Annotated in this window: 53 protein-coding genes and 1 pseudogene (1 of these 54 running past the window's edge); 20 read left to right on the top strand and 34 right to left on the bottom strand. The window is 43.4% G+C overall.

Features of this window, described 5'->3' with window-relative positions; all coding sequences use genetic code 11:
- Positions 1–1,310 carry the 5' portion of a hypothetical protein gene (locus tag F0251_RS20615; protein ID WP_171731710.1) on the bottom strand. The gene continues 679 nt to the left of window position 1, outside the view, so 1,310 of the gene's 1,989 nt are visible here — the first part of the coding sequence; it begins with the start codon at positions 1,308–1,310; its stop codon lies beyond the left edge, outside the window.
- Positions 1,311–2,023: 713 nt separating this feature from the next.
- Positions 2,024–3,358 carry an MATE family efflux transporter gene (locus F0251_RS20610; RefSeq protein ID WP_171731709.1) on the bottom strand — a complete coding sequence of 445 codons (1,335 nt, stop codon included), beginning with the start codon at positions 3,356–3,358 and terminating at the stop codon, positions 2,024–2,026.
- A 319-nt stretch (positions 3,359–3,677) separates the two neighbouring features.
- Here F0251_RS20610 and F0251_RS20605 point away from each other — a divergent pair, with 319 nt between their 5' ends.
- Complete coding sequence (locus tag F0251_RS20605; protein ID WP_171731708.1) at positions 3,678–4,793, top strand: hypothetical protein; 1,116 nt, start codon at positions 3,678–3,680, stop codon at positions 4,791–4,793.
- A 52-nt stretch (positions 4,794–4,845) separates the two neighbouring features.
- On the opposite strand, the gene ppsA is transcribed toward F0251_RS20605, so the two are convergent.
- Positions 4,846–7,218 (bottom strand): phosphoenolpyruvate synthase, encoded by a 2,373-nt coding sequence (ppsA, locus tag F0251_RS20600; RefSeq protein ID WP_171731707.1) that lies wholly within the window; start codon positions 7,216–7,218, stop codon positions 4,846–4,848.
- A 178-nt stretch (positions 7,219–7,396) separates the two neighbouring features.
- On the opposite strand from ppsA, the gene F0251_RS20595 reads away from it, so the two are divergent.
- Positions 7,397–8,230 carry a pyruvate, water dikinase regulatory protein gene (locus tag F0251_RS20595; RefSeq protein ID WP_008221770.1) on the top strand — a complete coding sequence of 278 codons (834 nt, stop codon included), beginning with the start codon at positions 7,397–7,399 and terminating at the stop codon, positions 8,228–8,230.
- Positions 8,231–8,337: 107 nt separating this feature from the next.
- Here the strand turns inward: F0251_RS20595 and grxB are convergent, their stop codons facing one another.
- The 3 genes from grxB to F0251_RS20580 all read right to left on the bottom strand — a co-directional run bounded on the left by grxB (position 8,338) and on the right by F0251_RS20580 (position 10,584).
- On the bottom strand, positions 8,338–8,970 hold the full coding sequence (gene grxB / locus F0251_RS20590) for a glutaredoxin 2 (RefSeq protein ID WP_171731706.1): 633 nt from the start codon (positions 8,968–8,970) through the stop codon (positions 8,338–8,340).
- 310 nt (positions 8,971–9,280) lie between these two features.
- A complete protein-coding gene (locus tag F0251_RS20585) occupies positions 9,281–9,439 on the bottom strand; it encodes a hypothetical protein (protein WP_008221767.1) in 159 nt (52 codons plus the stop codon).
- Between the two features lie 164 nt (positions 9,440–9,603).
- A complete protein-coding gene (locus F0251_RS20580) occupies positions 9,604–10,584 on the bottom strand; it encodes a Gfo/Idh/MocA family protein (protein WP_171731705.1) in 981 nt (326 codons plus the stop codon).
- Positions 10,585–10,793: 209 nt separating this feature from the next.
- On the opposite strand from F0251_RS20580, the gene F0251_RS20575 reads away from it, so the two are divergent.
- Positions 10,794–11,276: a GNAT family N-acetyltransferase gene (locus F0251_RS20575; protein WP_171731704.1), complete on the top strand. Its 483-nt coding sequence runs from the start codon at positions 10,794–10,796 to the stop codon at positions 11,274–11,276.
- Positions 11,277–11,278: 2 nt separating this feature from the next.
- Positions 11,279–12,058, top strand: coding sequence for a murein L,D-transpeptidase family protein (locus F0251_RS20570; RefSeq protein ID WP_171731703.1), 780 nt, complete (start codon positions 11,279–11,281; stop codon positions 12,056–12,058).
- 40 nt (positions 12,059–12,098) lie between these two features.
- Here F0251_RS20570 and F0251_RS20565 read toward each other — a convergent pair whose 3' ends face one another.
- The 3 genes from F0251_RS20565 to F0251_RS20555 form a co-directional block, all read right to left on the bottom strand.
- Positions 12,099–12,836, bottom strand: coding sequence for a sulfite exporter TauE/SafE family protein (locus tag F0251_RS20565; RefSeq protein ID WP_061031311.1), 738 nt, complete (start codon positions 12,834–12,836; stop codon positions 12,099–12,101).
- A gap of 159 nt (positions 12,837–12,995) precedes the next feature.
- Positions 12,996–13,715 carry a glycerophosphodiester phosphodiesterase family protein gene (locus F0251_RS20560; RefSeq protein WP_116870930.1) on the bottom strand — a complete coding sequence of 240 codons (720 nt, stop codon included), beginning with the start codon at positions 13,713–13,715 and terminating at the stop codon, positions 12,996–12,998.
- A gap of 211 nt (positions 13,716–13,926) precedes the next feature.
- Positions 13,927–14,529, bottom strand: coding sequence for a 2OG-Fe(II) oxygenase (locus F0251_RS20555; protein ID WP_105057954.1), 603 nt, complete (start codon positions 14,527–14,529; stop codon positions 13,927–13,929).
- A gap of 201 nt (positions 14,530–14,730) precedes the next feature.
- On the opposite strand from F0251_RS20555, the gene F0251_RS20550 reads away from it, so the two are divergent.
- On the top strand, positions 14,731–15,519 hold the full coding sequence (locus tag F0251_RS20550) for an MBL fold metallo-hydrolase (RefSeq protein ID WP_116870929.1): 789 nt from the start codon (positions 14,731–14,733) through the stop codon (positions 15,517–15,519).
- 123 nt (positions 15,520–15,642) lie between these two features.
- On the opposite strand, the gene F0251_RS20545 is transcribed toward F0251_RS20550, so the two are convergent.
- A complete protein-coding gene (locus F0251_RS20545; protein ID WP_004740039.1) occupies positions 15,643–16,071 on the bottom strand; it encodes a RimK/LysX family protein in 429 nt (142 codons plus the stop codon).
- 32 nt (positions 16,072–16,103) lie between these two features.
- Entirely contained in the window at positions 16,104–17,009 is a 906-nt protein-coding gene (gene rimK / locus F0251_RS20540; protein ID WP_004740040.1) for a 30S ribosomal protein S6--L-glutamate ligase, read from the bottom strand.
- Positions 17,010–17,611: 602 nt separating this feature from the next.
- On the opposite strand from rimK, the gene F0251_RS20535 reads away from it, so the two are divergent.
- On the top strand, positions 17,612–19,396 hold the full coding sequence (locus F0251_RS20535; protein ID WP_171731702.1) for an SgrR family transcriptional regulator: 1,785 nt from the start codon (positions 17,612–17,614) through the stop codon (positions 19,394–19,396).
- A gap of 40 nt (positions 19,397–19,436) precedes the next feature.
- Here F0251_RS20535 and F0251_RS20530 read toward each other — a convergent pair whose 3' ends face one another.
- Complete coding sequence (locus F0251_RS20530) at positions 19,437–21,335, bottom strand: methyl-accepting chemotaxis protein (RefSeq protein WP_253821645.1); 1,899 nt, start codon at positions 21,333–21,335, stop codon at positions 19,437–19,439.
- A 279-nt stretch (positions 21,336–21,614) separates the two neighbouring features.
- Here F0251_RS20530 and F0251_RS20525 point away from each other — a divergent pair, with 279 nt between their 5' ends.
- A complete protein-coding gene (locus tag F0251_RS20525) occupies positions 21,615–22,676 on the top strand; it encodes an MBL fold metallo-hydrolase (RefSeq protein WP_171731701.1) in 1,062 nt (353 codons plus the stop codon).
- Positions 22,677–22,807: 131 nt separating this feature from the next.
- Here F0251_RS20525 and F0251_RS20520 read toward each other — a convergent pair whose 3' ends face one another.
- Positions 22,808–23,242: a MarR family winged helix-turn-helix transcriptional regulator gene (locus F0251_RS20520; protein ID WP_061031305.1), complete on the bottom strand. Its 435-nt coding sequence runs from the start codon at positions 23,240–23,242 to the stop codon at positions 22,808–22,810.
- Positions 23,243–23,339: 97 nt separating this feature from the next.
- On the opposite strand from F0251_RS20520, the gene F0251_RS20515 reads away from it, so the two are divergent.
- From F0251_RS20515 to F0251_RS20500, 4 genes are all read left to right on the top strand, one after another.
- Complete coding sequence (locus tag F0251_RS20515; protein ID WP_061031304.1) at positions 23,340–23,831, top strand: DUF2798 domain-containing protein; 492 nt, start codon at positions 23,340–23,342, stop codon at positions 23,829–23,831.
- A 34-nt stretch (positions 23,832–23,865) separates the two neighbouring features.
- Positions 23,866–24,171 carry a DUF3861 domain-containing protein gene (locus tag F0251_RS20510; RefSeq protein WP_065584990.1) on the top strand — a complete coding sequence of 102 codons (306 nt, stop codon included), beginning with the start codon at positions 23,866–23,868 and terminating at the stop codon, positions 24,169–24,171.
- 206 nt (positions 24,172–24,377) lie between these two features.
- Positions 24,378–25,142 carry a hydratase gene (locus F0251_RS20505; protein ID WP_171731700.1) on the top strand — a complete coding sequence of 255 codons (765 nt, stop codon included), beginning with the start codon at positions 24,378–24,380 and terminating at the stop codon, positions 25,140–25,142.
- A gap of 221 nt (positions 25,143–25,363) precedes the next feature.
- Positions 25,364–26,722, top strand: a complete 1,359-nt coding sequence (locus F0251_RS20500; protein WP_171731699.1) for a Na+/H+ antiporter NhaC family protein — start codon at positions 25,364–25,366, stop codon at positions 26,720–26,722.
- Positions 26,723–26,844: 122 nt separating this feature from the next.
- Here the strand turns inward: F0251_RS20500 and F0251_RS20495 are convergent, their stop codons facing one another.
- Positions 26,845–27,405, bottom strand: coding sequence for a cysteine hydrolase family protein (locus tag F0251_RS20495; RefSeq protein ID WP_105057960.1), 561 nt, complete (start codon positions 27,403–27,405; stop codon positions 26,845–26,847).
- Positions 27,406–27,494: 89 nt separating this feature from the next.
- Here F0251_RS20495 and F0251_RS20490 point away from each other — a divergent pair, with 89 nt between their 5' ends.
- Both F0251_RS20490 and F0251_RS20485 read left to right on the top strand, forming a co-directional pair.
- Complete coding sequence (locus F0251_RS20490; protein WP_171731698.1) at positions 27,495–28,451, top strand: GlxA family transcriptional regulator; 957 nt, start codon at positions 27,495–27,497, stop codon at positions 28,449–28,451.
- Positions 28,452–28,558: 107 nt separating this feature from the next.
- Positions 28,559–29,608 carry an AraC family transcriptional regulator gene (locus F0251_RS20485; protein WP_171731697.1) on the top strand — a complete coding sequence of 350 codons (1,050 nt, stop codon included), beginning with the start codon at positions 28,559–28,561 and terminating at the stop codon, positions 29,606–29,608.
- A 17-nt stretch (positions 29,609–29,625) separates the two neighbouring features.
- On the opposite strand, the pseudogene F0251_RS20480 reads toward F0251_RS20485, so the two are convergent.
- From F0251_RS20480 to F0251_RS20465, 4 genes and pseudogenes are all read right to left on the bottom strand, one after another.
- Positions 29,626–30,641 (bottom strand): annotated as a pseudogene (locus F0251_RS20480) (alpha/beta hydrolase family protein).
- A 124-nt stretch (positions 30,642–30,765) separates the two neighbouring features.
- A complete protein-coding gene (locus tag F0251_RS20475; protein WP_061031345.1) occupies positions 30,766–31,926 on the bottom strand; it encodes a multidrug effflux MFS transporter in 1,161 nt (386 codons plus the stop codon).
- A 256-nt stretch (positions 31,927–32,182) separates the two neighbouring features.
- Entirely contained in the window at positions 32,183–32,566 is a 384-nt protein-coding gene (locus F0251_RS20470) for a hypothetical protein (RefSeq protein WP_171731696.1), read from the bottom strand.
- 196 nt (positions 32,567–32,762) lie between these two features.
- On the bottom strand, positions 32,763–34,475 hold the full coding sequence (locus tag F0251_RS20465; protein WP_171731695.1) for an RluA family pseudouridine synthase: 1,713 nt from the start codon (positions 34,473–34,475) through the stop codon (positions 32,763–32,765).
- Positions 34,476–34,761: 286 nt separating this feature from the next.
- Between F0251_RS20465 and F0251_RS20460 the strand changes: the two genes are divergently transcribed.
- On the top strand, positions 34,762–35,214 hold the full coding sequence (locus F0251_RS20460) for an NUDIX pyrophosphatase (RefSeq protein ID WP_061031294.1): 453 nt from the start codon (positions 34,762–34,764) through the stop codon (positions 35,212–35,214).
- A gap of 76 nt (positions 35,215–35,290) precedes the next feature.
- Here F0251_RS20460 and F0251_RS20455 read toward each other — a convergent pair whose 3' ends face one another.
- The 6 genes from F0251_RS20455 to F0251_RS20430 form a co-directional block, all read right to left on the bottom strand.
- Positions 35,291–35,716 carry a bifunctional diaminohydroxyphosphoribosylaminopyrimidine deaminase/5-amino-6-(5-phosphoribosylamino)uracil reductase RibD gene (locus F0251_RS20455; RefSeq protein ID WP_061031293.1) on the bottom strand — a complete coding sequence of 142 codons (426 nt, stop codon included), beginning with the start codon at positions 35,714–35,716 and terminating at the stop codon, positions 35,291–35,293.
- 144 nt (positions 35,717–35,860) lie between these two features.
- Positions 35,861–36,415 (bottom strand): nucleotidyltransferase family protein, encoded by a 555-nt coding sequence (locus F0251_RS20450; RefSeq protein WP_061031292.1) that lies wholly within the window; start codon positions 36,413–36,415, stop codon positions 35,861–35,863.
- Entirely contained in the window at positions 36,412–36,702 is a 291-nt protein-coding gene (locus F0251_RS20445; protein WP_116870919.1) for a putative quinol monooxygenase, read from the bottom strand. The genes F0251_RS20450 and F0251_RS20445 overlap by 4 nt, the downstream gene beginning before the upstream one ends.
- A gap of 908 nt (positions 36,703–37,610) precedes the next feature.
- Positions 37,611–38,468 carry a hypothetical protein gene (locus F0251_RS20440; protein WP_061031290.1) on the bottom strand — a complete coding sequence of 286 codons (858 nt, stop codon included), beginning with the start codon at positions 38,466–38,468 and terminating at the stop codon, positions 37,611–37,613.
- Positions 38,468–39,322, bottom strand: a complete 855-nt coding sequence (locus F0251_RS20435) for an ABC transporter ATP-binding protein (protein ID WP_061031289.1) — start codon at positions 39,320–39,322, stop codon at positions 38,468–38,470. The genes F0251_RS20440 and F0251_RS20435 overlap by 1 nt, the downstream gene beginning before the upstream one ends.
- Positions 39,319–39,690 carry a GntR family transcriptional regulator gene (locus F0251_RS20430; protein WP_004740059.1) on the bottom strand — a complete coding sequence of 124 codons (372 nt, stop codon included), beginning with the start codon at positions 39,688–39,690 and terminating at the stop codon, positions 39,319–39,321. The genes F0251_RS20435 and F0251_RS20430 overlap by 4 nt, the downstream gene beginning before the upstream one ends.
- A gap of 156 nt (positions 39,691–39,846) precedes the next feature.
- Here F0251_RS20430 and F0251_RS20425 point away from each other — a divergent pair, with 156 nt between their 5' ends.
- Positions 39,847–42,381, top strand: a complete 2,535-nt coding sequence (locus F0251_RS20425) for an EAL domain-containing protein (RefSeq protein ID WP_171731694.1) — start codon at positions 39,847–39,849, stop codon at positions 42,379–42,381.
- 58 nt (positions 42,382–42,439) lie between these two features.
- Here F0251_RS20425 and F0251_RS20420 read toward each other — a convergent pair whose 3' ends face one another.
- The 4 genes from F0251_RS20420 to F0251_RS20405 form a co-directional block, all read right to left on the bottom strand.
- Positions 42,440–44,182 carry an EAL domain-containing protein gene (locus F0251_RS20420; protein ID WP_116870915.1) on the bottom strand — a complete coding sequence of 581 codons (1,743 nt, stop codon included), beginning with the start codon at positions 44,180–44,182 and terminating at the stop codon, positions 42,440–42,442.
- Between the two features lie 884 nt (positions 44,183–45,066).
- The gene (locus F0251_RS20415) at positions 45,067–45,597 is read right to left on the bottom strand and encodes an autotransporter domain-containing protein (RefSeq protein ID WP_061031286.1); all 531 of its coding nucleotides are present in this window, start codon (positions 45,595–45,597) and stop codon (positions 45,067–45,069) included.
- A gap of 283 nt (positions 45,598–45,880) precedes the next feature.
- Positions 45,881–47,824: a bifunctional diguanylate cyclase/phosphodiesterase gene (locus F0251_RS20410; RefSeq protein ID WP_171731693.1), complete on the bottom strand. Its 1,944-nt coding sequence runs from the start codon at positions 47,822–47,824 to the stop codon at positions 45,881–45,883.
- A gap of 111 nt (positions 47,825–47,935) precedes the next feature.
- Positions 47,936–48,493, bottom strand: coding sequence for a hypothetical protein (locus F0251_RS20405; protein ID WP_061031284.1), 558 nt, complete (start codon positions 48,491–48,493; stop codon positions 47,936–47,938).
- Between the two features lie 534 nt (positions 48,494–49,027).
- On the opposite strand from F0251_RS20405, the gene F0251_RS20400 reads away from it, so the two are divergent.
- A complete protein-coding gene (locus tag F0251_RS20400) occupies positions 49,028–49,717 on the top strand; it encodes a response regulator transcription factor (protein ID WP_061031283.1) in 690 nt (229 codons plus the stop codon).
- Entirely contained in the window at positions 49,710–51,059 is a 1,350-nt protein-coding gene (locus tag F0251_RS20395; RefSeq protein WP_061031282.1) for a HAMP domain-containing sensor histidine kinase, read from the top strand. The genes F0251_RS20400 and F0251_RS20395 overlap by 8 nt, the downstream gene beginning before the upstream one ends.
- 104 nt (positions 51,060–51,163) lie before the next feature.
- On the opposite strand, the gene F0251_RS20390 is transcribed toward F0251_RS20395, so the two are convergent.
- On the bottom strand, positions 51,164–51,700 hold the full coding sequence (locus tag F0251_RS20390; RefSeq protein WP_061031281.1) for a GNAT family N-acetyltransferase: 537 nt from the start codon (positions 51,698–51,700) through the stop codon (positions 51,164–51,166).
- Positions 51,701–51,923: 223 nt separating this feature from the next.
- Between F0251_RS20390 and F0251_RS20385 the strand changes: the two genes are divergently transcribed.
- Positions 51,924–53,198: an HD-GYP domain-containing protein gene (locus F0251_RS20385; RefSeq protein WP_061031280.1), complete on the top strand. Its 1,275-nt coding sequence runs from the start codon at positions 51,924–51,926 to the stop codon at positions 53,196–53,198.
- 113 nt (positions 53,199–53,311) lie between these two features.
- The gene (locus tag F0251_RS20380; protein ID WP_239931458.1) at positions 53,312–53,614 is read left to right on the top strand and encodes a hypothetical protein; all 303 of its coding nucleotides are present in this window, start codon (positions 53,312–53,314) and stop codon (positions 53,612–53,614) included.
- Between the two features lie 125 nt (positions 53,615–53,739).
- Here the strand turns inward: F0251_RS20380 and F0251_RS20375 are convergent, their stop codons facing one another.
- The 4 genes from F0251_RS20375 to F0251_RS20360 all read right to left on the bottom strand — a co-directional run bounded on the left by F0251_RS20375 (position 53,740) and on the right by F0251_RS20360 (position 56,484).
- Complete coding sequence (locus F0251_RS20375) at positions 53,740–54,189, bottom strand: PTS sugar transporter subunit IIA (RefSeq protein WP_061031278.1); 450 nt, start codon at positions 54,187–54,189, stop codon at positions 53,740–53,742.
- Positions 54,186–55,442 carry a PTS ascorbate transporter subunit IIC gene (locus F0251_RS20370; protein WP_009845708.1) on the bottom strand — a complete coding sequence of 419 codons (1,257 nt, stop codon included), beginning with the start codon at positions 55,440–55,442 and terminating at the stop codon, positions 54,186–54,188. Before F0251_RS20370 ends, F0251_RS20375 begins: the two co-directional genes overlap by 4 nt.
- Positions 55,443–55,452: 10 nt before the next feature.
- On the bottom strand, positions 55,453–55,722 hold the full coding sequence (locus F0251_RS20365) for a PTS sugar transporter subunit IIB (RefSeq protein ID WP_004740070.1): 270 nt from the start codon (positions 55,720–55,722) through the stop codon (positions 55,453–55,455).
- A gap of 285 nt (positions 55,723–56,007) precedes the next feature.
- The gene (locus tag F0251_RS20360; protein WP_008217326.1) at positions 56,008–56,484 is read right to left on the bottom strand and encodes a hypothetical protein; all 477 of its coding nucleotides are present in this window, start codon (positions 56,482–56,484) and stop codon (positions 56,008–56,010) included.
- Between the two features lie 422 nt (positions 56,485–56,906).
- On the opposite strand from F0251_RS20360, the gene F0251_RS20355 reads away from it, so the two are divergent.
- Positions 56,907–57,527 carry a hypothetical protein gene (locus tag F0251_RS20355; protein ID WP_061031276.1) on the top strand — a complete coding sequence of 207 codons (621 nt, stop codon included), beginning with the start codon at positions 56,907–56,909 and terminating at the stop codon, positions 57,525–57,527.
- Positions 57,528–57,598: 71 nt separating this feature from the next.
- Here F0251_RS20355 and F0251_RS24705 read toward each other — a convergent pair.
- The coding region (locus F0251_RS24705; protein WP_353057852.1) for an IS3 family transposase at positions 57,599–57,671 on the bottom strand (73 nt) is incomplete at its 5' end.

Below are 57,671 nucleotides of genomic sequence, written 5' to 3'. Positions count from 1 at the left end.
CTTTTAAGTTTTCCCGCAACAACGTTAAATTCTTTCGATATATTATTATCTTTACCATTTATTTCTGCAGTGATGGATATGTTGTTAGACTCTTTTATTGGCACGAAACTATTATGCCCCGTCTGTTTTATAACTTCCTCATCTGAACTTGACCAGTCCACAAAGGACGTAATATCAGCTGTTATTTTATTGTCAACTTTTTCTTTACTTGTATAATGGCCGATTGCGGAAAGTGAAAATTCAACATTGTTAACCAAATTATTTGTACCAGTAATTTCAATATATTCCAATGTAGAATCAGAAATTGTCATTTCTTGTGGATTACTTTCGATATCAAACATTCTTGCAGATATAGTAGCTATGTTTTTTCCTACTCCACTATCAGCAGTAAAAAGATTGTTACCCTCAGCATTATTGAATACATCTGGTGCACTTGAGACCCATCTTACATCTTTTGTGATATCAATATGTTTTACCTGTTCATCTCTTGGACCTTGATAGACACCCACTGCAGTAAACTCTAGGCTTGTTCCGTACAAAGCGCTGCTTAATGGAGTTGTCTTCTCAGAGTTAGTGGTTGGGCTAATAATAATCTCTTTTAGCATCGCATCGCTTATTTCTAACGAAACACTATTACTTGTAAAACCATCAAAATTAGCTGATAGATCCGTGATATCTGCAATATCACCTATAGCTTTGAAGCGATTTTTTTCAGATGAGCTTTGCGAAAAACTTCTGTTATCTAGAGTCCATGAAACATAACTTGTACCATCACGTTTTGAACGGTCACTCCACTCCACGATACAATCAAGTGTTATCGAGGTTCCATTTGGCACATAAACCATTTGGTTATTATCAAAATCTATTGTTTTGACCCGAGGTGAAATTGTAATCGCGACAGGCTCTAATATAGATAGTGACCAAGTCGCACTAATATTGGTTGTTTTTGCTATAATAGTTGTTTGTCCGCTTTGAAGTGTCTTTAATTGTGCCGGTTTATCAAAGCTGGCGAACTCAGGTTCACTACTGACCCACTCTACTGATGATGTGATATCACTAGTACTATTATCATCATAATACCCGATTGCTTTAAATTTTAACGTTGTATCTAATAAAGCCTCGTTAGAGTCTAGGATATTATTTTTAGAGACTTCTTCGATGGTGATCTTCTCTAATCTCTTTGTATGTGAATCATCCTTGCTATCACCGCCCCCGCCACCACATGCAGTTAATGATGGGATTATAATGAATAAAATAAAAATTAATGAAATCGACTTCTTAATACTATTTTTTATTTGCTGTGAAAACATATGATAAATAACACCTCATTGATAAATTAGAAGTGTAAATTGTACAATTCACAACTTTTTACAAGTAACAAGATAGAGACAATAAATAGCAAAAAGAGGACATGTTTCTTGTCAATGTGAAATGTTGTTAATGGAAGTGTAGAGTATTGTTAAGATGGCATTGAAACATAACTATTACTGATAGCTCTCACTTGGAATGATTTGTGTTTCTTAACACCAGTTCTATGTTTTGCTGAGTGGTGTTCAAAGATCAGATTGCATACCGTGCTCTTTTTTCTCTAGATTGTCTTGGATACGTATTTCTACTTCCGACACTCAACCTTGATCTAATTGTTCTGGTGTCGTAGAAGCTGTGCGCTCTTTTTGATCAAGGATCCACTCTTAAAGCAGGCTACTTTAAATCTTTTAGAAGGGATGTCGCTGCGATTATTTATGGGGATAACTTCACATAGTAATAGGTTTTATTCATATTTTGGGGAGGGGTTTTACTATAACTGAGTTAACGTCTTGACTATTGGAGATTTATAAATTTAGTCGTCAATAACTTGAATCCAAGAAAGAGCAAACCCATTATGTAGAAGCAAGTTGTTATGTAAGGGGCGCTAATTGTAAAAGGTCGTATCTGAGCGAGCCATAGGTCATAAAAAGGTAAGAAAAAGCAGCCTAAGTAGCTGCTTTTTTTTGTTTTTAATAACTAAAAGTTCACTCGCGAGTTAGCTGGCAAGTTTAGCTTCAACTTGGCCTAAAGCGCGTTGGTACATGGACCATGCGCAGGTTCCGGCGAACACGTTACCTATCATAGCACCCCAGAATAGGCCTTCAATTCCAACAAGCTGAGAGCCAATCCATAAACAGGGCAAGAAGAAAGCGAACAGACGCAATGCTGAAATCGTTAATGCGGTGTAAGACTTACCTAGGGCGTTCGAAACCGACACCATCAGCATGCAAATACCCAGAGGACCAAGGCTGATTGGGACAATCATGAGGTGATAGTTTAGGATTGTGGTTACTTCACTGTCGCTCGTCATCAATCCTGCTAATCCACTTGAGAATACCCACGTAACGAGCGCAATTACGACTTGAAAGCCAAGTACAAAGGTTGCGGCAATCTTGATTAAACTGCGAATATCAGTCAGGTTCTTTTCTCCCAACATGCGACCAACCATTGGTGGCATCGACATGGTTAAGGCAAGCACCGCTACAATCGAGAAAAATTCAAAACGAGAACCCAGCGCCCAAGCCGCAACGGCAGCCGTACCGTAGCCTGCCAGCAGTTTAGTCGCCAACATAGAGGATACAGGTGGCAGCAATTGGCTCACCATCGCAGGACCCATGATGTTGCCAATCGAGCGAACACTCTTGCCGATATCAAGATCGTGCCAGTCGAACGTCATCCAATGTTTCTTGGTTACTTTGGGCGCCACGATAAAGATGCCCGCACCGAACGCTAAAATTGTCGCAATCGCTGCACCGTTGATGCCCATGTCGAGCGTAAAGATGAAGATTGGATCCAATATCAAGTTAATGATGCTGGTCGCGATCATCATCGAGCCGGGCAGCATAGTATTACCGTTGGCACGACACACACTGTAGTAAAAGTAGAGTAACGCACCTGTCCAAGAGCTGATTAGCCAATAGATCCAGTAAGAGTCAATGATCGGCAATACGCTTGCTGGCGCATCGAGTAGTTCTAAAATTGGGCCACGAAGCAGATAAATGATGACTGAAAAAAGTGCGACACTCACACTTCCCATTGCGATCACAAGCCCACCTAGCTGCTTAGCGTAGCGCATTTCGTTAGCACCAATGGCACGTGCAATGACTGCTGTGGTCGCGATGCCCAACCCGACTTGAATTCCGATGATGATCATCTGAATAGGTAGCGTGAAACCTTGAACAGCGAGCGGTAGTACACCTAGCTGACCAATGAAGGCACTGTCTACAAGTTGGAAGCTCATTAGAGAAAGCACCCCAAACAGCATTGGCCACGTCATGGTATAGAGTTGTCGGCCAAGCGAAGGCGAGGGAGTTGCGGTAGTAGAATTCATATTACTCTTTTTGGTCTTGAAGATAGACTCACAGCGGTAACGTCGAGCTGTGAAGAATTGTGTAAAGGATAACGTAAGGCCAGCACGATACCAATCATTGTTACCGGATCTCGTTATATTCCTTAACCCTGCGGTTGATAGAATTGGCGCATTTTGTTCTGTGACTTTATGGAACTACCTCTCAAACCTTATTTATTTTATAGGCTTATCCTTCATGGCTAATGTAATTATCAAATCCATAAACTAGTATTCTTATAGGAAAACGGATAGTGCATCCGACAGTACAGAATGAACTGCATATTGGAGAGGGAACTAAGATATGCCGACCACAGAAGAAATTCAGATTAGCCAAGAGCAAGTTAGGAAGAATAAGGCTAAGGTGCTCGCCAAGATAAACCAGCAAGGCATTATGTCTCAGGGCTTTCGATTGGTTAACGTTAAAGACTACCAACAGAAGCTACAAGCACTGAAGCAGAAAGTGGAAAACTTCGATTACCTGAATGAAGCGAATAAAAAGCAAGATCAGGTGATTCTCGACATCATGACGCAGAAAGAGAAGATCCATGACTATCTGGATGAAACATCAAGTCAGAAGTTAGCGAATGGGAACCTCGACTTTGGCTCTCGAAATCAAGTTGCCAATGCTACGCTCAAGAAGAAACAGCTTTTCATGATGTTTATGGAAACCGTTGAAGCGCAAGAGGCCCTCAGAGAGTTCTCAGTGAAAGTAGCCTCAGTATGTAATGGTACGCTCAAGCAGCCTCCCGGTGCTTATTTAGGCGTAAAAGACTTCCACGGTGCGTTAGACAAGATCACTAATCGTAAACGTCATTACGACATCGGTGATCTTAAAGATGCAGCACGCATGACGATTGTGTTTGAGAATATAGACGATATGATCGTAGCAAAGGCAATGATCATCTTGACCAAAGAATTTGTTGAATTGAAGCACCACCAATCTGCAATGAAAGATCGCTACGGTACAAGCCAAGGCGACAATGCTAAATTCAACTGCGGAGCAACCGATGCCGGCTACAAAGACATTAAGTGCTTCTTAAAAATGGCCAATGGACACATTGGTGAGCTACAGCTTAATACTCGGAACATGATGGTAGCGAAGAAAAATGGTCATATCATTTACGATATTCTGCGCGATGGCGGTAATCTAGATAAGGCATTTACTATTACTAATAGCGAAGTGCTCGCCAAAATAAACCGTAATATGAGTGAAAAATGGTTTAACTTCATGAAGACGCGAGTACCTAAAGCGAGAGATGATTTGATCGCCGTGCAGGAGCTTGTGGATCGCTTGAGGGCGAACCTTGGAAGAGGGCAAAACTCACTCCAAGTGAGCATGGAAGAGATAACCATATTGTCTCGTGTCAGCCTGTATATTTATGAACAAGGTGACAATGCCAGAGCCTTATTAGAATAGTTAAAAAAGCCAGTCGTAATGACTGGCTTTTTCGTATTTCGATTAGAAAAGATTACTTACTAGCAACGTTGCCTAGCTTCAACCATGTATCGATAACCGTATCTGGGTTTAGGGATACAGAGCTGATGCCTTGCTCCATTAACCATTCCGCTAGGTCGTCATGGTCAGATGGGCCTTGACCACAAATGCCCACGTACTTACCCGCTTTGGTTGCCGCGTCGATAGCCATTTTCAGCATCGCTTTCACAGCAGGGTTACGCTCATCAAATAGGTGTGCCACGTCACCTGAATCTCGGTCTAGGCCAAGCGTCAGCTGCGTCATGTCGTTCGAACCAATAGAGAAGCCATCGAAGTACTTCAAGAACTCTTCAGCCAAAATTGCATTCGATGGTAGCTCACACATCATGATGACTTTCAGACCTTGGTCGCCACGGCGAAGGTCAAATTTAGCCAGAATGTCGATAACCGAAGCAGCTTCACTTGGTGTGCGAACGAATGGAATCATGATTTCAACGTTCTTAAGACCCATTTCGTTGCGAACACGTTTGATCGCTTGAGTCTCTAGCTCGAAGCAGTCTTCGAATACTGGTGAGATGTAACGAGATGCACCACGGAAGCCCAGCATTGGGTTCTCTTCATGTGGTTCGAACTCTTTGCCGCCGACTAGGTTGCTGTATTCGTTCGACTTGAAGTCAGACATACGTACGATCACACGCTTAGGCCAGAATGCAGAAGCGATGGTCGCGATGCCCTCTGTTAGTTTGCCTACGTAGAAATCGATAGGATCTTTGTAACCACGAATACGCTGTGTGATTTCAGCTTTAAGCTCATCAGACTGTGCGTCAAAATTAAGCAGTGCTTTCGGGTGAATACCGATCATCTTGTTGATGATGAACTCTAGACGAGCAAGACCCACACCTTCGTTTGGAATTTGCGCGAAATCGAAAGCACGATCTGGGTTACCCACGTTCATCATCACTTTAGTCGGTAGCAATGGTAGCTCATCAACCTCAGAACGTTTAATTTCGAACTCTAGCTCACCTTGGTACACGTAGCCAGTTTCGCCTTCAGAACATGACACTGTCACGGTCGCACCGTCTTCAAGGTTGCTTGTTGCGCTGCCACAGCCAACGATTGCTGGAATACCTAGCTCACGAGCGATGATTGCTGCGTGACAAGTACGACCGCCACGGTTTGTAACAATCGCAGAGGCTTTCTTCATAACAGGTTCCCAATCTGGGTCTGTCATGTCTGTTACTAGTACATCGCCTTCTTGAACCAGTGACATTTGGTCTAGTGAGTCAACCAAACGAACTGGGCCAGAGCCGATACGTTGACCGATCGCACGGCCTTCAACTAGCACATCGGCCTTGTTGTTCAGCTCGTAACGCTCGATAACGTTTTGGTCGCTTTGAGAACATACCGTCTCAGGGCGAGCTTGAACAATGTAAAGCTTGCCATCGATACCATCTTTTGCCCACTCAATGTCCATCGGACGTTGGTAGTGCTTCTCGATGATCATCGCTTGTTTTGCTAGCTCTTTGATTTCTTCGTCGTTAAGTGAGAACTGGTTACGCTCTTGCTCATCAGTATCAATGATGTCGACTTGTTTACCGATCTCTTGGTTGGTTGAATAGATCATCTTGATCAACTTAGAACCAAAGGTCTTCTTCACGATAGGCTGGTGGCCTGCTTCTAACATTGGCTTGTGTACGTAGAACTCATCTGGGTTCACAGCACCTTGAACAACCATTTCACCTAGGCCCCAAGAAGAGGTGATGAATACGACTTGGTCGAAGCCTGACTCTGTATCAAGGGTGAACATTACACCTGAAGACGCTTTGTCTGAACGAACCATGCGTTGGATACCCGCAGACAATGAAATGCCGCGGTGGTCAAAGCCCTGGTGTACACGGTAAGAGATAGCGCGGTCGTTAAACAGTGACGCATAAACGTGCTTAGTCGCCTCTAGTACCGCATCGATACCTTTCACGTTAAGGAAGGTTTCTTGTTGGCCTGCGAAAGAAGCATCTGGAAGGTCTTCTGCAGTTGCAGATGAACGCACAGCTACAGACAATTCTTCGTTGTCTTCGATTAGCTCGCGGTAGTTATCACGGATGTCTTGCTCTAGTGATTCTGGGAAGGGGGCGTCTAGAACCCACTGTCGAATCGTTGCACCTGTCTTACGCAGTGCGTCAACGTCTTCAACATCAAGTTCGTCAAGTAATTGGTGAATGCGCTCATCAAGACCTTTGTAGTCAAGAAAGTCGTTAAACGCATGAGAGGTGGTAGCAAAACCATTAGGTACAGAAACACCAGCATTGGATAGGTTAGAAACCATCTCGCCCAGTGAGGCGTTCTTACCGCCGACTTTGTCGACATCTTCCATGGATAGGCCATTGAACCATAGGGTATTATTTTGCATTTATTTCTCCAGAAACATAGCAAGCATTGTAGGGATTTAAAGGCAAACGATTACGTATCAGTTTAAAAAAATGTAAATTATTTTTTAAAGCTGTGGGGGACGTAATAGTCAGCAGGGTTTTGTTATATATATTATGGTTACCATCCTACTCAAAATAATTTTAAACATTAAATAAAAAATGCAAATTGATATTCAAAGTCGTGATGTATTCTATGTTTCTGATGGAACGGCCATAACATGTGAGACTTTAGGGCATGTTGTTCTAGGTCAATTTCCCTTCAAAGCCAATGAGAAAACCTTTCCTTTTGTTGAAAGTGAGGACAAACTTTCTGATTTATTGAAAGAGATTGAAACTTCGTACCGTGAGAGTGGCCAGCAACCTTTGGTGTTCTTTTCGATTGTGATTCCTGAAATCAAAGCGAAGTTGCTTGAAGCGCCTGCCCATTGCTATGACGTGTTGGAAAGTATTGTTCAGAAGGTACAAGATGACATCCATATGGCGCCGACTCCTAAGTTGCAACGCTCACGCAGTGTGAACAAGGACTCGGTGAAGTATTTCGACCGTATTGCCGCAATCGAATACACACTCGCACACGATGATGGCATCACGCTCAAAGGGCTGGAAGAAGCCGACATCATCTTGCTGGGGGTATCTCGAAGTGGCAAGACGCCAACAAGCTTGTATATGGCGATGCAGTTTGGTCTACGTGTAGCGAACTATCCATTCATTCATGATGACTTGGCGCGATTAAAGCTGCTGCCAGAGTTTGAGATATACCGACATAAGCTGTTTGGTTTAACCATTGATGCAGAAAGATTGACTGAAATCCGTGAGAATCGTTTAGCGGGCAGTGAATACGCGAGCGACTCACAGTGTCTGTATGAGCTACAAACCGTAGAGGCGATGTTCCGTAGAGAGGCAGTGCCGTATATCAATACCTCATCGTTATCGGTTGAAGAGATTTCTACCCGTATCCTAGAGCGAACCGGCTTGAGAAGGCGCCTGTTGTAATAACAAGAGCTTGATGTCATCGAAATAGTGAAAGATAAAAAAAATCGAAGCTAGCAGGGGATATACCTGATGGCTTCGATTTTTTGTTTGTGCTTGTTGTAATCGTTCTAGCGAAGAAGAGACAGTTTTAGCGTTTCACTCTGCTTTTCTAACCAACGTTCTAGAGCTGGTGGCCATGTGATGCTTGGCTCAACGCAGAAGCCACGCAGCATAGAGAAGTACACTGCTTGGTCGATAAGAGGCAGCGAAGACTCACCATTCTCTAAGTTCAGTAGCAGCTCTGCATCTTTCAGAAGCGGGTTAATCTGTTCAACAAACTGCGGTGTTTGCTCAATCAGCTTGTCGAAGTTGAGTTCTTCGGTTTCTTTGGCTGCGCGCCATGCTTCTTTGCTTGCTGGTGATTGGTACTCAGCAAGGTCTAGTTTCCACCAACGTGGCAAACCGATGCGCTGGCTTAGCGGGAATGCGCGAGTTTGGAACAGGGTCACTTGCTCTGATGGCTCACGCTGCTCGTCACTAGATTTCAAATCCATGAAGTAAGCGATGATATCTAGGCTCTCAGCCATGATAGAGCCATCGTCTTTTTGTAATACGGGTACCATCTTTTTACCGATTAAATCGATAAGGGTTTGGGCATCATCATAATCCACAGAAATAAGTTCGATGTTTAAGCCTAGAGATTGAGCGATGTAGGCGACTCGTGCACAGAAAGGGCAGTGGTCGTAAATATAAAGCTTCATAGCTTCCCTCAGTTCATGGTCATTGTGAGTATAAGGTGATGCTAATGTACCAGAAAATTCTGTAAACACTAAACATCAATAGAGAGTGCGTATCAGCAGGCAATAAGCCTTTGTTGTTACGCTTTAATTCATTCTATTGTCTGTTGGAACTGACTTTGCTGCAATGACTAAACCTGTAGGAAGGCTGGCGGTAAGTAGCAGATATAAAAAAGGCCCTGGCTGTTAACTCTAATGCAGAAGAGTAAAGCAGCCAAGGCCTCAATTTTGTTACCTTTAGCAGAGTGACTACTAAAAGAGCAGAGCGGTTAGACTATGCTTTTTTAAGATCTTGCATTGGGTAAGTAAGCGGCATTGCGCCTTCTACTGTTGTAACGTGAACGTAGTAACCACCAGCACTTAGACCAGTTACTACCATTTCACCAAGTTCAACACCTTTTGTTGCTACAACGCGATCGTCAACTGAAAACACTTTACACACCTTCAATAAATTAAATAAATACGATAGATATCGAACGCGGATTTAATCAGATAGCCCTCTGATCAACTAATCCGGTTATTTGTCGTAAGGATTAAATTTAGTTATGCATAAACTGATATGTGATTAAAATCAGAGTGTTAGCTTAATGGTCTGTATTATTTATCTGCAGGATAAACGACACCAACCTGTTGACGCATCTTTGTAATTAACTTGGCAACGGTTAATGCGCGCTGTTTAGCATCGGTTTGTGTGGTGTGATCGCCAGCAATACAATCAGCAAAGGCTTGCGCTTCGTAACTCATTGAGTTTTCGCTTTGTACTTGAGTGAGATTTTCAATGCTTCCATCACGGTAGCGGATCTTAACATCGGTACATTCAGCGATGTGATCAATGATGATCGCACCTTGCTCACCCTGGATCTCGCTTGGCGCATATGAGTCGCTGACCTTAGAGTGTGCAAGGGTCACGTCAAATTCAGGGTATTGGAAGATGGCACAGCCATGCGCATCAACGCCTGATTCCAGCAGTTTTGCAGATGCCTGGGCGTTATCAGGTTCACCAAACAGCGCTACCATTGCTGCAACGCAATAGAAGCCGATATCGACCAATGAGCCATTTGAGAAAGCCGGATTAAAAGTGTTTGGGTTTTCACCATTCAGGTATTTTTGGTAACGCGATGAATACTGGCAGTAGTTGATGTGCGCTTTATGTACCTTGCCGATTTTTTCTAGCCCAAGTTGGACTTGCTTAAAGTTAGGCAGGAATTGAGATTTATACGCCTCAAACAGTACCACACCGTTTTTCTCAGCGACTTCAAACATGCGTGTGGCTTCCACAATATTCGATGCAACAGGCTTCTCACAGATGACGTGCTTACCATGCTCCATCATCAGAATCGACTGCTCACAGTGCAGCGAATTGGGTGAGGCGATGTATACCGCTTCAACCGTATTGTCGTTGGCTAATGCGTCGAGTGAGTCATATGTGGTTTCAACACTGAATTCTTGTGCGAACTGCGCGGCGCTGTCTAGGTTTCGCGAATAAACGGCAGTCAACTGCATCGATTGTGATTCATGTGCAGCTTGAACGAACTTTTGTGTAATCCAATTGGTTCCAATTACAGCGAACTTAATCATAGAGGTGTCCAGTCGTTAGTGTATTGATTCTGCAGAGATAGTAGCACTCAAAGGCTGGTAATGTGCCTGAGATTTGCGGAACAATTTCCCCAAACTTAGTGCCTAATATTGATCACCTGCCTTCACAGAGTGTCTGAGTCGACCAGTGGAACGGTGCACATTTAAGCCATTTTTGCTAAGGTGTTGTTGAATTCAAACAAGGTGATGATATGCAAATTCGGAATGCTAAGGTAACTGACATCAACGCGATTTTAGCGCTCTCTGATCAGATAAATCATCAACATCATCTCGGTGCGCCTATGGTGTTTGCGCCGCCGTCACAAAGCAAAGTAGACAGCGAGGAGTACTGGCTGGGCTTAATGATTGACCCGACTGGGGCTTTCTTTGTCGCTGTTGAACAGGATGCAGTGATTGGTTTTCTCGCGGGTAAGGTCACGCAGAACAAAGGCGTGAGCTTTATTCAGTCTCATAAGGTGGCGAGAGTGAATACTATTGTGGTGAGTGACCAAATTCAGAGTAAAGGCGTTGGTCGAGCGCTAATGAAGTCATTCAATCAATGGGCGCAAGCTCAAGGAGCGATCGAATTAAGATTAGAGGTGATGGAGTTTAATCAACAAGCTCAGAGCTTTTATGAGTCGCTAGGAATGGAGACTCAGTCCCGAATCATGTCGATGCGTTTTGAGGAGATATAAGGGTGCGTCCGTTTTTACCACTATCACTATGCCTATTCTTGATGAGTCCGATTGTACTCGCCGAAAAGGTCGTCGTGGAGAAGATAGTGTCTGACGCTACCGCTATTGAAACCATTGTCTTTGAGTCAGCACCAGCTCATTCACAACGCATCTCAACTTCATCTCCTAACTCTACTGGTACGTCAAAATCAAAGCATGTGATTGATGTAGATGAGGTGCTGGGTGAGGGGCAATCCACTCAAATTGCTCAACTGGCACAAGGTTCATCGCAACGCTTACCTAAAGCTTCTGCTCAAGCTTCATTATTAGAACCCTACATGGCGCCCGATTCTTTTTCTGAAATTGATCCTCTGTTGCAAGTAGTGACCTTAGTGAAAGTCGATAAATCGAAACGCAGAATGTACCTACTCAAAGGGGATGAAGTGGTACAAGAGTTTCGTATCGCTTTGGGTAAGGAACCGAAAGGTCATAAACGCTTTGAAGGGGATAACCGAACGCCAGAAGGGGAATACACGCTCGACTATATCATGGAGCGCTCTGAGTTTTACCGTTCGGTACACATCAACTATCCGCGCTCTTCTGATAGACAGTGGGCTGAAGAGAATGATGTTGACCCAGGTGGTAACATCAAAATTCATGGTATTAAAAACGGCGAACGTCGTGCACCAGGTTTTATCCAAAGTTTCGATTGGACAGATGGCTGTATCGCATTAACCAACCAAGATATGGATGAGTTTATTCAACTAGTCAAAATGGGCACCCCTATCCACATCGAGTGGTAGGCTCTGGTACCCATTTCCCTTGCAGAAATTAGACCGTTCGTTACAACAGAACTCGACCTGCACTGAAAAACGCAATCACGATAAGCAGCCCGATAGTGACAGGCTTAAATTTCTCTCCACCAAATCTTTCGAACAGTTTCGAACCTACATAGCCACCAAACATACTGCTTGGTAACAGGGCCAGTGTAAGCCATACCACATCACGGTCGACGAGCCCTGCAATGGATGCAGAAACAAACGCACTCGAATCTGCCAATACAAAGAACGCAATCAAACCTGCTCTGGCGACGTGCGGGGCCACAGGGCTCGCCAATGCGTGGGTGCCAATTGGTGGACCAGACATAGAAGCCGCACCATTCATTATTCCAGCAAGGCTTCCTAGGATATAGGGAGCAAATCTCGGTTCACTTTTATATTGAAAGCCTCGGTAGATCATAAGTGCAGACGCAAAGATAAAGGCGCTGATGATCAAGATAATGGTGTCTTGGCTAACTGATTTGAGTAAAACCAGGCCAACAGGTGTGAACACAAGGCAAGGAATAAATACTTTTGCTACCCAGCGCCAATTGACATGTTTTTTGACCTTAGGCAGTAATTGAACGTTGCCAAGCAGGTCGATAAGCATGAACACAGGAACAAGCTCAATAACCGGCACGAATAACGCACTTAGAGGCAATGCGACTAGGGTGAAACCGAAGCCTGAGAAGCCACGAACGATAGCGGCAAAAATGAAGATTGCACCCAAAATTGGGAAAGTTGGACTAAAAATGAGATCCATAAATTAAGTAACCAATAAAGCTGCCTAAATAGTGCGAGCTAATGAAACCAAGTGAGCAGCGGAATGTACTCCTACTCACTTGTGTTTGCTACTTAATTTTAAGGTTTATCGAGGTAAATTTTCCCGTCTTAAACGTTTACTACTTTGGTATTTGTTTGGTCAATTTTTCGCGCTAAATCTATCTGGAAAATCAGTGAATATCGCATCGACGGTGGATAGGAATTTGAACTTAGACGGATCATTGACGGTGTAGCACCATGTTTGAATCTTTGCTTCGGCAAGCGTATTAAGATCATCCTGATTGACGTTTTCGTAATTCATGTGGCAACTGAACGCTTTCACCTGATCTATAAGCAGAAGATCGTCTTGAGAGAGCTGCTCTGTGATCACGCCAACGCGGTATCTTGGTAAGTGGTGAGCCATTTCTGCAACAACTTCATGGCTGAAACTTGAAAGCAGCACTCTGTCCGTGTCTATGTTTGAGCGGATCAGCTCACTGTGTAGAAGATCAACCACATGAGGGGCTTGGTGTCGGCTATCGACTTTTATCTCTAGGTTAACGCTGAGGTTATGTTTTTCAACAAGTTCAAGTAACTCGCTAAGTGTGAGTATTCTTTCTCCTTCGAAATGTTCTGACTTCCAGCTACCAAAATCAAGCTGACGCAGCTCTGCCAAAGTGTGTTCATCAACACGGCCCTTGCCATCACTACAGCGCTCGAGAGTGTGGTCGTGGCAAACGACAAGCTCATCATCCTGAGTTTGCTGAATATCGACTTCAATCCATTTCAAGCCAAGTTTAGCGGCTTGTTCAATACTTGCTTTGGTGTTTTCTGGGTGAGTACCCGCTACACCACGGTGACCTACGATGATAGATGACATAATTAATCCTTCTTGAATGCGCATCGTAAATATTTATTAAATATCAGTTTTCCCGAATACGCCAGAGTAATTGCTGGGCAAGAGTCTCTACACAGGATTCGGCTCATAAAAGTGATATTTTCCTCTTAGTACTTTCCTAGCAGTACTAAGAGGAAAAGCCTCTCAAGTGGAGAGGCTTTGGATGAGATGAGGCTTTGACCCGAACCTCGCTTTAGTGAGCGATATCGAGTTGGTTGTCTTTCACGCCGTTGATACGGAACCAACCTGCGATACTGAATCGTTCTGTGTTGGTTGGCAGAACTTCGTGTGGGAACTGCTCTGATAAGAACACAAACAAACGGCCAGACTTTGGCGGAATGGTTGCGATGTGATTATCTTGTAGATCGTAAACCACAAGCTCACCAGCGTCTTCCTCTGTCCACTCGTCATTCATGTAGAACACGGTAGTCAGACGGCGGTTCTCATTGCCTTTGAAGCAGTCTAAGTGCTTTTGGTAGAAGTCGCCTTTTTCGTATTTAGCAAAGTGCGCTTCGTACTCGAACAGACCCAAAAAGAACGCTTTGTTTGCTTCTAAACGAATCTGCTCCATTTTATCTAGGAACAGAGAAGCAGGCTCACCCATGTCGCGGTGTACCCACTGAATTTTGTCGCTACGAATGGTCGACTCTCGCGTTACTTCATCGTTACGGCCAATCCTAGCCTTTTTCCAGTTCTCTGGAATGCAATCCCTCAATGCCACCACTTCTTCATGCGTTAAGAAGTCATCCCAAACAAAGTAGCCTTGGGTAGAAAGAGCATCGATTAGTTGGTTCATGTATAGCACTCAGACAATAAATTAGAGGCGCATATATAGTCCTAATAACTCAGGTCAACAAATCACGTATTTTGTCGTCACGATAAAAAGCGGAAGAGCATGGTACTTTGATGTGATTTTGTAGTTAACAAATTTGTTACAAATAAATATGAGTTTGCTATGGTATAGGTCTGACCAGTTGAGTTATCACAAGGAGTGGGTTTGCAACTGCATACCATTAAAGGCTATATCCAAGACATGTATTTGGTCGAGTATCCGGACAAATTACTGTTGCTTGATGGCGCATGTCGAGCCGACATCCCGCATTTGAAGACTTTCATTGAAACCGAACTTATGCGTGATTTTTCTGATCTCCACACGGTTGTGGTGACACACATGCATCCTGACCATGCAGGGGCAGCGCACAAGCTAAGAAAGCTCACGAACTGTAACTTGGTGGCAGCAAACCGAGATAAGGATTGGTATCACGGTATCGATGGTATCTTGATGCATTTGACCGATCTCGCATTAGCAAGATGGATGGCAAACCGCTTAGGAAAGCCGAAAGCGAACTTGTGGTATTCAAGAAAGTTAAAGCCGGACTACAAACTGTCGGATGGTGAGAGCATTCCGGGTTTTGATGATTGGTTGGTTCTAGAAACCCCGGGCCACACCGACAGAGATCTTTCGGTTTATTGCCCATCTCACAGCGTTGCCTATGTGGCAGACCTCATGGTGGAAGTGAAAAAGAAGCTGATTCCGCCTTTCCCTATCTTTCACCCTAACAAGTACCGAGAGTCAGTATCTCGCATCTATGACATGCAACTTGATACCTTGCTGGTGGCGCATGGAGGACAAGTCGATTTTAGTCAGACAGCTTTTGAACACTTATTGATGAGCGCCCCAAGAAGACCGGTGACACATTGGCGGGTAACAAAAATCAAAGCCAAGAAACTGTTGTTATCGATTTGGCGTTTTGGTTTTCAATCTCATGGTAAATCTAAGAAATAGATCAGCCAAAAGTGGCAACTCGAAATTAAAGAATTGAAAGCAATAAGGCCAGTCATGAGACTGGCCTTATATCGTTGTGACGAGCTTTAATTATAACCTGTGGAGCGGTTACGATGACTCGGATTAGTGAGTCAGCAGGAATTCACCCGCTGGGTCAACAATCACTTTGTCACTCATGCCTTGGCGACCAAGCAACATCATGTAAGTCATGTCTTGACGGTTGCTTAGCGTGATATCGATAGGCCATTGTTGGCCACCGATTCTCAGCATGGTCTCAATCACACAACGGTGTTCAACTTCGCCGTTAGATGATTTGATTTTCTTACTTGTTTTCAGTTTCGCCTTGCAGCGCACAGTCTCTTCTAGGTGATAAACGTCTGGGTGAAGGTCGAACTCTACGAATTTCTCACCGTTTGATTTAACACATAGTAGATTGTCTACGTGTAGAGAAGAGGTTTTAGCCCCTGTATCAACACGTGTATGTAGTCCAGTTATCCCTAACTCTGGTAAGCAAAGTGCTTCGGTATTCCCTATGATCATTTTATTGTTCATTTTCTTTCCAATCATGAGTTAACGGTATTCAATCAGCCCTTGCCACGAGTACGGTTAGCGTTTGGCTTTGCATTTTTTTCGATGAACTCGAAAATCATGTCTGCTACATCTTTACCCGTTGCTTTCTCGATGCCTTCTAGGCCTGGAGAAGAGTTTACTTCCATTACTACTGGGCCGTTCTTAGATTGTAGAATATCTACACCACATAGGTTTAGTCCCATGATTTTCGCTGCATTGATTGCTGTTGCGCGCTCTTCTTTGGTTAGTTTAACCAGTTGAGCAGTACCGCCACGGTGCAGGTTAGAGCGGAATTCACCCTCACCAGCTTGACGTTTCATTGCAGCAATTACTTTGTTGCCAACAACAAAACAACGGATGTCTGCGCCATTTGCTTCTTCAATGAACTCTTGAACCAAGATGTTCGCTTTTAGGCCCATGAACGCTTCGATAACGCTTTCTGCTGCTTTGTTTGTTTCAGCTAGAACTACACCGATACCTTGAGTACCTTCAAGTAGCTTGATCACAAGTGGCGCGCCACCTACGTTTTTGATCAGGTCTTGAATTTTGTCTGGGCGGCTAGCGAAACCTGTTTTTGGTAAGCCAATACCTTTACGAGACAACAGTTGCAGTGAGCGCAGTTTGTCGCGAGAACGACTGATTGCTACTGACTCATTGATACAAAAAGTGCCCATCATTTCGAATTGGCGAACAACCGCAGTTCCGTAAAAGGTAATGGAAGCGCCAATACGTGGAATAACAGCATCGTATTGAGGTAGCTCTTCACCCATGTAGCGAATCTTCGGATTGTTACTCGCGATATCTATATCACAGTGCAACGTGTCGATAACATCGACCTGATGACCACGTGCTTCTCCAGCCTGCTTTAGACGAGCGGTAGAGTATAGATTTTCGTTGCGAGAAAGAATTGCGATACGCATGGCGTTTCCTTAGTTAATACCTGATTGGTAACTGCAAATAAATTAGTTGTTAGCTGAGCTTTCAGTTTTTTCTGAGGCTCCTTGCTTGCTTCGGGGCGAACCTTAAGGCTTTTCGTTCAACTAAGAAAACGAATTAAATTTGTCGAGTCGACAATGGAAATTTATCGATCGTGTGAGCTATTGGTACAGCAGGCTTGAGAGGGGAATTGGAATGGAAAAGCGAGTTGAGACCTAACTCATATTGGGGGTAGGAGCATATTAGGTTGTACCCAACTCGCGTTTACTCGGTGCTAAAAAGTGTACTAATAACGCCAGTTACATAGATCTAAAAGTGTTCGTAGTGCTTCTCTTTCGAGCTTACTACAGGTGCTTTTTAGCTTGTTAAGATAGTATTTTCTCATGGTCATTACTCTCTCTGGTTAGGCTTTATTTACAACCTATGGTTTGTTGCTGACCCGTTCATTATGGATAATTAAGAGGAACTAAAAAACAGATGTTATTTTTATTGGTTGTTCCTGTTTTGGTCGCATTACACTACTTTTTGATGAATGTGTTTTATAATGGGCTTAATTAGGAAGAACTATCTTTAAAAGGTTCATTATTTGTCTGATCTAAACATGATGCGTTACTACACGCGGCTAGAGTCGTTCGAGCCAAACATTTCTCATTCAGTCACCCTAGCCGAAGTAGCGGATATGCTGTTTACAAGCTTGCGTCACGCTCGAACCTTACTTGGTAAGATGCATCAAGCTGAATGGGTTGTGTGGGAACCAAAAGTTGGCAGGAATCAACGATCTAACTTAACACTGCGCTTTAGCAATCCAGAATTGGCTCAGCATGTTGCGAGCAAGCTGATAGAGCAGGGCAAGTACGAAAAAGCACTCTCCATATTAGATAATGACCGCGCTGTGTTTGGCTCTTTACTGCAAGAAACCTCTGGCGCGACCATGCGTGAAGGACTCTTGCATGTTCAATTAACCTATAAACGCAAGTTTGAGGATCTGTTTCCACATCATATACATCGCAGTAGTGAGCGATTTTTGATCAGGCAAGTGTTTAGCTGCTTAGTGACATGTAACGGCAAGGGCGAATTGAAGCCTGAGTTAGCTCACCATTGGGAATATGACACTGAGCAATTAGTTTGGACTTTCTATCTGCGCCCCGGTGTGACTTTCCATGATGGGCAGCCCGTTGATGCCAAACAGTTGGTTGCTTTGTTTACTGCTTTACAAGCTCTGCCTTTTTATCAAGCTGAGTTAGCTCATGTCTCTTCCATTTACAGTGAGCAGCCATTACGGATCAGTTTTAAATTAGCCCAAGCGGATACTGGCTTTGCGGGTTTGCTTGCAGGCGTTAAGTATTCGATTCAACCAGCAGCGCAAGTGACCCGTGAGCCTTCACCATTAAACTCAGCCTCTCATGCTGTGATCGGTACTGGCCCTTTCAGAGTGGTTGAAACCAATAGTGAGCGCATCAAACTCTCGGCATTCGAACACTTTTACGGTTGTCGCTCTTTAACCGATGAAGTGACCATTTGGCAGTTCGAAGAATCGATGACTGGCAGTGCTCGATTCGATGATAGCCAAATGCAGGTCTCACCGTATGAAGATTCAGCCTGTTTTCATCAATTAGGAAAGAGCGACACTGAGCTGGTGTCTGCTGAAACAGACGGGCTTCGCAGTCGAATCGAAGACGGTTGTTTGTTTATTCTATTTAACCAAAACTCAGCGGCTAACTCGCTAAGTGATGAACAACGTAAGTACCTATCATCACTTGCAAACCCACAGGCTATTTTGACGCAGCTGGAGAAAAACCAAGGCTTATTCAGTGTCTCTTTGGCTCAGAATATATTGCCAAGTTGGCAGAAACTGTATCGAACGCCTTCTAGAGAGAGTGAGTTACCTAAGAAATTGAGCATTGCTGTTTATAATTACTATGCCCTCTATCGATGCGCTATTTCGGTGTCAGATATCCTTAAACGACACGGCGTGGAAGTTGAGGTGAATACCTACAGCTTTCGAGAATTAGCTCAGCTTTCTCAGCGGGGCGATTTAAAAGAAGACTTAGTACTCTGTAACTTGAACTTAGACGACAATGCGCCATCTTCGTTGTTCTCGTGGTTGATGAATGACCCTGTATTGCATTCCGCACTCGGAGAGATGAACAGTGATTGGCTCAAGCTGCGTCTAGATCAGCACAAAGCAACGGTTGAATTGCCGAATTACTTGGCTGAGTTAGAGCCAATTGCATCGACATTGATTTCTGATTATTGGTTAGTCCCGATGTTCCATCACTTACAAACCGTGCGTTTCCAGGGGATTCTGAAAAATGTAGCCATCACCAACTGGGGATGGCCAGATTTCAAGAATGTATGGTCGGCTGACTAACCTGGTGGAAATGGTCAGCGTCTTTCGTGTTTTATTGAAGCTAGCATTTGAATTGAGAAACCAAACTCGTTAAATGCATGGCCTTGGCGCGCAAGTGTTGGCATTCCTGAGCCGTTTGCTCAATCATGCTATCGCTCTCTCTGGCTATTTCAGAAATGCCAGAGATGTGCGGTGAGATCTCGTTGATGACGTTAGATTGCTGGCCCGTTGCTGAAGCGATCTGCATGTTCATCGCATTCATCTCATCGACACTCTGAGAAATGCTCGAGAGTTGTTGCTCTGAGTTGGAGGCTTCAATCTGACAATTATTGCCGAGAGTGGTGCTGGTCTCGATAGCAGTGACAGCCTGTTGAGTACGTTGCTGGAGCTTTTCAATAATACCTCGAATTTCTTCGGTCGAGGTTTGGCTTCGTGAGGCGAGGGTTCTTACTTCGTCTGCTACCACTGCAAAACCTCTACCTTGTTCGCCTGCGCGAGCTGCTTCTATCGCTGCGTTAAGGGCTAGTAGGTTGGTTTGTTCAGAGACACTGTTGATGACATCTAACACGGTATCGATAGAGTTCGCATCTTGAGCGAGTTGATTGATAATTTCCGTTGTGTCATCGAGCTGCTTGTTCATATGTTCAATGCTTTCTGAAGTGACAGAAACGGACTTTTGACCAATGCTGATAGCACTCGCTGCATGTTGTGCACTGTCGGCGGCACCATTGGCATTTTGGGCGATTTCGTCAGAACTGGCTCCCATCTCGTGAATGGCTGTTGCAACTTGTTCTATCTGGCTGGTTTGTTGCTTGATGTCTTGCTCCATCGACTGCGCCATGTGATCGACACCTTGAATAGATTCAGATATTTGGATACCCGTGTTTGAGACATCTTTGAGTAAATCACTTAGATATTGCACGAACTGATTGTAGCCTTTCGCGATCTGTCCTATTTCATCATGTCGCGAATCATCTAAGCGAAAGGTGAGATCGCCACCGCCTTTCCCTATCTGTTGTAATCGCTCAGCCACTTCTACAAACGGCAGTAAGAGCTTGTTGGTCGCCCATGCAGCGATCGGCGTATAGATGGCAGCAATGAGTAGCGCCATAAAGATGATGGTTTGGCTGAAGCCATTTAATTCACCTAGTACGTCTTGTTTGGGAATCTGAGTAATCAGAGTCCAACCAATGCCCGGCATTGCTTTAGAGCCTAGGATCTGCGGCTGTCCTTCGACGATAGCTTCATGAACGACAGTTTGTTTACTGCCGATTAACTGACTAGCTTTAATGCCGACAGAGTCTAGTGAACGTCCAATCAGGTTCTTATCTGGGTGAACCTTGATGATCCCTTGTCGATCGACAAGAAAAACAATACCGCTTTCTCCGACGCTATAGTTGCTGATCAATTGAGTAATACTTTCCAACGTTAAGCCAATACCAGTTACGCCAATACGTTCGCCATTGCGAGTGACTGCATAGTTAACAAACAGTGCCGGGATTCCGGTGGCTGCATCAATATCTAAAGAGAGCTCAAATGGCTGATTTGACTCGATGAATCGATAGAACCATTGGTCGCTTTGTTCATTGGTAGAGATCGTTTTTAGCACGCCGTTATGGGTGTAGTAAGTGCTTGCTTCGTTGGAAACGTAATAGGCACTGATCGCGTTGAACTCATTTTTAACAGATTGAAGATAGGTTTGAAGCTCTTCTTGCGAAAGTCTGGTTTGTTGCATTAAAGGTGAAAGCGTCATCATCTTTGATGCAAGAATAGGCGTTTCCAGCTTGAGATTGATTTCATTACTCACCTCGCCAAGTGACGCGGGAAGCTCTCTTTCAAAGGTTCTGTCAATCAGGATGATTCGGCTTGATTGAAATGAATATATCCCCATCACGCTAATAATGGCCAGCGCAGCGATGATCGTCGCCAATATTGCTTTAGTTCGTATCGTAAAGTGCAATTTAGATTCCCTTCTAAAAACATTCAATTCCATTTGTAAATGTAATGTTAATTAAAACCTGACTTTCTGGTCAATAAATGAAGTCTGGAAATGAGTGCTGTGCGATATTTGTACAGTTTTAAGATGTCCACATTGGTCTTTGCTCGGCATACGGAGCGTTTCAGATCCAAATTCAACGAATAAAAATATTACACTCACTGGTTTACTTTTGTTTTTTGGTATGTAAACTAGCCAGTGTAGTTTTTGGGTTGGGCTTTCCCAACGGTTGAAGAGAGACTAATGAAAAAATATCTATTACCGATTTTAGGAGTACTTGCCGTGGTCGCTATCGTAAGCATAGGTTCACAGTCAAATGACAATCTAGATAAGCTTCCGAAGAAGTTTGTTAACAGTGAACTGGAATACAAATCGGGTATGTCTGATATTTTTTCAATATTGAAAGCTTACGTGACCGTGGAAAGAAATGAGCCAGTACCGCGCGCTGAATTGCCTTTGATTCCAATGACAGCCGAGCAATTGATCGAAGAACAACAAGATGTTGCGTACCGTTTAGGTCACTCAAGCGTGATGATGAAGCTGGATGGCAAGTTAGTGATGACCGATCCTGTGTTCAGTGATCGTGCATCACCAGTGCAATGGATGGGACCAAAGCGTTTCCACCCAACACCAATTTCACTACAAGAATTACCTGATATTGATGTGGTAGTGATCAGCCATGATCATTACGACCATTTAGATAAAGGTGCGGTTAAAGTATTAGCCGACAAAGTAGGGATATTCTTAGTGCCATTAAGAGTGGGCGCACTGTTGGAAAAGTGGGGCGTGGATAAAGCAAAGATCATTGAGTTGAACTGGTGGGAATCTGCAATAGCTGCCGACATCGAGTTTACTTTGACTCCAACCCAACATTTCTCTGGTCGTGGCTTGCTTGACCGTGACCAAACCCTATGGGGTAGTTGGGTGATTAACGCTTCAGGTAAGAAAGTATTCTTTAGTGGTGACTCTGGTTACTTCAATGGCTTCAAAGAGATTGGTGAACGTTTCGGGCCGTTTGATTTGACCATGGTAGAAACGGGTGCGTACAACTCACTTTGGGCCGATATTCATATGTTTCCAGAGCAAAGCATTCAAGCGCACATCGACCTTCAAGGTAAAGTGATGATGCCAATCCACAACAGTACGTTTGATCTTTCCATGCACGACTGGCAAGACCCGATGGAACAAGCTTTGGCGATAAGTAAAGAGCGAGACGTACAGATGGTAAGCCCTGTGATGGGGGAACGTTTAGTAATTTCAGAACCAGTACCTGTGCAAGCCTGGTGGAAATTGGCATCAAACTAGAACGACCATTTTAATCGATGTCGTCATAGCGCGAATCTATAGAACCAGCTGATACACAAAACGCCACCAATCGTACGATCCGGTGGCGTTTTTGCTTTTTGAAACGAATGACTTGTTTGAAAGGGCTTCTTCTACTTAGCGCAATCTTCCAGATTCTTAGCCATTTTGTTGGCGACTTTTCGGAACTGTTCTAGTTCATCTTCGGCCATGCCTTTGGTCATTCTCTGCAGCATCTCTCGATCAATATTCGAGACCTTACCCATGATCTCTTCACCCTTATCGGTCAGAACCAATAGCTGGCTACGCTTGTCTTCTGGGTTTGGAGATTTCTTCACAAGCTCTTGATTGATCAACGCATTAACTAATCTCGTAACCTGCGCTTTATCGCGGTTTAAGAAGTGAGCGATATCGATAGCCGTACATGGAGATTTCTTAGTAATGATCTTCATGACACGAATATTCATGGGTGCGATCTCAGAATCTAAGCTCTCAATCTGCTCGCTCATTTGACGTTTCAAAGAGTGCACCAAGCGAAAGATGGATTCTAGCGATGTGTTATCAGACATAAACGATCCTCAGAAATGTAGTTGACAATATCAACCACTGTATTTATAGTTGACATTATCAACTTAATTATTCGTAAATTCAAGACAGGAAATAGATATGACGATTCAAGCAACACTAACGCCAACTCTTCCTGAGCAAAAAGGTACACCCGTTTTATATAAAATTTTGGTCATGATGAGCTTAATGCTAACCATTGGCGGCAGCTTAACGGCCGTGATGACCTACATGAATGTCGGGTTCGGTGAGGCATTCATTGGCAACTGGCTCTCTTCGTTAGCGCTAGTTGTCGTGATTATGATGCCAATTGGCATGGTGATGATGACTTTGGTGACTAAGTTGGTCGCTAAGGTATTGCCCAATTACGGCGAGAAAGCTCGCAACCTAATCGTGGGATTGATTATGGCGTTTATCATGGAGTCCATCATGGCATTTGTAACAGCGGCAAATAACATTGGATTTTCGGATACATCGGCGTTTACCAGTGGATGGTTTAATGGATTTATTGCCGCACTTCCCATTGGCCTTGCGATCATGGTCGTGATGTCGATGACGGTTAAACCTAAGCTCGAACGATTCATGAAGAGCTAACCAAAACACTTTTTAAGCATTTTAGGAGATCCACATGAAAGCATTCACAGGCAAACACAATAACTACCGTATCACTATCGAAGAAGTGAATATCAAAGAAGATCGTGAACTGCAAACCATGCAGTTTGAAATTGAAGACAGAGAAAATATGTTCGCGATTGTTGAGAAGATCAAACAAGACAGCGGCTTAGACGAGCAATCAGCAGCGCGACTAGGAGTGAGTATTCGCTTGCTAGGTCCATTGATGATGCAAGATAGAAAACACCCTCTGTTTGTTGATTTCATGCCTCACTTCAGAAACTTCATGCAGAATCTGAAGAAGACGTTGAAAGGGCAGTAAAGCCTAATCATCAGCAATACATCGAAAAGCCAGTAAGCAACTTACTGGCTTTTATGTTCTTTAAATCAAAATAATTTCAGTTGTTTGCGTCTAGAATATGTGAAAATTGAGGGCTGAATTTTCGGTGGTGCATCGTTGTTGAATTGTCTATTCAAGCTTCAATAAATCCGATATTATACGGGTCATAAAAATAAAGGTGGTATTATATGATAAATGTATTTAGACAAGCGGCTGAAGAACTGCTAAGTCGCCGCGTTGCGGGAACCAAAGCACCAAGATTGAACGAACAGTACCGTCCGAACAACTTGGAAGATGCGCTAAAGATTCAATCATCAATGATCGATCTCAAGAGCGATAAAGTCGGTGGTTGGAAGTGTTTACTTCCTCTGGCTGAAGACAAGTTTGTTGTTGCACCTATCTTTTCGGGTAGCGTTCAACAAGGTGAAGTTTGCGAACTGTTTGCTGACAACGACGTAGTGCGTGTTGAGCCTGAAATTGCATTCACGCTTGCTAAGAGCCTGCCTGCAAACCAAGAAGGCTACAGCGAAGAGCAAATCAACGACGCGATCGGTTCTTGCCACATGGCACTTGAGCTAATGCAGTCTCGTTTTGCTGATGACAGCGGCGCTGAGTTCTACGAAAAGCTTGCTGACGGCCTAGTAAACCAAGGTTTGTTCATTGGTCCAGAGATTGATCGTGAAAAAGCATTCACTTCTGCTGAGATCAATATCGAAGTGACTCAAGGCGAACAAGTTCAAGCGTTCGCAGGTAAGCACCCAAATACATTACCACCAAGCCCTATCTACTGGCTGATTAACTACATGACTCGTCGTGGCGTTGATTTCCAAGCGGGTGAAGCCATTATCACGGGCTCTTACTGCGGTATCGTGGAGATCGGCTTCGATAAGCCGACGACTTTCCACTACGAAGGCATTGGTGAATACCAAGTGACGTTCAAACAAAAAAGCTAAACTAGCAAGCGCACTAAATAAGCAAAAGCGAGTTTCTGTGTAAACGCTATCTATTCTCGAAAGGCTATTTACTGGTGAGTAAATAGCCTTTTCTATTATGTGATGTTCAATGGTGTGCTTATTACTTTGCATTAAATTGGGCGTTTAGACGTCTAGACGTTGACAAGTCCTAAGTGTGACATTAGTCTGCTCTCCTTCCTGTTCTATTGTGTTGTCGTTCCATGTCCAATTCGAAAAATTCTAATGCGGTAATTGCCCCTTCGGCAGTGGCGCTTATCCCTCTGATCGTGTTCCTTGCGCTTTTTATCGGCGTAGGTACCTACCTGTCGCTGCAAGGCGTCGATTTTGCTTTCTATCAGCTTCCAGCTCCGATTGCGGCTCTACCTGCTGTGATGTTGGCGCTGCTGTTGAGCAAAGATAAATTGAACCGTGCTATCGAACAGTTCTTAAGTGGAGTAGGTCACAAAGACATTATCGCAATGTGTATGATCTACCTATTGGCAGGTGCTTTTGCAGCCGTTGCTAAGGCTTCTGGTGGTGTTGATGCGACGGTAAATCTTGGTCTATCTGCGATTCCGACAAGCATGATTCTACCGGGTATCTTCCTTATTTCGGCTTTCATTGCGACCGCAATGGGCACATCTATGGGTACCATCGCAGCTGTAGCACCTGTAGCACTAGGCATTGCTGATTCAGCAGGCATGAGCATTCCACTAACTGCAGGCGTTGTTTTAAGTGGCGCGATGTTTGGTGACAACCTTTCTATCATCTCTGATACCACGATTGCTGCGACGCGCTCGCAAGGCTGTGAGATGAGAGACAAGTTTAAAGAGAACATCCGTATCGCACTTCCTGCTGCACTAATCGCGATTGTTATCTTTGCTTTTAACAGCACGGCAACTCAAGTACCTGAAACGGGTCCTATCGAGTGGCTGAAAGTACTGCCGTACATCACTATCTTAATTCTTGCAGTATCAGGTATGAATGTGTTCGTTGTGCTAACCATCGGTATCATACTGGCAGGTGGCGTTAGCTTAGGTTCTGTGGAGAACTACGGCTTAACGGATTACGCTCAAGATATCTATGCAGGCTTTGGCAACATGCAGGAAATTTTCTTACTGTCGATGTTGATCGGTGGTTTGAGTGAGCTGATGCGTCGCCAAGGTGGCCTAGCTTTCTTGACTAACCTAGTCAGTAGCATGATTCGTGCATTCGGCTCTTCACACTCTAAGCAAGCGAACGGCCGCGCAAGTGAGTTGGGTATTGCTGGTTTGGTGTCTATGGTCAACATGTGCACGGCAAACAACACCGTAGCGATTATTGTGTCTGGTAGCGTGGCTCGTCAATTAGCAGAAGAGAACGATGTATCTCCACGTCGCTCAGCAAGTTTATTGGATATCTTCTCTTGTGTGATTCAAGGTGTGTTGCCATACGGTGCTCAGGTATTGTTATTAGGTTCGGTATTTAACCTATCTCCGCTAGAGATTGTTTCTAACTCGTACTACTGTTTCGCATTGGCTATTGTTGCTATCGTTGCTGTGTTTATTAAGCATCCTGCGCGTCAAACTGCAGCGGCATAATAAAACTACGTTTCTAGTAAAAAGGCGCCTTAATCGGCGCCTTTTTTGTGCTTTTAATATGTAGACCGTCAGTTTAGGTGGCAATCACGAATCTGAGTGCTTACCACATAGGCGGATCTTGATTAAAGCAGCTTCTCTAGCTCGTTTGCTGTGGCAACGTTGCTATAACCAAAGCTAAGTGCTGCCATGAATGCGGCGTGAACATGTGCTGCCGGTACTTTAACGCCATTGAACTCCATATCCAGTGTAGTGCAAGCATCATGGGCGACGTGACATTCATAACCCAAGTCAGTTGCTGCGCGAGTCACTGCGTCAATACACATGTGGCTCATCGCGCCGACAATGATTAGCCTTTCAACGCCTTGTTCCTTCAATACTTTGTCCAGTTCTGTATCTCTAAAGCTATTGATCTGCTGTTTCACAATCACTGGCTCACCTTGCAGAGGTGCTACGCTGCTATGGATTTGAGCACCATCGGAATGTGGCAAGAAGAACGGTGCTTCATTGGTTGGAAATTCATGGCGTACATGAACAATTGGTCGTTTCTTATTGCGGAATGTCTCGAGTAATTGCGCGCCTTTTTCTGCCGCTTTTTCTGTTTCAGAGAGTGCCCATTTCGCGCCTTCGTATGAAGGAAAGTAGTCGTTTTGGAAATCAATAAGTAGTAGTGCAGTATTGCTCATAATCCATACCTTTGTTGTTAATGTCTTGTGGTGTAGGGATATTATGACTACTCTCTATTTTTTAACGCACGTCAAAAATGACAGACTCTATGGCAATAGTGACAAAATCAGTAAAGGTCGAAATCATCGATTACCCAGGCTCTCTGCAGAGCGCTGTGTTTGGAGTAAAAGAGTTCCTTCAGATGGCGAACAGCCTTGATTCTGAAAGTGAAACGGTTCAGTTCCAGGTTGAGATTAAGCCTTATGGCGACTTATCGGTTTCATCGGGTAACTCAAATGAAGAGTCTAAAGCCAATATCATTTTATTGCCGCCCAACCTAGATGGCAGCTACTACCTAGAGCGTGATGATAGGCTAACGGATTACCTGATTGACTCTCATCAAAAGGGTTCAATATTGTGTTCAGCGTGCGCTGGCGTGTTCATTCTTGCTCAAACCGGATTGCTAGAAGGGCGAACCGTCACCACGCACTGGCAAGCTCAACAACTGTTTTCGGAGCTCCATACTGGAATCGAAGTGGATATCGATAAAATTCTGATCGATGACGATGACATCATTACTGCTGGTGGTTTGATGTCGTGGATGGATTTGGCTCTGTTTATCCTGACTAAATACACGACGCCAACCAATACGCGTAATTTGGGTAAATATCTGGTGTTGGATACGGGGCTGAGAGAGCAGCGCTACTACCAAAGTTTTGTACCTAACTACGCTCATGGGAATGACAAGATTGTGTCTGTGCAGCGCTTTATTCAAAAGAATCACCACCTTCCTTTGACACTCGATCAATTGTCGGAGGAAGCCTTCATGACGCGACGAACCTTTATTCGACAATTTACCAAAGCGACGACCTTGACTCCGATTAACTATATTCAACACGTGCGTGTTCAAAGCGCGTGTGAGCTACTGGAAAGCTCACACAAACCGGTAGAACAAATCAGCTACTTAGTTGGGTATGAAGATGTAAACAGCTTCCGAAAAGTCTTTATGAAAATCATTGGCTTAACGCCATCAAGGTTTCGCTCTAGATTTTTATCAGAGGAATGATTTACCATAGATTGATATTCAATATGTATCACTGGTTCGCTCACTTACTTCGATAATGAAGTGTTTGAAGAGGAAGTGATCTTTTCTCGAACTTAAACGGACTGTTGATGCTTGCTATTCCTTTACCATTTGTCGCTGCGCTGTTGTTATTGATGACAGGTGTGCTGCTTCGATGCCGTTACCCACAAACCAGTCAAAAGCCATTTTGGTTTATCATTCTCTGCGCGTTAATGGTTACTGTGGTAGGCCTGCGATGGACGGTAGACATTGCGCTGTTTCGTCTCTTACAACCCATTCTCGGAGCCAGTGTTCCTGCGGCGGCTTGGCTGTGCTTTGCGGGGGCTCATCGAAGTAAACCAAACACAAACTTGCATTGGTTAGGTCCGATTGCTGTTTTAGTTGGCTCACTTTTCTACACGCACCTCTGGGCGGGAACCCTTGATGTATTGCTGATATTGCTCTATCTCGGCTATGGTGGTTTGCTGTTGAAGTCGTCGAGCACCGTGCCGGAACAAGTGCGGCTAACCGATATCTCGAAAGTGTTGGTTGCTGAACGGGTTGCAGGTGTAATGCTACTATTCTCCGCTTTGGTAGACAGTGTGCTCTCTTACGATATCTTGCTGTTGAACGCGCAGCACACCAACCTGATTTTATCGATTAGCTACCTTGTTTTTATTCCAGCCATTGTGTCCGCTGTGATGGTGGTCAGTATTAGCACGCCTGCTGAAGAAAAAAATCAGCAAGCGCAGGCTTTCTCTCCCATGTCACAACGCTCGCCAGAAGAGGCGAGCAGCTTAGATAAAGACCAAGCTGAAGAAACAGCTCAGATCATGGCTAAGTTCGATGCATTAATGAGGGAGCATCAATTATTTAAGGATCCTGACCTGTCTCTCAATCGCTTGGCACGAAAGCTAGGCATTCCTGCTCGTAAGATATCTTCTGCAGTTAATCAAACTCACCAACAGAACATTTCGAAGGTGATTAACGCCTATCGAGTTGAGTACGCTAAGGCGCTCCTGAAGCAAACGGATGAAGCGATAACTGACATTTTCCTTAGTTCAGGCTTTCAGACTAAGTCTAACTTCAATAGGGAGTTTTCAAGGATTACTGGGCAAACTCCGAGTGAGTTTCGAAGTTCGCCACAAATGTTAGGTTGAGTGTGTTTTCTTTTTGTTTATCGATTCAGAAAGCGAGCGATGTCATTGAAGAAGAGATTATGTAACTGGTCACGTGATGTACCAACGCCATCTTTACAAATAATGCCATCCCCTGGCACCTCTTCATTCAGCATGGCTATAGCTCCGGGTTTACAGCCTTGAATGAAGCTGAAATGGGTGGCGTTTTCATAGACCTTGTAGCGTCTTGAGTTCAGTGGCATGTGCTCGGCAATATAGCCAGACTCCAATGTCTGAGGAAGATCTCCTATATCGATCCCAGCAGCCAGTATTAAAGTTGGTACTGTGATGCCATTTAAGCTGCCGACTGAAAAGCTACGAGCAAGCCCTAAATCAAGGCTGACCACACGTTGAATTCTTGGATCTGAAAGATCTTTATTGTTTGATTCTTTAGCTTGGACTTTGGATAGCCCTAACTCTTCAGCAAGCCCACAAGTTCGTGGGTTGGGGTAGTTGAGACAATTGGTCTCAAAAATTTGCCTGTCGATTCTTGCTCCTGCCAGTTGCATCACTGTCCAACCACCCAATGAATGCCGATTGCGCTAACGTTATCGGCGCTAGCAGACTGCTTCCACGGGGCTTCGGATAACAAGTAGTCCAGCATACGCGATACATCTCGTGGCCTTTCCCACCACTTTGCTGCTTGTTCTGGAGACTGGTTGAAAGAGGTGGTACCCGAATGATCGGTGGCTGCTACGATGTAGCCACGACTCGCAAGTTTGGTCGCCAACCAGTTTTGGTTTCGCCAATTTCCTCGATAGCCATGCGATAAAAGCACCACAGGAAAGGTACCTGATTGAACCTCCCCATCCCTGATGACTTGCGTACCGATGAAGGCGGGGTTATCGCCAATTAAGGTTGTGTCTGATTTATCTGATGTGGGATACCAAATGGCAGTATTTAGCGGGCGATTAGGGTCGTCAGTTAAGGTGACTTGAGTGAATCCGACATCGAACGCGACGGAAGAATTGCAAAGAAGAAGTAGGGGTATGAACAGTAAATGTGTCCAATTCATGGTATTAATTCCAATTGAGGTGATTGGAGTTAATATGCGCTAAGGCTAGGTATCACGAGACCTCGAACACGATCGAGGACGCCCTAAATCGTGTTTAAGTACAAGATTAGATATTGGAACAACCTTAATTCAGCTTCGTCGTCACATACTCTTTGTTTCTAACCATTAGCCACATCAAGCCGCCTAGGGTGCCGACGGATAATTGGATGAAGCCTAGGTTTTCAATCAACGAGTCTGGGCGGATTGAAACTAAGACCATGCCTAGCGAGCCACAGATCATGCTAAAGAATTGAATCAGTGCAACTGCAGAGCCTGTGTCGTGGTCTTGCTGGTTCAGCATCAAGTTAGTGCCGGGTACTCGCATGATGATCGCCATCAGTGTCGCTGGTGCAGCGATGAACATGAAGAACCAAGGGGACAGGTCACCAATAGTTAGGGTGAAGATGCCCGCAAGCGCCAATAAAGCAAAACATCCGGTGATGACTTTTTGAACTGGCATGCGATAGGACAACTTCATATAAATGGTTGGCCCGAATGAGGCGCACAATGCGTTGAATGCGAACGCGTAACTGAATTGTTGTTCGGTGAGTCCGAAGTCATTGATGTAAATGTACGATCCTGCAGCTAGAAAGCCCATCAGCGCCATTGGTGTGATAGAGAAAATGACCAGTAGCTTGACGAACGAGCGGTTTTTCATGACTACGCCCATTCTTCCCCATGAACGGAACATAGAACCTTGGTACTTGGTTTCAAGTGTTTCTCGATAGCAGAACGCTAATACTGAGGCGAATGCGCCAAAAATCGCGAGAGTGACGAACATCATTCTCCAAGATGCGATCTTTAACAGGAAGGCACCAAATACAGGCGCGACCATGGGTGCGATAATCACTAGTGACATGATAGTCGCCATGATCTTTTCACGTTCACGACCTTCATAAAGGTCTTTCACAATGGCGGTGGCAATAACCGTGATGGCACTGCCCGCAAACGCTTGGAAGATACGAGCACTTATTAGCTGTTCGATGCTGTGAGTCATTGCACACAGAATGCTCGCCACCATATAACTCGCCAAGCCAATCAATAGAATCGGCTTACGGCCAAATTTTTCACTGAGTGGTCCCCAGAATAACAGGCCGACTGCATAGGTAACGAAGTAGCTGCTTAGGGTTAGGTTGACCATCGATTGATCGGTATTGAACACCTCGACCATTTGCGGAAGTGCCGGCAAATAAAGATCGATGGTTAGCGGAGGAAACGCGCTGATAATCACGAGGAAAAATAGCATACCGGTCTTACCCAGTACTGGTTGTGGTTTCTTCAAGGTCTCTCCCCGTTATCCAAGAAAAGATTTCTAATGGATGTAATGTTGTGTTTCAGAAGGCGTAGACACATCAAACATGAACTCGCTAAAGAAGGTAGCGAAAGCCTCTGAGATATTGTCTGACTGCTAAATTGTATTACAAAACATTATCACTCTTATAGTTAATAACTTCAACCAGTTAGTGATAAGGGTTGTCGGTAATATTTACCTTCTGAACCTGCTATCTTTTTCTCGAACGCTTTTCTACTAGCCCGTTTCTTTCTAAGCCACGTCTTACACTGCTGCATAGCTTACCGAAGCGACGCAGTTCTTCGAAGTTTGGCCCTTGTCCCATTGAGATACTGTGTTCCCAGTACATCAATTCTGTGTCGACCATCTCTAGCAGTTTCTTAGAGCAACCCGAGCAGTTTCCTTTTGGCCCACAGATAAACGTTTCTGATTCGTATAGAGGGAGTTCGTTTTTCACTTCTTCGATCAGATTTAACATGGCCGAATTCAGATCCGGTTTTCTGGTCGTAATTGTTTTTAACTCTTTTGGTGTTTGAGCAGCAATCAAAGAAGATGTCTGAGTATTAGGGTGTAAATTCAAAGCAGCTGATGACATATCAAAGGCCTCAAGGAAAGTTGAAGAGGGGCATCCTACGCCTCACAACAAAATGAACCTTGATGTAGTGCAATAAGCGTGGCGATATACCCGAAAGAGGTAGGAGAAACAAGCGGGTGAAAATAGAGGGAAGTGAACGGAGGAGCCACAAATGGTGTGACTCCTTATCATTAAGGCTCGTTATTGATGATAGCCTTTAGAACTCTGCATCGAACTGGAATTCCATCCACTCTTTGGTGATTGGGTGGTGCAGTGCGAGCCTTTCTGCGTGTAGGTGAAGACGGTCAGCTTTGTTGCCATACAAGCCATCACCGACGATAGGCATATGAAGCCCTTCTTCATGTGAACAGTGAACACGTAACTGGTGTGTACGCCCTGTTTTAGGGTGCAGGTAAACCTTAGTGGTTTGCTCGTTTCGCTCAATCACTTCCCATTTGGTTTCTGCAGGTTTACCATGTTCGTAGCAGACAATCTGACGAGGGCGGTCATACAAATCACCACGCAGTGGCAGTCGAACATAGCCTTCATCTTCTGCTAGAACGCCTTCAATCATTGCGACATATCGCTTCTCGACTTCACGAGTAATGAACTGCTTCTGCAAGCTTTTGTTTGCACGTCGAGTGAGGGCGAATATCAGAATGCCAGAGGTCGCCATGTCCAAACGGTGGATCACGAACGGCCCTTCCACATCGGGATGCATTTCCTGAACGCGAGTGTAGGCGGAATCTTTGATGGTTTTACCTGGTACGGAAAGAAACCCTGCCGGCTTATGAACCACAACAATGTGCTCATCTTGGAACAGAATATCGAGCTCTTTGCCTTCCGCTGGGTTCTCTAATAGTGGATTTGGATCCACTTCAAGACCTTTCATCATATGACCAAGGATCGGTACACATTTGCTTTGGCAAGAGGCGTAGTATTTCTTGTGTTTGCGGATCTCTGATTTCGGTGAGCGCCCCCACCAAAACTCAGCCAGTGCCAATGGTGTGTAACCGTTCAAGTACGCGTATTGAAGCAATTTAGGGGCAGCACATTCGCCAGAGCCTGCTGGCGGTATCTTGTTTGGCGTGTTTTCAAAGATTTGGTTAAGGTCTTCAACGTTTCCTTCCGCATTTTGGAAAGCGTACTGTGAAAACAACTTGTGTTGGAGCTGATGAGAAATGTGTGCTCTTTGCTCTTTGAGTTCAGCCAATTGAGTTTTAAAGACATCAACTTTGCCTTGAAGCTCATTTAGGGTCTGTTCCCAGTTGAGTTTAAGGTACTTCTGCTGATTCTTGTCGGCTACACTGGCTTTGTTTAGCTCGTTATTTAGCTGCTCGAAAGCCTGCTCATCAAGGTTTGCTTTGCCTTGTTCACGTTGCGCTTTACGTGTTTTGCGGCCTTCAATGATCAACAAGCGTTGAGCTTCAATATCTTGTTCTGCCTGCGCTTTTTGCTGTGTTAATTGTTCACACAACTCTAGATATTCTGCGTTAGCTTGCAGTGCTTTGAATTTTGCATTCACAGCCATCATGTCGGCTGTATCTTGATGGAAAAAACTGTCGCTGCTTAGCATGTCAAATACTGGTGGCACAAAGTGGGGCAGTAGATTTTGGTCGGCGATTTTCCCAGAGAAAGCAGAGAAGTAACCAAGTTCACCTTCAGGGCTTTTCACCAGTAATACACCAAACATTTTGCCGCGACCTTCATCAGAATCTAGCCCGAAGTCGTGTTGCCAGTCGGTTTGTGTTTCTAGATGCTGTTGAAGCTGTTGAGATGCGATTTCACATAGTGGGTGTGGTTCGTAATAAAACGGAAAGGTGAAACGCTCTGGCAACGAATATGACTCGATCGGCTGTTGAAAGCGAGTGAAGCAATGCTCAGGTGTGTGGCTGTTTTCTGAGTCGTGTGCGGAGTTTGATGAGTGCATATAGTTGTCTTACTTTATGTTGATAAATGACTGTGGGCCTATGGCCGATGCTTTGAGAGCATAAATACAGTATAAGGCGGCGATTCTACTCTTTATCGAAAAGCCTCTCAAATAAGAAATAGCGCCTTCGCTTGTAAGAAGTGACATGATTACCTGCGCAATGCTCAAGTGTTCAGGCAAACAATACAAATTAATGATTGGTCTCTCGTTTTTCATTCCAAGAGACGTTTTTGATAAACGAAGGGTGCTAGGCTTGCACGCTTGGTGTTCAAGATAAGGTAACGTTATGATTCCACTCAATACTTCGATTGTGGCTGGTGTCGCTCTTTCTGAGATCGACGGGCAAACAAAAATGCTATTAATGAAGCGTGTGAAAGGTGGGTATTGGTGCCATGTTGCAGGCTCGATCGAAGCGGGTGAAACTGGCTGGCAGGCAATCGTGCGTGAGTTTGAAGAAGAAACCAAGATTGAGGCAAAAGCGCTGTATAACGCTCAATTTCTAGAGCAGTTTTACGAGGCTAACGTCAATGTGATTCAACTCATTCCAATATTTGCCGTGTTGTGCCCACCTAACCAAGCGGTAGAGTTGAACCATGAGCACACTGAGTATCGTTGGTGCAGTTTAGAGGAAGCGAAAGCGTTGGCACCATTCCCTAACCAACATGCGGTTTACGAACATATCTGGTCATACTTTGTTGATAAGCCAGCTAACCCACTTTATCGAGTAGACGTGGGTTAGACCTGGTTTGGTGGATGTTGAGTAACGAGTGCTCAATAAGCTTAGCGCAATAGCTAAACTCTACAGGTGCTGAGCTCTAAGACTTACCAAGATATGGGGTTAAAAAGGCACTCGCTTTTACTTGGCATAGTCCCACGTCAACTTTCACACCATGCGCTTCCAGTATTGCTACACCGCGGCCATTATTACGAGGATCTGGATCGAGCATAGCGACGACAACGTGTTTTACACCGGCTTTAACCAGAGTATTAGCACAAGCTGGTGTCCTACCGACAAAAGAGCACGGCTCTAATGTCACGTAAGCTGTTACGCCTTCCATATCGCCGTCATAGTGATTCAGTGCCTCGACTTCAGCGTGGTTCCCACCAACCTTTTGTGTGTAACCAATAGACACTACTTTATCGTTCTTCACCAAAACACATCCCACTGGTGGGTTTGGTTGACAATCGGGTAGGGCTTGGTGCGAAGCTTCAAGTGCTTGCAGCATGTATTGTTGGTTCATGGTTGTTACTCAGTATGACGAGAAGAAGAAATCGTTTGTTACCGCGTGCGGTTTCGCTAAGAAGTGAGGCATGTTCGATCTGATTGGGCTATTAGTCAATGGTTTTAGCTTTGAAGCTGTTTGATAGTTAGCTGTCAGCAATAGTTAACTCTGGTCAATGGATAACTTCGGCCAATGAGTTAGCCAGTTTTTAGATTGGACTCGTTGATCAAATACGTCGCGACCGCGGTTCGGGTTTGGCGTTATTTTCAAATTGAACAAGCTCTCTAAACCAAAAGCCGATATACACTCGATACGTCCATGGCAGTTTTTCTTTACTGCGATAGCGGTTTCTTTCTCAGGCCAGTAATTCATTGCATCTAGTGTACTTTGATAAGGTTTATCTTGGTTTCGAGTATGCATCTTGGCTTGATTACGAACTTGCCAGTTGAGTTCAGGTAGCCGTTGTTTTAGTTGAGCTTCGTAATCTATGTCCGATTGGTACCCATAATGACCGCGATCAAAGTAGATCACATCAATATCGTTGAGCGGCGTGGGGTTATCAAAGCCATGCAAGTGATCCCAAACTAGATTCCTTACGAAGCCTGCGGCGACATAGCATTGTGGTAGATCTAATTGAGCCACGCACTCTAAGATTTTTGTTCGCAGTGGATCTTGTTCGATCAAGGCTGCGATTTGGTGGGTCAATGCTTGGGTCATGATGGTGTGGTCACATCGGTCACTTGATAGTGACGTGTCACGTTCTTGGTTATCTTGCCCCAGTCAGAGGATCTAACCCTACTTTGGTGGGCTTGAAATGCCTCACGACTGGTGAACTCTTCATAAACTTCGAAACGGTTAGGCTGAAGTGTGCTTTGGCTGACACGAAATACAATACAACCAGGTTCTGCCAGTGTGAGCTCCTTATGAACGACTAGCGCTTGTGTTACCAACTCTAGTTCGTTGTCTGGCACGAGAATATGTCCTTGTAGAATGACCTTACTCATTATTACGTCCATTTAAATTTACTATTACTCGCTTTTTTACTAAAAGCGCCATCCGTGACAAACATAATCCCATTTTGAGTTTGTATCGTATAGACCGGTGTGAATAAAAAACAGCGAGATCCCATTGGACTTAAGTTACCTTGTAACTTATTGTGTGTTGCCAACAAATGTTGGGAACTAAACTTGAGGTAATCCGGTCTATTAAATAGGTATCATAGAACTGTATTGATACTGAAATGAGTTTGTCATCTGAGATATTTAACCTTAAATTCGTAAAACGGCTCATACGATGAAATTGAGCCACAGTTGATATCTAGGTCATACTTTGATGTAAATGGTACTCAGAACTCTTTATATTTTGTGATTTGTATCATTGAACTAGCCGTCAAACACCGTTAGATTCGAATGGTTGGCAATAAAAATAGCTCATGAAGAGCAGCTAAATGAGAAGGAAATATACCTTATGAAAAAAATGAGAAGAGCACAGCTTCATCGCGTTCGTATCCAATACTGGAAAGACACGTCGAAAGAAGCTTCAAAGAAATAAGCTTTATATCTCAAACGATAAAGCGACAAACTTGAAAAGCTGATAGCTTTTCAAACAAAGCCATTTACTGGCGCTAAAACGCAACAAACCGATTTCAATAGTGCTCTCAAGGACCTTCATCTGGTCGGCGACTAAAGAAATCATCCCTCAAAGAGCTGGCAGGCATTCGTTACGATGCAATTTAATGTCAGCTCATTAATACTCTCTTGGTTCATCTTCTCCTCGGCTTACTCTCTGCTTCCTTAAACTATTTCAGATCCAACTACTACCTGAAACTAATTGGCAATAAAAAAGCTCCCGATTTCTCAGAAGCTTTACTACCTTTCTTGTTCTATCGTGTTGCTTATTAGCAGCGATAACTCTATGGCTGGAACAGTGTCTTCAAACTCACATCGTCTGTTCTATTGAGTTTTAGGCTCAGTAGATAGCCACCGATACCAAGCAAGACGTAAATACTCAAAGATAAGATAGAGACGTCAGAGAGCGCGCTGAACGGGTTACTTGCCGTAAGTACTTTCATCGGTAGTGAAGCGATAACAGAAAAGAAGTCATTGATGCCATAGAAACCGAACAGTGCGATAGCCAGCCATTTGATTGCAAAGCTTGAAACAAAGATCACAAGCAATGGCGAGTTAACCAGCTGCGAGATCGCCAGTGTCATTGTCGCTAACGGCAATACCACCAAGGCAACTAACAGCATTCGACCAAAGAATACCAACCAATTGGTGAGCACATAAAACAGTGATTGCTGTTCTACTAATAGCGCCAGTTGTTGCTCGCTAGATACGTTTAGAATCCAGAATAGAACATCGGCAAATAGAACCAATAGGGCGCAGATAGCGGGTATCACCACTAAACCAAAGCCTAGCTTCACACCGTGAGTCAGAGCATTCGATACCGGCATGCTTCTCCAAAACATTGAGCTGCCCTCTTGACGCTCTTTACGCAGTGTTTTTGGGATATACAGCGTTGAAAGCAGCAGTGAAATTAGGCCCGCGCCAAAGTAGATCACTGAGTTAAGGTCTTGTGCGAACTCTCTGTGGATGTCGCTCACATCACCGTTAACTTCCATCTGGAAGAAAAACTCATGCTGTGCCGCGCCATTAAAGAACAGACTCACGAACAGTAACAAACCACACAACGCAACGAATAGAGGTAATCGAGTATTGATTTTGTGCTCGATAAGTTCTTTTTCTAGCATATAAAAACTTGGGTGCATTATGCCTTCTCCGTTTGTGTTGCAAGGAATAGGTCGGCAAGGCCAACGTTGTAGATGTTACCTAGTGATTCAACTTGTGGTTTGTATTGACCTTCCAATAACCATTTAGTCGTTCCTAGCCCCGGTTGTGAAGTGAGTGGTTTCAGTTTTTGAATGTCGCTTGAGTGGTTGTTAGCAACTTCGATAATGAAGTAATCACTCTCGATCGCTTCCATACTTTTCTTCAGCACGCAGCGGCCTTGTTTGAGAATAAGTACATCTGTCAGTAGGTGTTCGATCTCAGAAACCTCATGGCTAGCAATGATCATCGCGCGCTCACCATCGTGGAACCACTCCAACAAGTGACGGTAGAAGGTATCACGGTAAATCAAATCTAGTCCGAGTGTTGGTTCATCCAAAATCAACACTTGAGTGTCGGTGGCAATGATGATCGCCAGATGAACTTGTACTTTCATCCCTTTAGAGAGCTGTTTGATTGTGGAAGAGAGCTTGATGTTGGTGCTACTTAGGGTTAGCTCGGCTTTTTGTCGGTTGAAACTTGGGTGGACACCTTCGGTGTAACGAAGTAGCTGTTTGATGGTCATCCATTCAGGCAGCACATTGACATCAGAGATATACGATAAGTGCTGCATGAGCTCTGCGTGCTGGTGGATTGGGTGGTAGCCGTTGACTTCGATTTCACCCTGATAGTTATGCCCACCAAGCAGTGATTTGATGAGAGTCGATTTACCAGCGCCATTGTGACCAAGTAAACCTAGTACTTGTCCTGGCTTTAGCTCAAAGCTGATGTTCTCTACACCCACTTGATTTGAATAAGCTTTAGTGACGTTTTTCGCGGAAAGTAAAGTACTCATGACTTGTCCTTGATGTGTTGTTCTAGCTGTTTCACGAGTTCTTCGACACTCATATCAATGATGCCTAGCGTCTCAGCGATGGCTGGGATCTGTGTGTTGATGAAAGTTTGGTGTGCGGACTCTTTCAGTTTTTGAAGTGCACCTTCGGCTACATACATACCTTGGCCTCGCTTCTTTTCAACCAAGCCTTCATCAACCAGTAACTGGTAGCTTTTCATGACGGTAAGGTGGTTGATTTTAAGATCAGCAGCAACAGCGCGCACAGAGGGCAGGGCCTGTTGCTCTAGCCAAATACCTTGCAGAATCTGGTCGCTGATCTTAGTGGCAAGCTGCCTAAAGATCGGTTGGTCGTCTTTCCATTCGGTCATAATTAAAACTGCATGGTGATATACATGTGTATAACACTAACCTTTTTATTCGTATTGGCAAGACTTTTATAAAAATTAATAGAATATTTTTATGGTTGGATGTTCAGTAAAAACAACGTTACTATATGGCACTCCGTACTGTGGTGTTGAGTTCGTATGTTGCACATTAATGACAAAAAATTGGTCTGGTTTACCAAGTATTTGCCAATAACCATCATCATCTTTTCTGCGATCATCTTGAATATGGCGATGTTCAAGAGTGTGAATCAAAAGGTTAAGGCGTTGGTTGAGTTAATTCGAACCGACTATATTGCCGCCCAAAAAGGCTCTATTGAGGCGCAGGTGCTTCAGGTTTCTCAGCAAATTACACACACTCAACGCCTTGTTGAAGATGAAGTAAAAAAGCGCATTACTCGACGGTTAGATAGGGCATACACTGCGGCTCAAAATATCTACTCTTCGAACCAACACCTGCCAGAAGACAAACTTAAGCAACTGATTTTAAATGAGATCAGAAAGCTGAGTTATGCTGAAAAACAAGAATATATCTACGCCTATGACATGCAGGGTACGTCACTCGTTCATCCTCTTAACCCAGAAATTGAAAACACCAATCAACTTAAGACAACAGACACTCAAGGTGTGGCTGTCATCAAAGAGCAAATTGAACTTCTTAAACGGAGTAATGGCGCGTTTTCTCGGTATTTCGTTCCGCGCCCAGAACTAGAGGGGCGAGATATAAAGAAGCCGTATATCGAAAGTACGCACTATGAGAAATTAACCTATATTCGCCGATTTGAGCCCTTTGACTGGTACTTTGGTACTGGCGTGTCTCTCGATGATGTTAAGCGAGCCAGTTATCAAAGGATTCTAGAAATACTGTCGAGAGTAATCGTGGGTGACAATGGCTATCTGTTTGTTTTTGAAAAAAATGGTGACAGCTTACTCCACGCAAATCGAATTCATATAGGGCAAGGGGTTAACGTCTACGATGACCTTGGAAGTCGCTTTAAGCAAGATGTTCTAGCGAAATCTAAAGAGGGAGGATTCGTTGATTATGTTACCGCTGATAAAAATGGCGTTATTGGCCCTAAAAGTAGCTATGTCAAAAAGGTCGGTGATTGGAACTGGATCGTCGGTACAGGCGTGTACTTGAATAATGTCAACGCCTCGATAGAGAAACGAAAAAATGAGTTGTTAGCTGAATCGCGTAACGAATTTGGTCTTGTTCTTATATTGAGTGTGTTGGTGACGATGAGCTGTATTTTCATCAGCGCCCTTATTAGTCGAAGAATATCCACTCGCTTCTCTCAAATGGAGCAGAGAATTGCAGACGATTTTAGCCGAATCCAAAACAGTCGCCGTCGACTGCAACATATGGCAAAACACGACTCGTTGACGGCACTCCCCAATCGTTCTGAACTAGAGCTTCAAGTTAGCCGTGCCATTGCTCACTCAAAACTTGAGGGTAAGTTGGTGGCGTTAGTCTTTGTTGATTTAGATAACTTTAAGCGTATCAATGATCAATTTGGTCATGCGAGTGGAGACGAACTGCTCAAGCAGATAGGTAAGCGCTTTGAAGAGATTTTAGGAGAGAACGATGTTGTTTCTCGTTTTGGAGGGGATGAGTTCGTTTTCTGTTTACCAAGCATTCAAGATCTTATTGAAGCTGAGCGGAAGGTTCAACAAATACAAGATGTCTTCAAGCCATCCTTTAATCTCAAGGGGACAAGCGTTTCTACACGGTGTTCGGCAGGCGTGTCTATGTACCCTTATGATGGTACGGAAGTCGAAGAGTTACTGACCAAAGCGGACATTGTTCTCTACAAGGCAAAGGAGTCGAACAAAGGTGATGCGGTGTTTTACGATGATGTGATCAATCGAAAGGTGAAGTATGACTATGCGGTTGAAAAGCAGTTAGAAACCGCCTTAGAACGCGGCGAGTTCAGCGTGTTCTATCAACCTCAAGTAGACTCTCACTCCAAACAGCTCAAAGGGGTTGAAGCGCTGTGTCGTTGGAACAATAGCTTACTTGGTTTTGTGTCTCCGTTAGACTTTATTCCTGCGGCAGAGCGAGTCGGAAAAATTCACGAGATTGGTGAATTTGTGTTGAGGAAAGCATGTGAAGACACCCTTAACTTGATGCCAAACAGACCTGGGGCTGTGTGTGTATCGGTGAATGTGTCCCCCAAGCAGGTATTCGAACTTGGTTTTGACGAGAAGGTGATTTGTCTAGTGGAACAAGTCGGCATTGCTCCTCAGCGAGTGACTCTTGAACTGACGGAAAATATCCTAATTAAAGACCTGCATATCGTCGAGCCGATACTGAGAAGGCTCCGAGATTATGGGTTTGGTATCTCGCTTGACGACTTTGGTACCGGTTTTTCATCACTCAACTACCTTAATACGCTTCCAATCACAGAGATAAAGATCGACCGATCTTTCATCGGCAAACTGAATTCCAGTCAACACAGTGAGACTTTGGTAAAAGCCATTATTGATATTGGCGCCTCTTGCCAGATGAAAGTTGTGGCAGAAGGCGTAGAGACCCCAGAGCAGATGGCGAAGCTACAGCAATACCATTGTGACTTACTACAAGGTTATTACTTTGATAAGCCACTGACTGCTAAAGGATTACTAGACGCCTATTTTCCTGTGAACTCTGAAAGCCTCAAGTGCAACAACGCTTAATTCAATCGATGACTTTGAGTCCACAGGTACCTTGATACGGTTAAGCGTTTACAAGAGGTTAGCTCGTTGTACTTTGAGGGCGGCTATAAAGGTAACCTTGATGCAAGTTGTAGCCCAATTGACACAATATGTACTGTTGTCTGCGCGTTTCAACACCCTCATAAATCATCGTGATGTTTGATAAGCGGCCAATTTCAGAGATGTTCAGTAGTACACCTTGTTGATGTTCCCCTGATTCAATGTCTTTAACGAAACAGCGATCTAGTTTCAGGTAGGTGGGGGAGATCACGCTAATGATTTCGATGTTGTTGTTACCTGTGCCAAAATCATCCAAGGCGATGGTGATCCCGAGCTTCTTGATCGCTTTGATATTATCGATGACTTCACAGCCATAACCAATGTTTGAGTACTCCGTTATCTCGACGACAAACTCATTCGCTTCCATTGCGTCCAAATGCTCTTTGAGTTTGGAAAAATTATTCCCTACTAACGCACTCGGGCATACGTTGACACCATAGATCTCGTGGCTGTTGTGCAACTTGGCGTTTCTTACCGTTTCAATAAGCAAAATGGTATGAAAAGTCAGTAGGTTGGTGCGTCTCATCGTATTAATAAAGCTAAGAACACCGACATTACGTACCCGAGACAACAACTCGTAGTATAAAACGGTGTTGTCTTCTGTATTGATGATTGGTTCTTCTTCAAACGAGATGTGCTTCCAGCGAAAGAGATAGATAAAGAACCCTAGAATATAAGAGCGATAGAGTAGGATTGCGAGCAATAGTGACAGCACGCCCCATAGTGCAATGATATCGTCACTATAGAAGGTGATGGTAGCACCGCTTGGTAGTGGTGAGGTGTAAATTGACTGGCTGTTATTGCCAAGGTTGAGAATGTAGTAGCCATTCTTTTGAATAGAGACGGAATCAACCAGCAGAGGCAGTAATGAGTTTCTGTAACGCGCTTCAATAGAACCTTTGGAAATACGAACCGTTAGCTTGGTATTATTTTCAGGGTTACTGAAACGAGAATAAACAAAATCAGCACTATCGTAAAAATCATCAATCTGATCGAGCTCAACATACTGAGAACGACTCTTAGAGATGTAGCATGAACCATAAGGTGTAGTCATAACCACCGAATCGAGGTTAAGCGAGTGCCTTAACGAGTGTACCGCGCCCGCGCTATCACAGCCGTAATCCATTACCTCTTCTGCTATGTGCTTGGTGTTCTCGCTGTATTCATTAGCAATTTTCGTTGTATAAAGGATTTGGAAAAAGTAGACAACGAATAGAGAGAGTGAAGTCACAGTGAGTACGGTTATCAGAGACCTGATCAACTCCTTGTAATAAGTGTTGAGCATCAACTTTAGCATCATTATCTGGCTAGGTTTGAACTGGTTGATGTTGTGCTTGGGGGCGATGCGGTTTTCTGAGCTTTTGTCGAGATCAATGAAGTACCCGACTTTATAGAGATTGGAAATGAGTTCGCTATTATTATCAACCTTTGCCTTCTTACATAGGTTTCGGTACTTCTTTCTTATAGAAGCGATAATGTTTTTTAATGCATATAAACTAAACTCTTCATCAAAATGTAATTTAAATGACTCCTCAACATCTCGGGCAGATTGAGGATTTGAAATTGAAGCATTTTCAATTAAATACTTGAAGACAAAACTCTCTTTACTATTAAGAGTTTCCTCTGATATCTTATTACTGTCTCTCTTTATATATATTTTTTCTTCATTATAGATTAGTTGCAAGCTTTCATTATTGTTATTTATATTGAAAGAACAGTGCATAGCTCAACTCCTAAGCGATAGTTATTATATTTGTGTGATTGATATGTGTGGCTGGGATTGTCATTCAACCCAAGAGTCCGTTCTAAATAACATAACTAAAATGTCACCATTTCTCTCAAGATGTTGATACTAATCGCAGAATTCGGGCTGTAATGAAAGGTTGTAGAGATGTTCACCCAAAAGTTGAATTTATAAATGAAAGCCGTGGTTTTACAAGAGACAAGGGGGATTTATCCATTTGTTTTGGTATTTATCCATTTGTCAGCTTCTATATCGGCGGTTTCAGCTGCAATTTTAGGTAGTGCTAATATTGATGGGCGTGGTGTTTTTGATGTCTACTTATGAGGTAGATTTATCATAAATTTTCAGGATAAAGTTTAATAACTAGGTTTAGGATGATATTAATATCATTTAATTTCTGGTTTATATCTATTTATTTTTTAAATTAACTGTATTGATAGGGATATCATTAGTGGTTTTTTATAGGCTTAAAATCATGGCTACTAATTTTTATTGATTAAAAATAAATCTGAATTTGATTTTTCAGGACGTGGCTAATTTTAGGTCTAGATGCAAGTATAAATTGTGATATTGATTCCATGATTGTTCTGATTTTGGTTAGTGTTTGCACTCTATTTTGTTAGGAGATATTTTGAATCGATATGAGTCAGGTTCGTATAATATCTAGCACTCAAATTAAACCTTGTTATATTAAAGGTTTAAATCAAATTTCACCCTTATTGATTGCTTTACAAACAGAAAGCCCCTAATTAGGCAGGCTAATAGGAGCTTTTGTCGACTTTCTTTTGCGGACTTCCTTGTTAGGCTTCCTTTTAAGCCATTTTTTGACAGCTTTTCTTTTTACATAAGTGGAAAGCTAAAGGTTAGAAGTTGAAGCTTGCTGTAACACGTACGACATCTTCTTCGAATGGTTTGGTGCTACCTGAACCGTCGGGTACCATTGCTGAATCATTGATCTTTCCGTAATCCACCGTAAGACCTATCATACGCCAGTTCACTGTGGCGCCCACTGAACCATAAACATTATCGATATTGATGTCGTTGAAAGAAGCGTTTCCCGATTCCACATCCGCATTTAAGTAGTTGATACCAACCTTAGGGATGATATCAAACTCGGCAATTTCAAATCGGTAGCCAATGTTGGAATATAAGCCCCATGCATCTTGTGAGTTTGGCTCGTCCAAATCTACCGCTTCCGTGCCTAATGAAAAGCCACCACCGACAACAATATTATTCGATAGGGCTTTACTATAGCCAAAGGTTGCTAGCTCTTGATTCCCAATAAATGTCACACCGGCCTCAATAGAGTTGTCGCGGTCACTTGCGAGTGCAGACAATGGTAAGCAAGCTGTAACGACAGCGATGGCTGGTAAGACTAAGTGGTTCTTTTTCATGATTCTCTTTCTCATTTTGTATGGACGAAATCAGTCTACAAAATATCGAAGCTCAAATATGAGTCGACAAAAGGTCACATTTGAGCTGAACAAGAATTGACATAAAGAGCGGATAGATAGCTGAAATATTGAGACGAAGGCAAGATTTTATGAGTTAGAAACATACTGTCGTCGGGTGCTAAAAGATCGATATGTTCAAGCAGGTTGTTAGGCCAAATACACGATGCTTGAGTCTATACTCACCACTATTGTTTACTCGCTATTTCAAGTGAATAACACCGACTTATCGAAGGAATAAGAACTGGCTTTCGACTTCATTTGAAGGGATAGGCTTACTAAACAAGAATCCCTGCAGATATTGGTAACCACAGTCGACCAAGAAGTCCTTCTGCGTTTCTGTCTCAACACCTTCCGCGACCACTTTTAGCCCTAACTTGTCACAGATAGCTTGGGTTGCTTGAACAATGGCTTTGCTGCCTTTGTGTGACCCGTGCACAAAACTTTTATCAAGCTTAACGGTACTAATAGGTAGGTCATGCAACATAGATAGAGAAGAGTAACCAGTACCAAAGTCATCCAGGTGCAGTTCCACACCCAACTTGGCAATGTCGCACAATGCTTGTCTAACTTCGCCATGTTTGAAAATCATGGATGACTCAGTGATCTCAAGGGCGATGCTCTGAGGTCGGATATTGTAGAAGTTGAGCATTGCAGATAGTTGGTCTGCAAAGGTTGCATGCATTTGAATACTCGAGATGTTGATACTCATCGTTAGTTGGTTATCAAATTCTCGGTGCCAAATGGATAGCTGCTTAAGCGCGGAGTTGAGCACCCACTTTCCAAGTGGAACAATCTGACCTGTTTCTTCTGCTAGAGCGATAAACTCGTCAGGTCTAATGTCCCCTAAATCTTTATCTGACCACCGAAGCAGTGCCTCGAAGCCTTTCACTTTATCGCCACTGGTATCCATGATCGGTTGGTAATGGAGTGCGAGATCTTCATTCTCTAGGGCACGAGCTAAGCGATGGCGAATTTCTACTTTCCGATGAAGCGCACGAGCTAAGCTCGGGGTGAAAGTTTGGAAGCGGTTACGTCCGTTAGCTTTTGCCATGTGCATTGCCATCCCCGCTTGTTTTAGTAAGGACTCTTGGTCTATGGCGTTATCTGGAAAGTTTGCAGTACCTATGCTGCAACCCACAGACAGAGTACCGATTCCACTGATATGAAAACTTCGGTTTAGTGCATAAATAATGCGCGTGCAAAGCAGAGGAATGTTTTGATTTCGGCAGGCGTGAGCGATCACGATGAACTCATCGCCACCAAAGCGACCAATCATGCAGGTTTCATCAACTAGTTGTTTTAGGCGCTCACCGACTTGTTTTAGCAACTGATCTCCTACGCTATGCCCATAGGTGTCATTGACCAGCTTAAAGCCATCAAGGTCAACAAACATCAACTCAAAAGGGGAGCGGTAGGCAATGCTGGTTTGCAGTAAGTTGTTGATCCCTCTACGGTTATGAAGTTCTGTTAAGTAATCGTGCTCCGCGTTGTACCTGGCTTTTATCAGCTTTTCTTTTTGTTTGGTGGTACAGGTTAGGTCTAACAGTAGCTCGCTCTTATCGAACAGCCACTTGCCTTGAACGTCAAAGTGATGGGTTTTGTCACCTATTGTACAGCTCACTTCTTCTAGGATCTCTTGCCCCGTTCGTGCTGAAAATAGCCAATGAGCTGCGGTTTCTTCGCTGGAAAGAAAATCGGAGAGGGTGGCAAACGGTGAGCCATAGTTTTGATTAAACGCGGAGTTAGTGCTTACTATCTTACCTGAACGGTCACATAATAGAGAAAGGTTCGCTCCGTCTGAGTAAGCGAGATCGTGCTTAAGGCTGCCTTCTTCGGCAACAACTTGAACTAACATGCCCGTTCGAGCATCAGGTAAAGGAATGCCGGAAAACTGGCATAGTGCGCGTTTGGCTATGTATTTGGGGGTGAAGTTCCACCATGTTTTGATGTTTTCACCACGTAGAAATTGCCTTTGATACTCTTCGAGAGTCGCCTCTATTGCCTTTGACATCTCGACACTAAAGTCGCGTGACGTCAGTTCAAACAAAGATTCTGCCTCCCACAAAGGAAGAGCACTTTGGTTTGCCCATGTGATTCTTTTGTTATCGATGTCATATATCCAAATAGGGCACTTTAGGTACTCGAAAGATTGATAACTTGTCATCATGCTGGACTCTACGTGAGGAAGTTTTAGTTCGATGCCACCGAGCAGGCAGGCCTACTTCGGTGACTTATTAATACAAATCAAACCCTCTCCATATTAGTGAGAAAGGTGTGTTTATAGGTTTAACGAGCGGATGATCTTGGTCACTTTCCCTTCCGGAGTTGTCTCGATGATATAGCCTTTTTTATCATCGAAGATTTCACCATCAATAAAATGCCATCCATTTGGTTTCTTTATGATTTCCTTTGGGAAGTTCTCATCAAACATAGAATGATTTGGATAGACCGTTTCGATAGCTTCGAATAGAAGTTGCGCTTGGTCTTGATTCGCTAGGGTGAAATCTTCTTTTAAGCACATGGTTAATTCAGGCAGTGGCTGAGTCGTAAACGGTTCAGTGACGGTACCTAATACACCTTTTTGTGAGTAGAAACGGTATGAACCTGAACTGCTTTCACTACCATCTGGAGACTTGATATAAGGCGTTGCGCTATAAAATTCACAGTCAAAGACCATTTTTTGAATAATGCTGCTTTGCGGAGCGACCTGAATATCAATCCAAGAACTTACCTGAGATTGAATCTTTTTTATCGTTTCTTGCTTATCCGTATCAGCAAGTAAAGGTACTGAAAATAAAGCAGACGTAGCCAGTAACAGCGAAAGCGGTTTATTCATTTTAAGAGGGTCCCTCTAAGGAGTGATTAAATGACAAATTACAAAGCCATCTATTGATATTGTGAATGTTACTTGAAGTGGTAATGACTTTATAGGAAGGAATGGGGGAGCAAAAAAAGAAAGTGCTGATGAGTGAAACAGGTAATCGGTTTCCTTTAGTGGTCAGTCGAACTTTTTGGTTTTTAAATCTAAACGGGGTCTATTCCTTGGTTTTATAAACTGCAGTGTGACTGGTTAAAAGATGGTTGATTTGATTGTTTTTTGTAAACAATTTTAATGTAAGTGTGGGTAAGAAAATAAAGCAAGTGTAAGCGATTACGATGGGATACGACATTAAATGCAATCGGTGTCATTTTGCGGAGCCTATATAAATCGGAGCTTACAGACGACCTGTTGTCTAATTTTGTAAACGTAGATGTACAAATATGATTATTATGTTTTGCGTACGGTAAAGGCTTGACTCTAATAACAATATTGATGATATATGACCAGTATATATACTGCCCACGCTTTTAATAAATACTGGTGATAGATATGTCGAAAACCAAAGTACTCATTGTCGAAGATGACCAAGAGATCGCTCGTTTAACCACACTCTACCTAGAGGCGGAAGGGTATGAAGTGAGCGTCGTTCATGAGGGAAACTTGGCACTTGAAGCTATCCGAAGTATTGAACCTGATTTAGTGCTGTTGGACCTTATGCTACCAGGTATGAGTGGCGCACAAATCTGCCGAGAGGCTCGTGAGTTTTACAATGGAATGATCTTAGTGCTGACTGCCTCTGCTGATGAAATGAGTGAAGTAAGCTTATTTAAGTTCGGTGCTGATGATTATGTGGCTAAGCCGATACGAGGTCATGCATTGCTGGCCCGAATCGAAGCTCTGTTGAGACGTGCAACGCCGGTTATAACAACGGCGGAAACGGTGCCGGAAAACCAGTGTGAGATCGTCATCAATAACGCTGCCCAAAGTGCCACTTTATACGGACAAAACTTGAAGCTCACATCCGCAGAGTTTGAGATTTTGAACCTTCTTGTTAAGAATGTTTGCCAAGTCGTTACCCGAGACCAATGTTGCCAGCTATTCCGAGGAATAGATTACGCGTTTAACGATCGTTCGATTGATATGCGTGTATCTGGTTTACGCCGAAAGCTGCGCGTCCATGCAAAAGACAAACAGTTAATACGCACTGTACGTAATAAGGGGTATATGCTGGTTGCTTAAATTTATTAAAAAGAAGCTTCGCTCTGTTTCGATGTTTGCTCGGCTCTACCTTGGTATTGTTACAGGGATGTCGGCGACAATATTTTTGTTCCTACACCTTGGTGAAGGACATATGCGAAGAACAGAGATTGAGACCTTTCTCAATGATGGGTTGTACTTTGTTGAGCAGTATATCCAGCATCGCGACAAAGAAGATTCGCTCTACAAGGAACTCGATAGAACAGGTCACCAACAGTTTTTTATTTTCAATTTACGCCTGTTAGAGAATTGGTCGGGAGAACCTCCTTGTCAACGATGTGAGTTACACACCATCTTAAATGGTGTGCCTATTTACCTTAGCGAAAACAACTTGTACTCGGCTGTGTACCAACTGCCGAATTCCAAGTTTAGCTTTGCATTCTGTGAAGTAGGGGACTTCTTTTCTCCTGAAATTGAATGGTATGAGGATTCAGAGCGACACTTTTTAATTGGACTTCTGCTCGCGGTCATCATTGCGATTGGAGCTAGTGTTTACTTACCGGTTAGAGGCTTTCAAGAGAGAATTGAGTCGTTAGTTGAGAAGCAGAAACAGTTTGGTAAAGGTAAACTGAGTACGCGTTCTGAGGCTGAATATATTCATCCTGTTTCCGAGTTGGCTAGCAGTTTTAATTGCATGGCTGAAGAGATAGAAAGCAAGGTGAAAGAGAGCCATATATTTGCTCAAGCAATTCCCCATGAAGTTCGTACTCCGTTGAGCCGAATACAGTTAGCTACTGACATACTGAGACGAGGAGCGCCTGAGCAGCATCAAGCACTTTTTGATGATATTGATACCTACGTGGACGATATCAACGAGCTCACATCAGAGATCATTATGCTCTCGAAGTTAAATGTTATGGACAATTCCTTCTTCGAGTTGGTGAAAGTAAGAGCGAGTTTACTTGAATATTGTTTAGACCGGATTCGTTATTCTGAGTTGGACAATGTGACATTTGAATCAAAGGTGAATCAAGACTGTACGATTAAGTGTGATTGCTCAATGGCTCGCTTGGTGTTTGATAACATCCTTAAGAATGCTGGCAACTATACTAAAGACCATGTTTGGCTGACTTTAGATGAAAACTCAGAAAGCTGGCTAGTAGTCGTTGAGGACAATGGGCCTGGTATTCCTGAGGAGCGTCGTGATGAAGTCTTTGTTCCATTTTCTCGCTTAGACTCGAGCAGAAGCGCTTCAACCGGTGGTTTTGGATTGGGGCTTGCCATTGCAAACTCTGCGGCGAAGAAGTTAGGTTGGAGTATCAAGATCGATGGTAGCATTCATGGTGGGGCTAAGTTCACGATTGTGATTGCTAAGGCGGTTTAACCGTTATTTATCTTTATTGAGCCTACACTCGCTTAGGAAAAACAAAAGCCATGGTTTGAACTGACACCCAATAGTTTAAACCGTGGCTTCTTAACCAGAAACGGCTACTGTTTTGAACGGTGGAGACCATAGATTGCGTGATCAACGATACGACCGTTCAAGTTCTCGCTACGAGTAATGATACCTTCTAAATTAAATTGTAAGCGCTCACAAACCTTGCGGCTGCTTTGGTTCTCGACGGCGGCAGATATTTCAACTTTCTCCATATCTAACTCATTGAAAGCAATATCAATCAGCTTTTTAACCACACGCGTGACAATTCCCCTTCCTTGGTATGGTTCAGACAGCCAATAACCTATCGTTACCTTCTGCATATCATGATCAATGGTATTGAAACTACAGTTACCAACGATGTTGTCTTGGTACACGATGGCACAGGTCATACTTTTACCTTCTGCGTAATCGTGTAGTGAGCGCTGCACGAAGAGCCTAAAATCTTGTTCGGTTTTACAATGTGGCGGCCATACAAGCCACTGACTTAAATACTCATTTTGACTTTGTGAGATTTCCGCATAGTGAGAGGCGAAACGCTCTTCAACCAAAGCAATAGACAATTCGTCATCGATAACTGTTTTAAACATGCATTTCCTTTTTTGACTTTTCAGTTGAGTGGATTTTAGTCGGCAAAACATGATGTCGCATGTTTTTTAATATGCAACCATTTGTAGCACGATTTTTCCGTGATACGTTAGATCTATCACGAAACTCATTAAACCTTACATTAGTTGTGTATATAAACATTAACTATGCATTAGTATTGGCAGCCTAAATATATAAGAACAATAAAAATTCTAGGCTTAAGTAATGAATCAACATTGCCAAGACGTAACCGTAGACCTTAGAAAGGCTCTATTTGGTATAGCTAAGGCGCTTGATAACGTAGGTTTTGAAAGCAAAAATCATGGGCAACGAGTCGGTTATATCGCTTACCGCTGTGCCCTGAGTGTGGGTTGGGAAGAGGAACAAGCACAGCTTGCGTTCTCGTTGGGGCTCATTCACGACTGTGGTGTATCCCAAATTGATGAACAGCTCAGTTTGGTCTCAGGTTTTGTTCCTGATTCCACCCACCATCATTGTCAGAAAGGCTACCAAATCTTAAAAGAGTGTCCCGTACTTTCGATATTCTCTAAACCAGTGCTTTATCATCACACCCCTTGGGTGGAGCTTAAAGCGTTACCTATTAGTGAATTAGAGAAAGAGCTAGCCGCCATTGTCATGCTTGCCGATAGGGTTGATTATCTCTATGGCATTACGTCTTCCGATCGCTATGGCAACCTTACTCCTGATGGTAAAGCGAGCATTATCGAACGCTTGACTGAACAAGCAGATGAGATGTTCGAAACTAACCTTGTGCAACATATGTGTGAGCTTGTCGATTTGGACGACTTCTGGTTCTCGATGGAGATCCCTTACATCGAAAACATGAGGGACAATTTTGAGCCCGTGCCATTCTTCTCTCAACAGATGTCGTTGGATGAAACGGTCGCTTTTGCTGAGTTTATTGCCAATGTGGTGGATACCAAGAGCTCGTTTACCTTTAAGCATTCGTTGAAGGTAGGGCAGCTTTCAGAGTATCTCGCCAAGCAATTGGGTTACTCATATACAACGCAGCGTAAGCTCTATTTAGCTGGTTTGGTACACGATATCGGCAAGTTACAAACACCTGGTGATATTCTTCATAAACCGGGTTTTCTCACCGATGAAGAGTATTGCTGCATTAAGCGTCATGCGACAGATACACGGTTCGCACTTCAGGAGCTGTTTAGTTCACCTCAGATTTGTGAGTGGGCGTCGAATCATCATGAAAGGCTAGATGGTTCTGGTTATCCAATGGGTAAAACAGCAGAAGAATTGGATCAGCCCAGTCGAATTGTAGCCGTTGTAGACGTGTTCCAAGCATTGAGCCAATCTCGCCCGTATCGAAAGGGAATGACACTGGAAGAGACGATGGCGATTTTGACTGAGCACGTTGAGAATCATAAGCTCGACCGCGAAGTGTTTGAGTGTTTGAAGAAGCACGCTCAGTATTGCTTTGAGCTATCAACCGATAAGTGGGCTTACCCGGTTTACGAAACGTGATCATCTTAGAGCAGCTCTAATCCTCTCTCATTTTAGTTGCGCGTTTACAATAACTTACAGTGATGTAGCAAGGCTACTGATATGGTTGTAAAAACCATTCAAGGAATAAGCTGTTGAGAACGAAAATCATACTGCTAGCTTTGGTTGCCGCTTTATCAGGTTGTATGGATGAAGGTGGCTACGATGAAGCCGGTTTGGAACAACTAGTCGATCGACAAGCGAACATTGAAGATGTGACTGATCGATTAGGTCAACCTGATCAGGTCATCAACAGTGATGGAGCGGTTGCTTATATTTATGAGTATGAGCGTGATTTGCTCGCTTTTACGTTTTATAACGGGGAGTTGTTGTTCAAGGAGAGAGCCGCCAACGACGGTCTTTATGATTTTAAGATGATCAAACCAAGGGCTCAGTAAACCGTAAGGACAATAAATCGAGTTTGCTGATCAATTGGCATTGATTAAAGAGAGACAGAAAAGCGATAGCCGAGGCTATCGCTTTTTATTTGGGGGCTTGGTCGCTCAGGGGCAATATATCGAGGTTAGTATCGCTTTAAGATCTCGATGATCTCTTGCTCTGTTTCTGCAGCGATAATGGCATCAATGTCATTATCATTTTGGAACAGCTCTGATAGCGCCATGATGGTATGGATATGACTATCTGAATCCATTGCAGCCAGAGTGATGGAAAGGTAAACGTCGCCGTTATCTTCCGACTCTAAATCAACACCTTTTTTGAATACAGTCACCTGCAGTGATGCTTCGTTTACGCCGTCTTCAGGACGAGCATGAGGCATTGCAATCTTTGGAGCTAGAACATAGTACGCACCAATGTCCTTGTGCTTTTGTTTGATGGCTTCAACGTAGCTTGCTTCAATCTTGTTGCTCGCTAGTAGTGTTGAACATGTCACATCAATCGCAGCATCAACCGTTAGGTTTTCTTCAGAGTTGATGATAACGCCTTGGTTACCGACTAAATCGAATAAACTCATGAAACAATCCACCCTAGAATCAGACCAACCACACCGAAGTCGAAGTCAGCAAATGTTGTTGCTTCAAGGCCAAGTCCGCCAAGAACAGGAAGCAGTAGCATAGGCAAGAAAGAGATACATAGGCCTTGAGTGAATGAACCTAGAATCGCACCACGTAGACCGCCAGTCGCGTTACCGTAAACACCTGCCGCACCACCTACGAAGAAGTGTGGAACCACACCCGCTACAATGATTGTCCAACCAAGTGCACCTTGAACTGCCATTGCTAGTAGGCCAGCCGCGAAAGAACAAAGGAAACCGATTAGTACCGCGTTTGGTGCTACTGGGAATACCATAGGGCAGTCTAGAGCAGGTTTTGCTCCTGGTACTAGTTTGTCAGAGATACCTTTAAATGCAGGAACGATTTCAGCAATTAGCATCTTCACACCTTGCAATACGATGTAAACACCACCAGCAAAGATTAGAGATTGCATGAAGGTAAATACAACCCAGTTTTGACCGCTTGATACTGTTTCTACAAACTCGCCGCCCGCAATAATAGACGCAAGCATGAAGAAGATAGCCATTGTTGTTGCTACGGCTACTGGCGTATCACGCAGGAACATTAAGCTTTTAGGAACTTGGATGTCTTCTGTTGATTTTGATGTGTCACCGAATTTGCTACCAATGAAGCCAGACACGATGTAAGACAGTGTCGAGAAGTGACCAATAGCCAGTTGATCAGTACCCATCACTTTTTCAGTGTACTTTTGGCCTAGCGCTGGCATCACAACCATTAATGTACCCACAATGATAGAGCCGATTGCGACTAGAACTGTGCCTTCAATGTTTGCTGTAGACAGAATTACCGCTACTAGCATAGACATGAACATTGTGTGGTGACCCGTTAAGAAAATATATTTTAAAGGAGTAATACGAGCCAATAAAATATTCACAACGAATGCGAAGAACATAATTAGAGCCATTTCATAACCGAATGCTTCTTGTGCTAATGCCACAATTGCTTCGTTATTTGGAATAACACCACTTACGCCGAATGCTTCAGTAAATACTACTGAGAAATTATTTAGTGCGCCAACTAGAGCACCAGCACCAAAACCTAAAATTAGGAAACCCATTACGGTTTTAATTGTGCCTTTAAGAATGGTAGAAATATCTGCTTTCTGTGCAACTAAGCCAATGAAAGCAATTAAACCCACCATGATTGCTGGCTCTTTTAATAAGCCAAGCATAAACTCGAAAAAGTTTTGCATAATTTTGACCTTACATGAAAGTTTTTAGTTGTTCTTCGATTGATGCTTTGTCAAAAATATTTTGTAGACTGATGATGTTTTCTTTACCCGCTTCTTTTAGTTGATTCGCAACGTCAGTTGCAGCAACCCAGATATCCGCAGTGCTTGATGCTGCAGAAGATAGATCTTCGTGATCAACTTCAGCTTCAAAACCAATTTTCTTAGCCACATCTTTCACTGCCATTTCCATCATTAGAGAAGTACCAAGGCCGTTACCGCAAACTACAAGAATCTTTTTCATAATATTTGTCTCGATTGGATTTTAAGGTTTGAGAAACTTCGTTCTCTTATTGTGTGGGAGCATATTAATGGAAATATTGAGATTTCAATAAGACTTGCGTCACAAAGTCAAAATGAGATTGTGACGCAGATCTCGTTAAATTGCGCGAGAAATTCAGAGTGGGATCTTGATCAAATTAAGTTCTCACTTGAATATGCAACGTCTTTTATTTAGATAGGGAGGAGGATCTTTATTTGGATATTAGAATTTGAATCTTGAAAGGTTTAGCTAAGATTAAATGTTGAATTAATCGTATCTTCCGTAATCGGTAAGCATTTTCTTAAGCATGCTATTAACGTCTTTAGTCTTTTTACTTCTTTTAGTTAACTGGCTTAGAGAAGTTGGTTTTGATGCTTCAAGTTTATCTTCATCAATATCTTCAACTTTGTCTTTCATTTTTTGTACTGCTGGCAATAGCATTCTAATTTCTTCATTGTCAGCATTTGTTAACACAACAATATTTTCAGACTCAACTTGAGTAATGGTTAATATTCCGTGTTTAACCGATTCAACCTGTTCGCCAATCATAATTGACTCAGGAGCAACCGAACGATCAGTTAGTTGGCCTGTACGTAATTTAGCCGCACTGATAGCTCGAATATTTCCGGTGTTTTCAAACGCGACGATAACAGTATGAGTATTATAATATTCAACTACTGTCACATAACCGTGTCTATTTGTTTTGAATTTAGCTCCAATGTTCATATCGTGCGGAGCTTCCATTTTCTTCACGTGTTTCCTCTCTTAGTCTCAAGGCTGTTATATCTGATCAGCTCTATTCGTATTTTATAGATATTATTTGGTGAGATACCTACAAAGTATATACGTATCTAAACTTAAGATGAATCTTGAAGTCACGGTAAATGAGGTAGAGCACAGAAAACTGCTAATAATCACACAGAATTAACTAAGCGCTTACTTGGTGATCTACATGGGTTGAACATATTTCGTTCATTTCATAACTCTCATTTACAAGGGCTTGTTACTTAGCGTTTTATTGATTGACGACTCAATAAATTCAACCTGATGTGTGAGCTAATTTATAGAAATAAAGATTATATAAATTATTGATTTGATGAATGTTTGCGGGGCGAGGCAATGTTTGTTAGAACAGCCTATTCAAAACAATAAGATAGGTAAATCTAATGAAAAAACTCGTCAGTTTGCTGCTTGCTGCAGTATCTCTAGGGCTTTCCGGTTGTGCGACAGTATTAACTGCAGAGCAAAGTGCACCTCAACTCAATGAAGTTCCGCAAGAAAAAGCGCTGACTATAGCTGTGATCGACAAGCGACCATACGTTCTCGATCACGATAAAGAGCCAAAGTTCGAAGGTATTATTCGCAGCTCATTAGGTATTCCTTATACCTACAACACGGCGACACAGCAGCCAATGTCTCAATTTTTAACGGATAGATTAGTAGCAGGCTTGAAAAAGCAGCAAGTTGCCGTTGAGTCTGTTGAGACGACACCGGAAGAGGATATCACTAAGGTTGCCGAGCAGATGAAAGTGTTCGACAACAAATCAATGATGTTCGTCTTGAATGAATGGAAGTATGACTTTCACGCGTTCACGGACAATTCTTGGTACAACGTTAATGTGATTATTTATGATGAAGCTGGTAAGAAGCTACTCAGCAAAAACTTCCAAGGGGAGAATGATGTGCCTGATGGCGGTGCAATCATCAATGAGATGCAACTGATCTACAAACAGCGCTTTGAAGAGATATTTCGAGATCCTGAAGTGAAAAGTGCACTACTAAACTAGTCATTCCTACTTTCTAACATATTTTGAAAAAGCCACTTAATGAAGTGACCCCGTAAAGTTGGACATTTCTGTTAAGCGGCTTTCAAGGCCTGAGTTCGATATTCTATCGGAGTCAGGCCTTTTAGTTTCACTTTTATACGTTTG

Origin of the sequence: Vibrio sp. 070316B, from assembly GCF_013114115.1 — a bacterium.
Taxonomy (GTDB): Bacteria; Pseudomonadota; Gammaproteobacteria; order Enterobacterales; family Vibrionaceae; genus Vibrio; species Vibrio chagasii_B.
Note: the sequence above shows the minus strand (reverse complement) of the source record. Positions and strands in the feature narration are given on the sequence as shown.

Bases quoted from the DNA above. Each gene is read 5' to 3' on its own strand.
- F0251_RS20610 (WP_171731709.1), bottom strand. From the start codon at position 3,358: ATGAATTCTACTACCGCAACTCCCTCGCCTTCGCTTGGCCGACAACTC.
- F0251_RS20605 (WP_171731708.1), top strand. From the start codon at position 3,678: ATGCCGACCACAGAAGAAATTCAGATTAGCCAAGAGCAAGTTAGGAAG.
- ppsA (WP_171731707.1), bottom strand. From the start codon at position 7,218: ATGCAAAATAATACCCTATGGTTCAATGGCCTATCCATGGAAGATGTC.
- F0251_RS20595 (WP_008221770.1), top strand. From the start codon at position 7,397: ATGCAAATTGATATTCAAAGTCGTGATGTATTCTATGTTTCTGATGGA.
- grxB (WP_171731706.1), bottom strand. From the start codon at position 8,970: ATGAAGCTTTATATTTACGACCACTGCCCTTTCTGTGCACGAGTCGCC.
- F0251_RS20580 (WP_171731705.1), bottom strand. From the start codon at position 10,584: ATGATTAAGTTCGCTGTAATTGGAACCAATTGGATTACACAAAAGTTC.
- F0251_RS20575 (WP_171731704.1), top strand. From the start codon at position 10,794: ATGCAAATTCGGAATGCTAAGGTAACTGACATCAACGCGATTTTAGCG.
- F0251_RS20565 (WP_061031311.1), bottom strand. From the start codon at position 12,836: ATGGATCTCATTTTTAGTCCAACTTTCCCAATTTTGGGTGCAATCTTC.
- F0251_RS20560 (WP_116870930.1), bottom strand. From the start codon at position 13,715: ATGTCATCTATCATCGTAGGTCACCGTGGTGTAGCGGGTACTCACCCA.
- F0251_RS20555 (WP_105057954.1), bottom strand. From the start codon at position 14,529: ATGAACCAACTAATCGATGCTCTTTCTACCCAAGGCTACTTTGTTTGG.
- F0251_RS20545 (WP_004740039.1), bottom strand. From the start codon at position 16,071: ATGAACAATAAAATGATCATAGGGAATACCGAAGCACTTTGCTTACCA.
- rimK (WP_004740040.1), bottom strand. From the start codon at position 17,009: ATGCGTATCGCAATTCTTTCTCGCAACGAAAATCTATACTCTACCGCT.
- F0251_RS20525 (WP_171731701.1), top strand. From the start codon at position 21,615: ATGAAAAAATATCTATTACCGATTTTAGGAGTACTTGCCGTGGTCGCT.
- F0251_RS20520 (WP_061031305.1), bottom strand. From the start codon at position 23,242: ATGTCTGATAACACATCGCTAGAATCCATCTTTCGCTTGGTGCACTCT.
- F0251_RS20515 (WP_061031304.1), top strand. From the start codon at position 23,340: ATGACGATTCAAGCAACACTAACGCCAACTCTTCCTGAGCAAAAAGGT.
- F0251_RS20510 (WP_065584990.1), top strand. From the start codon at position 23,866: ATGAAAGCATTCACAGGCAAACACAATAACTACCGTATCACTATCGAA.
- F0251_RS20505 (WP_171731700.1), top strand. From the start codon at position 24,378: ATGATAAATGTATTTAGACAAGCGGCTGAAGAACTGCTAAGTCGCCGC.
- F0251_RS20500 (WP_171731699.1), top strand. From the start codon at position 25,364: ATGTCCAATTCGAAAAATTCTAATGCGGTAATTGCCCCTTCGGCAGTG.
- F0251_RS20495 (WP_105057960.1), bottom strand. From the start codon at position 27,405: ATGAGCAATACTGCACTACTACTTATTGATTTCCAAAACGACTACTTT.
- F0251_RS20490 (WP_171731698.1), top strand. From the start codon at position 27,495: ATGGCAATAGTGACAAAATCAGTAAAGGTCGAAATCATCGATTACCCA.
- F0251_RS20485 (WP_171731697.1), top strand. From the start codon at position 28,559: ATGCTTGCTATTCCTTTACCATTTGTCGCTGCGCTGTTGTTATTGATG.
- F0251_RS20475 (WP_061031345.1), bottom strand. From the start codon at position 31,926: ATGCTATTTTTCCTCGTGATTATCAGCGCGTTTCCTCCGCTAACCATC.
- F0251_RS20470 (WP_171731696.1), bottom strand. From the start codon at position 32,566: ATGTCATCAGCTGCTTTGAATTTACACCCTAATACTCAGACATCTTCT.
- F0251_RS20465 (WP_171731695.1), bottom strand. From the start codon at position 34,475: ATGCACTCATCAAACTCCGCACACGACTCAGAAAACAGCCACACACCT.
- F0251_RS20460 (WP_061031294.1), top strand. From the start codon at position 34,762: ATGATTCCACTCAATACTTCGATTGTGGCTGGTGTCGCTCTTTCTGAG.
- F0251_RS20455 (WP_061031293.1), bottom strand. From the start codon at position 35,716: ATGAACCAACAATACATGCTGCAAGCACTTGAAGCTTCGCACCAAGCC.
- F0251_RS20450 (WP_061031292.1), bottom strand. From the start codon at position 36,415: ATGACCCAAGCATTGACCCACCAAATCGCAGCCTTGATCGAACAAGAT.
- F0251_RS20445 (WP_116870919.1), bottom strand. From the start codon at position 36,702: ATGAGTAAGGTCATTCTACAAGGACATATTCTCGTGCCAGACAACGAA.
- F0251_RS20440 (WP_061031290.1), bottom strand. From the start codon at position 38,468: ATGCACCCAAGTTTTTATATGCTAGAAAAAGAACTTATCGAGCACAAA.
- F0251_RS20435 (WP_061031289.1), bottom strand. From the start codon at position 39,322: ATGAGTACTTTACTTTCCGCGAAAAACGTCACTAAAGCTTATTCAAAT.
- F0251_RS20430 (WP_004740059.1), bottom strand. From the start codon at position 39,690: ATGACCGAATGGAAAGACGACCAACCGATCTTTAGGCAGCTTGCCACT.
- F0251_RS20425 (WP_171731694.1), top strand. From the start codon at position 39,847: ATGTTGCACATTAATGACAAAAAATTGGTCTGGTTTACCAAGTATTTG.
- F0251_RS20420 (WP_116870915.1), bottom strand. From the start codon at position 44,182: ATGCACTGTTCTTTCAATATAAATAACAATAATGAAAGCTTGCAACTA.
- F0251_RS20415 (WP_061031286.1), bottom strand. From the start codon at position 45,597: ATGAAAAAGAACCACTTAGTCTTACCAGCCATCGCTGTCGTTACAGCT.
- F0251_RS20410 (WP_171731693.1), bottom strand. From the start codon at position 47,824: ATGATGACAAGTTATCAATCTTTCGAGTACCTAAAGTGCCCTATTTGG.
- F0251_RS20405 (WP_061031284.1), bottom strand. From the start codon at position 48,493: ATGAATAAACCGCTTTCGCTGTTACTGGCTACGTCTGCTTTATTTTCA.
- F0251_RS20400 (WP_061031283.1), top strand. From the start codon at position 49,028: ATGTCGAAAACCAAAGTACTCATTGTCGAAGATGACCAAGAGATCGCT.
- F0251_RS20390 (WP_061031281.1), bottom strand. From the start codon at position 51,700: ATGTTTAAAACAGTTATCGATGACGAATTGTCTATTGCTTTGGTTGAA.
- F0251_RS20385 (WP_061031280.1), top strand. From the start codon at position 51,924: ATGAATCAACATTGCCAAGACGTAACCGTAGACCTTAGAAAGGCTCTA.
- F0251_RS20375 (WP_061031278.1), bottom strand. From the start codon at position 54,189: ATGAGTTTATTCGATTTAGTCGGTAACCAAGGCGTTATCATCAACTCT.
- F0251_RS20370 (WP_009845708.1), bottom strand. From the start codon at position 55,442: ATGCAAAACTTTTTCGAGTTTATGCTTGGCTTATTAAAAGAGCCAGCA.
- F0251_RS20365 (WP_004740070.1), bottom strand. From the start codon at position 55,722: ATGAAAAAGATTCTTGTAGTTTGCGGTAACGGCCTTGGTACTTCTCTA.
- F0251_RS20360 (WP_008217326.1), bottom strand. From the start codon at position 56,484: ATGGAAGCTCCGCACGATATGAACATTGGAGCTAAATTCAAAACAAAT.
- F0251_RS20355 (WP_061031276.1), top strand. From the start codon at position 56,907: ATGAAAAAACTCGTCAGTTTGCTGCTTGCTGCAGTATCTCTAGGGCTT.